Below are 53,713 nucleotides of genomic sequence, written 5' to 3' on the forward strand. Positions count from 1 at the left end.
TCATTAGCTAGTGGTTCCCACTACCAAGCCCACAACGGACTTTCACCGTCAAGTTGTTGCCCATGCTGGGCACACAATAATTGAAACTCCATTTATTAAATAGGACTCTGCTCCTTCTAAATTTAAATTTCTATAAATTCCATTAAAATCACCATTAAATCTATATTCAATTATTTCATTTACAACTATATCTCCATTATTAAGAATTTCTGCCTCAATATTTAATTTATCAACAAAATATTCTTTGTTATCTGCATATACACTTTTAGGTACTATTAAAATAAATATCATTGTTAAAATTACCCATACTTTTTTCATCCTTTTTCTCACTCCCTTTACTAAATTTATATTCTACTCCGAAAGAAATTATTTTATAAAGTTTCTATATTTATAAAAACTAAGATTAACTTTCCAATAATTCAACAAACTTTGTAGAGGCCAATGAAAGTGGAACACTCTTTAAATGGCAAACACCAATACTCCTGCTTGGAATTTTCTCTAAAATATTAACCTCATACAATAAGCCCTTTTCTAAATAATCTTCTGAGAATTCTTTTACTACACAGGCAATCCCTAGGTTTATCTTTGCAAATTCTAATAATAAATCAAAGGATCCAAGTTCAAACTCTGGAGATATTTTTATCCCTTTTGATAGCATGAATTTCTCTACATACTTTCTTGAATTTGAATTAGGCTCTAGAAATATTAAAGGATATTTTACTATTTCTTCTAATGAAATTTTTTCTTTTGCTAAATCCTTATACTTCTCACCACAAACAAAAATATCTCTAACTTCTCTACAAGGTATTACTTCTAATGAAGGATCATTAATTGGAAGATTACAAATTGAAATATCAATTTCTCCTGATTTAATTAATGAACAAAGCTCTAAAGTAGTTCCATTTATAATTTTAAACTTAAGATTAGGATATTTATTATGGAATATTTCTAAATATGGAAGCAAAAAGTACTTAGATATAGTATCTCCTACTCCAATCTTTAATTCTCCTACAGTTAAATCTTTAAATTCTAATATTTTTTCTTCTCCTACATTTATTAAATTAATTGCTGAATTTACATATTCAAATAAAAGATTTCCTTCAGTAGTTAATGATACCCCTTTTGGTGCTCTATTAAAAAGCCTAATATCTAACTCTCTTTCTAATTGCATTATAGACTGACTAACTGCTGGCTGTGTCATATAAAGTTCCTTTGATGCCTTTGAAAAACTTTTACTTTTTGCTACCTGACAAAATACTCTATATAAATCTAATTTAGTTATCATATAAGCACTCCTTATATCATGTATTGATTCTATTTATTTTACTTATATCATTAATTGGTGTATATTACAAGAGTATGAAATATTTAAAATGAATTTTAAATTGATAGGAGAGATTGTTTTGGAAAGAGTTGTTGGTACAGTTGTTAGAGGTCTTCGTTGCCCAATCATTAAAGAAGGGGATAAAATTGAAGATATCGTTGTAGAAAGCGTACTTAAAGCTTCAGAGTATGAAGGTTTTACTATAAATGATAAAGATATAGTTACTGTAACTGAATCAATAGTTGCACGTGCTCAAGGAAATTATGCTTCTATAGATAATATTGCGACAGATGTTAAAGCTAAGTTTGGTAATGATACTATTGGTGTAATATTCCCAATCTTAAGTCGTAACCGTTTTGCAATTTGCCTTCGTGGTATAGCAAAAGGAGCTAAGAAAATAGTATTAATGTTAAGCTATCCATCTGATGAAGTTGGAAATCACTTAGTTGATTTAGATATGTTAGATGAAAAGGGAGTTAATCCTTGGACAGATGTTTTAACAGAACAAGAATTCCGTAATCTATTTGGATATAATAAACATACTTTCACAGGAGTTGACTACATCGATTACTATAAATCTTTAGTAGAAGAATATGGTGTTGAGTGTGAAGTAATATTCTCAAACAATCCTAAGACTATATTAAATTATACAAAGAGCGTTCTTACTTGTGACATTCATACAAGATTTAGAACTAAGAAAATTCTAAAAGCAAATGGTGGAGAAAAAATTTACAGCCTTGATAATATATTATGTGAATCTATTGATGGAAGCGGATGTAACGAATCCTATGGATTATTAGGTTCAAATAAATCAACAGAAGAAACTGTTAAACTTTTCCCTCGTAACTGTCAACCTGTAGTTGATAATATCCAAGCTATTCTTAAAGAAAAGACAGGAAAAAATGTTGAAGTTATGATTTATGGAGATGGAGCTTTCAAAGATCCAGTGGGTAAGATTTGGGAACTTGCTGATCCAGTTGTTTCACCAGCTTATACAGCAGGTTTAAATGGTACTCCAAATGAAATAAAATTAAAATATCTTGCTGATAATAACTTTGCTGATTTAAAAGGTGAAGAACTTAAGAATGCAATATCAGAATATATTAAAAATAAGGAATCAGATTTAGTTGGAGCTATGGAATCTCAAGGTACTACTCCAAGAAGACTTACTGACCTTATAGGATCATTATCTGACTTAACATCAGGAAGTGGAGATAAGGGAACTCCTATTATCTTTATCCAAGGTTATTTCGATAATTATACAAAGTAATAAATTTAGACTAGTTACAATTAATAAATTAAAATTCTGTTAATTGCCCATATCGAGAAATTAACTAATTATGTATAATTATTATTTTAATATTACTGGAAATTTAAAATTCCAGTAATATTTTTTTATATTTCAATATCATCAACCAAAAAATAACAGATATCTAAGATGAAAGATATCTGTATATTTCTTATTTCTTTACGACATATTTAATTATTATTGGTGTTATTATACTTGTTATTATTGATGCTAATGCTATCTGAGACATTGCAACATCCATAAAAGGAGTATACACATTACTAATTTCAGCGGCTAATGATGGTACTGAAATAGATAATCCTGCTACAGATGACATTGCAATAGCTGCATAACCAGGTCTCTTTATAACTTTTCTATCTATTAATACTAGCGGTAAAAGACTTGTTAAATAGAATATTACTGTAAGAATTATTCCTGATATTCCTGCTTTTAAGGCTACTATAAAGTTTATACTACTCCCAAAGCATATTCCCATAAAAGGTAAAAGTATTACTGTAGCTGGTGCATATAACTTCTTAAAATCACTATCTAAATTTCCTAATACCATTCCTAATAAAAATGGAAAAAGGTTAGCCATTATTATTTTTAAATCTATTCCTTGTCCACTTGCCGAACTTAAAATCATTAGTGGAACTGCAGGCACCACTATTAGATTTAAAAATCCAAAAGCTGCACCATCTATTTCATCTCCATAGTCATTAACTAAAGCTAAATATAATCCAGGGTTACAGCTTGCAATTGTAGCGATAATAGCAACTGCTGATATTCCAAATACTCCTTCTATTCCAAATAATTTTATTACTAATAATCCACTAATATATGATATTAATAACTTTCCAACACATAATATACCTGCTCTTTTAATAACATCAACTGTCTTTTTTAAATTGAATTGTGTTCCAGAGGCAAATAACATTAGTCCAACTAAAACCATAGTGCTTTTATTAGTAAAAAGTGCTGTTGTTGGGTTCCCTATTTGAAAAATTTCAGGAAAAAAAGTATTTATTATTACAGAAAGTATCATAGGGACTATAAGAAGTCCCCCTGGTACTTTCTTAATACTATTTAGTATTTTCATGAATATTAAAGTTCTTCTCCATTAGAATCTATAACCTTCTTATACCAATAGAATGAATCTTTCTTGTAACGTTTCATTGTTCCATTACCATAGTCATCTTGATCTACATATATAAAACCATAACGTTTTGACATTTCTGATGTTCCTGATGAAATCATGTCAATTGGTCCCCACATTGTATAACCAATAACTTCTACTCCATCTTCAATAGCAAGCTTTAATTGTTCAATATGTTTACGTAAAAAGTCAACTCTATATGGGTCATGTACTTTATTATCTTCTGTTAATGTATCAAAAAACCCTGAACTATTTTCAAGTATAAATACAGGTAATCCAAATCTATCATATACATGATTTAATGTATATCTTAATCCTATTGGATCTATTTGCCATCCCCATTCATTTGCATCAAGATGTGGATTTTTATAAACACTATGAACATTACCTGCAGTAAGCTCTAATTGATCTCCATCATTACTAGATATCATAGAATTATAGTATGACATTCCTACAAAGTCAGCTGTATGCTCCTTAATAACTTCTAAGTCTCCATCTTTTATATCTAAATTAATATTATGTTCTTCAAAATATGTCTTTGAATAATAAGGGTACTTACCACCATTTAGAATATCTAAATAGAATAGGTTTTTCATTTGGTCATCTTTTTGCATTGCTAAAGCATCTGCAGGCTTACATGTATAAGGGTAAGTAGTAAAGTATGCTACCATGCTACCTATCTTATTTTCTTTATCTATTTCATGAGCAAGCTTTGTAGCCTTTGCAGCCGCAACAAATTGATGATGAAGAGCTTGGAATAACATTTCTTCATAGTTTTCTTGCCCTTCATCTATTACACCCATAGTTTTAGGGCCTGCTTTAATACTCATATTTATTTCATTAAATGTTACCCAATACTTTACTTTTCCTTTATATCTATTGAATATTACTTCACAATATCTTAGATATAAATCGATTAATTCTCTGTTATACCATCCACCAAACTTCTCAACTAGAACTATTGGAAAATCAAAGTGTGATATTGTTATTAGTGGTTCCATACCATTTTTTAAGCATTCATCAATAATGCTATCATAGAATTTTAACCCTAATTCATTTGGTTCTCTATCATCTCCATTTGGGAATAAACGTGCCCAAGAAATTGAATATCTAAATACCTTAAATCCCATTTCTTTAAATAAAGCCATATCTTCCTTATATGTATGATAGAAATCTATTCCTCTTCTCTTTGGATACTTTATTGTATCTGGATCATTTTTAGCTTCTTCTATCATTTCTCTTGTAATTTTAAGTTGCTTAGTTACTTTTCTATCGTTTTTAGGATTAAATGGCATTACTTCAGGAATAGTAAGTGTCTTACCATCTACATTGTAGGCACCTTCAGCTTGACAAGCTGATAAGGCACCTCCCCATAAAAAGTTCTTTGGAAATCCTTTATTCATATAAATCTACCTCTTTCGCTATTTATTTATACTAAGTTTAATAAATCATCATTATTTGTTACTTCACCATTTTTTACAGCTATAACATCATTAAATTTATCTGAATTTGTAATTATAAATGGCGTTATAACATCATATCCTTCTTTTTTAATTCCATCTATATCAAATTCGACCAATAAATCTCCTTTCTTAATTTTTTGTCCATTAGTTACATGAGCCTTAAAATATTTACCTTCTAAGTTTACAGTATCTAATCCAATGTGAATTAATACTTCTACACCATCATTAGATTTTAAACCAATAGCATGATTTGTATTAAAAATGGCTTCAACTACTCCATCAAATGGAGCTATTACCTTACCTACCTTGGGTTCAATTGCAATTCCTTTTCCCATTAATCCATCAGAAAATACAGTATCATTAACTTCTGCTAAATCTTTAACTATTCCTTCTACTGGGCTTTTTACCATAATACTTTCACAAGAAATCAAGTTTTCTTTTTCATCTTCTTTTTTCTCTTCTTTCTTATCTTCACCCATTACAGAATCATCAACTCCAGCAATAAGAGTAAATACACATCCTAAAACAAAAGCTGCTACTACACCAATTATTATATAAATATATTTATTTGCACTAAATGTTGTAAGAGATAAAATTCCTGGAATAGCAATAGCATTTGCCTTTGCATTAACCATACCATAAAATCCACTTACTAAACCTGCTGCTAGACACCCAGCAAAGAAAGGTTTCTTATATCTTAAAGTAACTCCATAAATAGCTGGCTCTGTAATTCCAAATACAGCTGTTAATGAACTTGATCCTGCTGCTGCCTTCATAGTTTTATTTCTAGTCTTTAAGAATACAGCAAAAGCTGCACCACCTTGTGCAATATTAGCAGCTAAAGCACTTGCTGTTAATACAGTAAATCCTGTATCTGCAACTTGTTGAACTTGCATTGGCATTATTGAATAATGCATACCAAACATGACAAGTATAGGTCTAAAGAATCCTAATAAAGCTCCTGCAACTATTCCACTTTTTGCAAATAATATATCTAATCCTTCTGCAATCCATGTACCTACATATGAACCAAATGGTCCTATTGCAATCAATTGAACTGGAACCATAATTAATAAAGTAATCATTGGGACAATTAATACCTTAAGCATATCTGGAACTATCTTTTCAACAAATCTATAAACATAACTTAATAGCCATACTGATAATATTATTGGAATTACTGTAGAAGTATATTTAACTAATAAAATAGGTAATCCTAAAAAACTTATCCTATCAACACCAGTTTGAGCTATTTTACTCGCTGCATCTAAAATTGTCGGATGAAGTAAACATCCTGCTAAAGCAACTGCTAAATATTCATTAGTTTTGAATTTTCTTGCTGCACTAACAGCCAAGAAGAATGGCATAAAGTAAAATACACAATCAGCTATCATATTAAATATTGTAATAAAGCCCATTGATGGATCTACCATTCCTGTTGTAGTCATTAATGATGATAAACACTTCATCATCCCACATCCAACAAGTGCAGGAAGTATAGGAGTAAATATTCCTGCTATGGTTTCTATAAATGCATTAAAAGGATTCTTCTTAACCTTTGGTATATCTTCTCCATCATTGCTTGAGAAATTACCAAGTTGTATAAATTCCTCATATACTTTATTAACCTTAGCTCCAATTACAACTTGTAATTGACCACCACTATGCTGTGCTTTTAAAACACCTTCTAAAGTATCTATTGCCTTTAAATTTACTTCTGCTTCTGATTTAACAACAAGTCTTAATCTTGTAGCACAATGAGTAACAAGATTGATATTTTTTTCTCCACCACTTAATTCAAGAATCTTTTGAGCTAATTCTTTATTATTCATCTAAATCTCCACCTTTTTGTTTTATGATACATATATTTAAAACTTTTAAATCTAGCTAGCATTTGATTTATAAGTTGTAAAATTAAAATAAAAATGACCAAATATTAACGTAATTATACCTATAATAAATAATTACATTAATATTTGGTCATGCCTGATCGAATCAGTAACAGTCCTAATTTCTTTCTTTTCTTATTCTTTGGATATGAAGCATTAAATATAATTTTTCATCATTTGTACACTTCCATCCATAATTTCTATTTAAATGTTTCTCTATTATTTCAACACACTCTAACTCTTCAGTTAGCTTATCCTTCATAAGAGTAAACATATCATTATTATCATTATCTAATGGTTTATTATTTACTTGTCTTATAATAAAATATTTTATATGAGTTACAAATCTAGTAAACTCAAAGGAATCTTCATTAAACTCTATTTTAAACTTATATTTTATTAAATTAAGAATTTCTCCCATAATAGTTGTTATCTTAGTTGTTTCAGTCATATCATGTTTACCAATTTGAGCATTTATAAAATGTAGTGCTATAAAAGTTGCTTCATTTTTATCTAATTTAACTCCAAGTTCCTTTTCAATAATATCTATGGAATGAAATCCTATCTTATACTCCTTTGAATAAAGATGTTTTATTTCCCATTGAAGAGGACTTCTCATTTCTATACCTTCTTTACTTCTTTGAATAGCAAAATTAATATGGTCAGATAAGGTTAATAAAATATCTGCATTAAACTCCATATTCAGTTCTTTATAGCCACTTCGTATAACTTTTTCAGTTACTTTTATAACTTCATTAGGGATAGATTCTAAAATTTCAGAAGCTTTTGTATTTTGAGGAATTACATACTTTTTCTCTATTAAAGATAGGTCCTCTAAAATATATGGCATTTTACGGAATCCTAATCCCTTTCCAGTAACTATAATTTCTTCTCCTTTATCATTTAAAGCTAATACAACATTGTTATTTAACTTTTTTAATATCTTCATCTTTAGTATCTCCCCCCATTTATTTTAAAAACAAAAAATGACCAAACATTAATATAATTATACATAAATAATCACATTAATTTTTGGTCATGCCTGATCGAATCAGTAACAGTCCTTACATGAATACGATAACAGAACATTTCATGCTTGTCAATATTTTTTTAAATTATTTTTCTCTAAACTCCTTACCAAAATAATATTATTTACATGATTATACTCAACTAAAGAAACGTTAAAAATGTAATAATAGGTAAAATTCAGTAGAAATCCCAACTTATTTCTTTAGGATAACCTCTCTTCTCGTTCAATGGAAGTATACAAACTTTGATAATATTTTTCCTAGGTATATAATTAAAATATTAATAAAAATATACTACGGAAGGATACTATTGAAGGTGAAAAAATGAAATTTATCCGAAAAGATGTTATTAATCTAACCTTGCCAATATTAGCTGAACAATTATTTGTAATATCCATGGGAATGGTAAATACTATGATGGCAGGTCATATAGGGAAAGAGGCAGTTTCTGCAATTGGTATGGTTGATTCCATAAACAATATAGTAATTGCTTTTTTTTCTGCTCTTGCAGTGGGTGGAATGGTAGTAGTTGCTCAATTTATAGGGCAATCTAATATAAAAAAAGCAAATTCAGCTATGAAGCAAGCTCTTTACTCATCTATACTTATATCAGTACTTATTACTTTGTTAATGTTTATTTTTAAAAGATTTATACTCTCTTTTCTTTTTGGTGCTGCTGAAGCTGACGTTATAAGTTCAGCAAATATATATTTATCTATAACCCTATTAACTTATCCTTTAATTACAATGGATCTTATTTGTAATGGAATTTTAAGAGGAGCAGGAGATACTAAAACACCTATGAAGATAACAATATTTATGAATGTTATGAACGTTATTTTTACTTTTACATTTATAAATATTTTAAAACTTGGGATAGTAGGTGCAGCTTTAGGAATAGCTTTAGCTAGAACTATCGGTGCTTTTATTGTTCTATTTGTCCTATTAAAGGGTTCAAGTATCTTAAAATTAACAAACCTTAGGAAATTTAAATTTGATTTAACTCTATTAAAACCAATTTTTTCAATTGGAGTACCTGCAAGCATAGAATCCCTATTATTTAATGGTGGAAAATTAATAACTCAAGTATTTATTGTTGATATGGGTACAATATCTATAGCTTCTAATTCTATAACTAGTTCTATTGGTAGTATGCTTAATATACCTGGAAATGCTCTATGCATAGCTGCTACAGCTTTAGTAGGACAACATATGGGTAAGGGTGAAACCGAAGAAGCAAGTGATACTTTAGCTTATATAACAAAATTATCTACCATTTCACTAATTGTTATGGCGTTAGTATTCCTACCTTTTTCAGGCTTGGCTCCTAGATTATATACAAGCGATACTAATATAATTAATTTAAGCAGAAATGTATGTATATTATATGCAATATTTATTCCTATATGGTCTATATCCTTTGTTCTTCCTGCTGGATTAAAAGGAGCAGGTGATGCAAAATACACAATGGTTACATCTTTAATAGGTATGTGGCTATTTAGAATTACCCTTGGTTACTTTTTAGGAATAAACCTAAAATTAGGCCTTGTTGGCGTTTGGAGCGGAATGTTTGTTGACTGGGCTGTGAGAGGAGTTTTATACCTTATAAGATTTAAAAAGGGTACTTGGAAAGAAAAACAAGTAATAGCACGAGTTGCTTCTAGCTAACTAAAATTTCTTTTCAATTTTCATATATTAAATAACATAAATTATACTATCTATATAATAAAAAGACTTATATTTTTATAATCTAGTACCTTTTAATTATAAGTTTAATATAATAAACATAATCACTTGTTTTAAGGTAATAAAATGAATTTTAATGGATGGGGTAATTTTGAGGATTTATTAAAGGCTTGCGGTTATACTAATTCTTCTGATGACAAAGCTAACTCTGGATGTAATGATATACCAAATGGATTTCAATCTCTTCCACCAGAACTTTTTGCAATAATAGGTGAAATACTCGGCAATATAATAGCTGGAAATATTCCTTTTAATGTACAAAATGTAATTGGAAACTGGCTCGAATTAGTTGGCCAAGTTATTTTAGTATTTAATTCTCAGCAACAGTATTTTGAATCAGGTCCAGGTAGATATTATAATCCTAGTAATTATAACGTTGATAATACATTTTGTAGCACTAACTCTACAAGTACTACTTCCAAATCTTCTAACTCCAAAAGTAATGACATAGATAAAATAAAAGATTTAGAAAAACAAGTACAAGAGTTAACTAGTGAAATAAATAAAATTAAAATATTATTACAAAAAGAATAGCTAGTAACTATTTTATATAAGTTACTAGCTATTCTTTTTTACTCTACAGATTTTAATGCATCTATCATATTAATATTCTTTAATTTTATATGCATCATTATCATTACTAAAAATGCAAACAATAAAGTCATAAGACCTGATATTATGTAGCTACTCATATACACATCTGGTATCATCATCATTGTATCTGTTTCGGCAGTATTAAGTATAAATTTATAAAGAATTTTTCCCATAAAGGAACCTATAAATATACCTACTAGTGTTAGTATTATATTTTCTCTAAAGACATACATTGTAACTTCATTATCAAAAAATCCTAAGACTTTTATAGTTGATAGTTCCCTAATACGTTCAGATACATTAATGTTAATTAAATTGTATAAAACTACAAATGCTAAACAACCTGAAGCTATTATTATAACTAACATTACTAAACCTAAGCTAGAATTGTTACTTGAGCTTCTAATCTTAGACATCATTGTAATGTTCATTACTTTATCTGACTCCATAATAGTAGTTTGTATATATTCTTCATTTACATCAGATTTTAAATTTAATAACTGTGCATTATATGTGATATCCTTATTGAATATCTCTTTATAATACTCAGGTGACATATATATATAATGTGACACGTAATTTTCTGCTATATCATCAATCCTAACTTCATAGGAATTTTCATCTGAATCCCTTAATGTTACAAAATCACCAACAGATGCATTTAAAAGTTTTGCTAATTTTTCACTTATGATCACCCCATTATTTGATAACTTGTACTCTATCTCAGTTTTCCTATCGCTTAATGATACATATTCATTTAATTTATCTACATCTTTAGGAACATACATCATAACACTTTGCTTATTCATTCCCTCTTTACTAAATGTTATTGTCTCTTGATGTATATCTAGACTTGATTCATATTCATCTAATGAAGTTAAAGTATTATTATAATTTTCATCTTCCTCTTCACTTGAATCATCATTAAATACTACTATAGCATCATATTTCATTAATTTATTAAATTGCTTTTCTATCATAGCATTATTAGACTTATTTAAAGAAAATCCTGTTACAAGCATTGCCATACATCCAGCTATCCCCAATATAGTCATTATCATACGTTGTTTATACCTAAAAAGATTTCTAAATGTTACCTTCTGATTAAAATTAAATCTTTTCCATAAAGGAGTTATTCTTTCAAGCAATATCTTTTTACCTATCTTTGGTGCTTTTACCCTCATAAGGTTTGAAGGATTCTCTTTTAGTTCTTCGCTTAACACAAATAAAGATGCTCCTACTGTACAAAGTATTGATATTAAAATTGATTCAACTATATAAGAAGTATAATAATGTATTTCTACTTTTGGTAAATTAAACATATCTCCATAAGCCTTGTTCACTATATATGGAAGCCCATTACTTCCTACTAATATACCAAGTACGCTACCTACTATACTTGCTAAGGCTGCATATATAACAAACTTCTTAGAAATTTCTAAGTCACTGTATCCTAAAGCCTTTAGTGTACCTATTTCTGTTCTATTTTCTTCTACCATTCTAGTCATTGTTGTTAAGCAAATTAAAACTGCAACTAGGAAGAAAAATACAGGAAATACTGCAGCTATATTATCTAAACTTTGTATTGAATCTCCATATGTTGAATACCCAGGATTATCATCTCTATCAAAGAAATAATACTTACTATTATCTAAATCATTTAATTTAGATTGTTGCTCTTCTACTTCTTTTCCTACATCTAATAAATTTTGATTTTCATATTCTATTTCTGTATATAACTCATTAAATTTCTGTTGAAATTCTGATTTTACTTCTTCTATTCTTTCTATTGATCTATTAGCAAATAAATCATTAAGACATTTAATATTTCTCTCCATCTTATCTTTATAATCATCACTATATGCATCAATATTTTCTACATTTTTAAATCTTATATAAATTTCAGTATATGCATCCATTGATATATCCGAGCTATTTAGTACTGCAAAATAATCAATACTACCAGTTCCTACAGTTGTACTACCTCTAGATTCTTTATCTATATACATGGGACTTTTTAAAAAACCAACTATTTTATAAGTTTTACTATTAAAATATCCCATAGTATCTTTATCAGATTCTATTGTATACTCATCTCCTATATTTAATCCTTCATCTAAAGCTTTTTCATCTAATGCTATTTCTCCAGAAGTTTCAGGAAGACTTCCATCTACTATTGTAAATTTATTTATATAATTAGTTTCTTCAGGATTATACTCCATAAATTTAACAACACTATTCATATTGGTTAAATTCACATCTAAACTATGGGTTGGATAATAATCTAAAATATTTTCATCATTCTTTAGTAGTTCTAAATCATTATCAGTTAGCCCTAAATCTGATACGATTTTACTATCCATAAGATTAGACTCTCTATAAAAATTACTTATAGAAGCTTCTAAATCTGGTCCACTTGATTTAATCCCTGAATAAAATGCCACTCCTAAAAATATTATTGCTAGTATTGAAATAAATCTTGCCTTTGATGATAAAATTTCTCTTATTATTGATTTACTATGTGCTCTAATTCGCATTTATTTTCACTCCTACCATTCTATATCATCAACTGGTACTGGATTTTTATTTACTTCAATGCTTCTAACCTTTGCGTCATTAATCTTAATTACTCTATTTGCAATTGGGGCAATAGCAGAATTATGAGTTATAATTATAACAGTTGTCCCTGTATTCTTACAGGTATCTTGCAATGTTTTTAAAATTTGTTTTCCTGTTTTGTAATCAAGAGCTCCAGTTGGCTCATCACAAAGTAAAAGCTTTGGATTCTTAGCTATAGCTCTTGCAATAGCAACCCTTTGTTGCTCACCTCCTGATAGCTGTGATGGAAAATTATTTTTTCTATGACTAAGACCTACAGCATCAAGAGTATCATCCACATCTAAGGCATTTTTTGAAATTTGAGAGGCAAGTTCTACATTTTCTCTAGCCGTCAAATTTTGCACTAAATTATAAAATTGAAACACAAACCCAACATCGTTTCTTCTATAATTTGTTAGCTTTTTATTATTAAACTTAGCTATATCTACATTATCTATTATTATCTTACCTTCATCACAAGTATCCATTCCTCCAAGTATATTAAGAACTGTAGATTTACCAGCACCACTAGGACCTAATATTATAACTAATTCTCCTTTTTCTACTGAAAAAGTTATTCCATTATTAGCAACAACAACGCTATCTCCCATTTTATATCTTTTATATACATCCATTATTTCTATATATGGCATACTACCCCTCCCTTTATTCTATTAAATTTGTCATCAATACTAAATGTTCTAATTAGACACTATGTATGATTAATACTAAAATAGGAATAGTAGTTAATTTTGTATAAAAACAAAACTAACTACTATCTTTTTATTAATCTATAAAACGCATTATATCATCAACGTCTTTTCTTTGCGTTGCTTTTGAGTGTTCCTCTTCATAACCATAAACAATAAGTGCTGCTACTGTTTCTTCATCTGGTAAACCTATGATTTTAGCTATTGACTCCTCATCAATAATTCCCATAATACATGTTCCTACACCTTTGGCATGAGCTGCTAAGCAGAAGGTTTGGCATGCAATACCAGCATCAAACACTTCCCAAGCATTAGCTTTTGAAGTTGCATAATTATCTTCATCTATTTTACCACTTTTGCCCTTAACAAAACTTAATACTGCAACGCCTTTTGCATTTTTTAAAGTCTTAATATTATAAACAAATCCATTAACACCTTCAGTTGCAAGCTGCTTAATAATATCTTCATTATCAATTAATGTATATCTTGCTATCTGTAAATTCTTCCATGATGGAGCCCATCTGCTAATTGAAATAATCTCCTTCATAGTTTCTCTGTCTACTTTTTCATTTTTAAATTTACGAACACTTCTTCTCTCTTCTATCATTTTTATTGCATCCATTTTAGATACCTTCTTTCTATTTTCAGATATTAAGTTCTGTAAAAGTTTCATAGGACATAATTCATGTTTATTTGTTGTATATTTAAAGTTAAAAGTACAATTATTCCCCTGCACCATTTATCCCCTCAATTATACCTTATCCACCTTTGAATCTTCAAGGCATATTTTTATAACTGATCTAAAGAGTAAAATAAGGATATTACTTATAGTTAGAAACTATTTGTAATATCCCTATAAATTTATATGTTATTCATATACTTATATAATATTTCTTTAAATCTATCTTAAAAGATTTTTTATATCTTCAACTATTAATTCATCTGTTAAATGATAACGCATATATAATTCATTTATATTAGCTTTATCAGTAAATTCCTTAGTAGCTCCAAAGTTTAATACTTTCATATCTTTATCTCCATAGAATCTTGATATCTTTTCTCCAAATCCTCCATCAAGTATTCCATCCTCTAAAGTTATTACTAGCTTGTGATTTTCTAATAAATCATTTAGCATATTTTCATCTATTCCAGTTATAAATCTTGGATTTATTAATGTTGCATTTATATTTAATTCTTCTTTCAATTTAATTTGTACTTTTTCACCTAATTGATAGAAGGCTCCAAGTCCTATTATAGCTACTTCTTCACCTTCATTTGTTTTTTTATAAGTATTTAAATTAGAAAAGTCTGCTTCTACTTTTTCTCCAGTTGACACTACACCATTGCTTGGCACTCTTACTACAACAGGGTGCTCATCTTGCTCTATTCCCCACTCCATCATAGCTAGATACTCTTCCTTATTTGTAGGTGCAAGGTATACTATATTAGGAATATTAGATATTAAAGGTATATCAAATATTCCTAGATGAGTTATATCTGATCCACTTATACCATTTCCATGAATAAGTATTAAAGCTGGATTATCATTTATAGCTAAGTCTTGTGATAATTGGTCATAAGTTCTTTGAATAAATGAACTATAAAAAGATGCTACTGGCTTACAACCTTGTGATGCCATCCCTGAAGCTAAAGCTATTGCATGTTCTTCAGCTATACCTACATCAACAAATTGATCTTTAAATTTATATCTAAATTCATTTAATCCTACTCCCATTGGTGTAGCTGCTGTTATACCAACTATTTTTTTATCTTTGCTAGCTTTTTCACATAAAAAGTTGTCAGTTATTTTTGAGTAGCTTTCACCAGAGAAATTAGATAGAGGTTTTTTAGTTTTTAAATCAAATGGCATAACCCAGTGGAAAGCTTCTTTATTTACTTCAGCATCTTCATAACCCTTACCTTTTATAGTATGCATATGTATAACTACTGGATGATCTATATCCTTAACCTTTGTAAATACATCTATTAAAGACTCTAAATCGTGGCCTTTTACATAATGATATTCAAATCCAAATGATTTGAAGAAGTTATCTTCTGATTTACCTTCAGTTTCACGAAGCTTTGCTAGGTTTTGATATATACCCCCATAGTTTTCAGCTATAGACATATCATTATCATTTACAAGTATTATTATATTTTTTCCTGAAGCTGATGCATTATTAAGACCTTCTAAAGCTTCTCCACCACTTAATGATCCATCACCTATTACAGCTATTATATTTTCACTATCTCCTTTTACATCTCTTGCCTTAGCAAGACCACAAGCTAAGCTTATTGAAGTAGATGTATGACCTATTCTAAAAAAGTCATGTTTACTTTCTAATTGAGAAGTATATCCTGTTATACTATTAAATTTATCTGGATCTAAAAAACCATGCTTTCTACCTGTTAAAATTTTATGTGGATATGATTGGTGAGAAACATCATATACAATTTTATCTACTGGTGAATTAAATACATAGTGTAGTGCAATTGTTGCTTCAACCATTCCTAAATTTGGTCCAAAATGTCCTCCAGTTTGACTAACTTTATTTATTATTACTTCTCTTATTTCACTAGCCAGCTCTTTTAAGTCACTTATATTAAGCTCTTTTAAATCCTTTGGCGAGTATACTTTATTTAAAATATTTAATTTCATATGTATTCCTCCTTGAATATGTAAGTTTAATTTTATTTTAAAATTATATCCATGTAAATTAGTATATCTCTTAGAGTTAACTCTAAGTCAATACTTTTTTTCATTTTTATATACTCTACTATTCAAAATAAATTAGTTGATAAATCTCTTCATTATAGGTGCCAATTCTAATACTTATATAAATATAAAAATATCCTAGTAAAGTAAATTGAACTGCTCCCTGTCAAGTAGACAGAGAGCAGTTCATTAATATCTTTACTAGGATAACTTTAATTTCTATTTCATAATATTATAAAAGCTTCAATATCTCTGTATTTTTCAAAATATCCTTTATTGTAATATCCTTTATTGGTAATTTATCTACTCCAAGACATGTTTTAGCTGCACTAACTAATACACGAATGTCATATTGACTAGGGAATACTGGATCAACTACTTTATTAAGCTTCATCAATCCATATACAGCCATCATTGCACTTCTAATAGAATATTCTACAGTGAATACACAATCATTAGGTACTTCCGAATATTGTCCTATAAATCCAAAGTTTTCACTTCCCTCAGGAATAACATCAGGTCTATCCCCTTTAACACGAGGCATAAATTGAGAAGTTATATAGGGCATCATACTTGGAATTACATTAATTGTATGTTTAAGAATTTCCGGAATTCTGTCCTTTAATCCCATATGATATAAAAGTTCCTCAAACATTTCACGTCCTGTACATTCAGATATTGATTTATCTATATAATCACCCTTAGAATCAAGATTTAATGCATATGCCCATAATACTTTAACATTATCCGGTTGATTGATAAAGTGAGGATGTTTTGGAACAACCCAACTCATAAACCATTTTGAATCCTTTATAGTTACAAGGCCACCCATTCCAGGCTTATCTCCAGTTAAATTATATAAATAAGGGAACACTATATCATCATCTTTTAATGTAATTGTAAATGATAACCACTTAGTTTTATCTATATCACTACAAAATACTTCTGGTCTTCCGAAATGTTCTGATTTCTTTGCAATCTTTTGCCATACACTAAAACATCCCTTATCATCTGAAGTATTAATAACTGCTGGATGATCTAAATCACCTCTTGTAGTATTTTCAGTCATTGATCCATTAGTAAATAAAACTAAATCATCTTTATTTATATCTATTTTTTCATAACTATCATCTTTTACATAATGAATTGATTTTGCTACTTTTTGATTATTTGAAAAATCAAAATCTATATCTGTTACTTTATATCCAGTATCAAAACATACATTATTATCCTTTAACCATGTTATTAGTGGAAGAATTAATGAATCATATTGATTGTATTCAGTATGCAAAATCCCTTTAAGTCTATTCATTCCACCTATTAAATGCATGAATCTTTCCATATAACGTTTTACTTCTACAACACTATGCCACTTTTCAAATGCAAACATTGATGCCCAGAAGAACCAAAAGTTTGTTTCAAAAAATGATTGTGAAAAATATTCTTCAATTGTTGTTGCTCCAAGAGCCTCTTCTGTTAACATATGAAGTTTAGCAAGTTCCATGGCATTTTCTTTTGATAGGCCTAAACTAGAAAAATCAGCTTTTTCTCCTTGATTATGAACTAAACGACAATGTGACTCAATCGGTTCTTCAAGATTTAAATCTCTAAACTCATCTAAAACACTTCTCTTTTTATCATTTAATGATGGTATAAAGCTAAATAGCTCCATGAAGCATTCAAAATGTTCTTCTATTTCTCTTCCACCTCTTGCAGTATATCCTTTAATTGCATTACCAGCTCCATCCATTGAACCTCCATAAACCTTAGATTCTTCTAAAATATGAATATTTTCACCTGGCATATGAGCATCTCTAATTAAAAAAGCTGCTGCTGATAGTGAAGCTATTCCGCCCCCTATTAAATAAGCCTTTCTTTCATTAATATTCTTAGGTATAGATGGATTGATTTTTTGATAATTTCCCATAATTAAGCACCTCTTTTTTAATTCTTTATATTAATAGCTTATTCCTCTAATAAATCTTCTTCAATAAACACAAAAAGGAAATTGAGAAAATATTTCACACTATTATTAAGGTGTGTAATATTTTCTTAATTTCCTTTAATATATTATTATTTTTTACTTTTATCATTTCTAATCATCACATAAGAAAGAGTGCCTGTCATTATTCTTTCTATCCTATCTAAAATACATTTTGAGTCTTCCTTCAATCCATTTCTAAGCCATAATATAAATTCCCCTACTATAGCTAGTGTATAAAATCTTATTGTTTCATTTTTTATATTCTCATCAATATCCATATCTTTAGTAATATCTATCGTTACTCCTTGTAATGCACTATAAAAAATATTATATAAAAACTTCTCTAAGTGATCACGTCCCAAAGAATTAAATGTATTAATGCATATTATTTTATTATCTATAGTATACTGAAGAACTCTATTTATAGCTATCTTCCATCCATCTGAATTATAGTATTGTTCCAACTCCTCTATTACCTCATGTTCATAAATCCACTCAAGTAATTCATAAATATCATTGAAGTGATTATAAAATGTACGTCTTGCAACTCCACATTCATTTGTAACTTCCTTAACTGTAATTTTGTTTATAGAATGCTTCTTCATTAGATTCTTTAATGCATTAGCTAAAGCAATCTCTGTTATTTGTGAATTAGATATATTTTTCTCCTTTTATTACCAAATTATAAATATCTTAAATTAAATTTACTTTTTATAATAATAACATGTAAATATGGATTCTCCAAACTCCATCTTCGCTCTAAAAACCAATTTAATTCTTTTATCTGCAAGCTTGCTTAATTACTTAGTTAGTAGATATTTTTACTAAAATATCTATCTCCTCTATCTGGTAAAATTGTAATTATATTGCCTTCTTCTAATTTATTCGATAATTTCAAAGCAGCAGACAGAGCTGCTCCAGATGAACTTCCTACAATAAGGCCTTCCTTTAGTGCAATTAATTTTACCATATCATAGGCTTCTTTATCTGAAACCTTTATAACATCATCTACTAATTTCATATCCATTGTACTTGGAATAAAATTATTTCCTATTCCTTCAATATCATAACATCCTTCAATACCTCCACCCATGGTAGAACCTTCTGGATCTGCTAATATAGCTTTTATATTTTTATTTTTTTCCTTTAAATATTTGGCTACTCCAGTGAATGTTCCTCCACTTCCAGCACCTGAAACGAAATAATCTATATTTCCATCCATAGCTTCGTATATTTCTGGACCAGTTTTTTCATAATGGGAAAGAGGATTTGCCTTATTTTCAAATTGCCTTAAGCTTATTGAATTTTCTATAGTCTTAAGTAATTGCTCTGCTTTTTTAACAGCACCAAGCATTCCCTCTTCTCTTGGAGTATTTATAATTTTAGCTCCTAGAGCTCTCATTAATGTTTGCTTTTCTATAGAAAACTTAGTTGGAACTACAAATATTATATTATAGCCTTTATTTATTGCTGCAATAGCTATTCCAAGACCAGTATTTCCAGCTGTTGCTTCAATTATTGTATACCCATGATTTAATTTTCCTTCTTTTTCTGCCGCTTCAATCATGTAAACTCCTATTCTATCTTTGACACTTCCACCAGGATTATTACTTTCAAGCTTTGCAAAAATATTTACCCCTTCTTTAATATTTAAATTATTCAATTTAATTATTGGTGTATTCCCTATTAATTCTTGAATATTATTTAAATATTTCACTACTAAATCCCTTCTTTATTGCTTTATTAGCATATTCATGTGCAAGTTCTATAGAATGATCTCTGTAGTTACCACATTGAAGCTCATTGGCTGCTGGAACTTCTTCTGTGTCTAATACTTTTTTCAAGCTATATTCTAATGCTTCTATTACATCTTTAACTTCAACTTCTCCCCAAGCAGTTAAATAAAAACCTGTTCTACATCCCATTGGTGAAATATCTATTATAGTCTCTATTTTTTCTCGCATAAACCCTGCAAGTAAATGTTCTAAACTATGAATTGCATCTGTTGGCATTACTTCTTTGTTAGGTTGCATAAATCTTAAATCAAATTTAGATATTCTATCTCCATTAACACCTTTTTGAGTACCACATTTTCTAACATAAGGTGCCTTAACCTTTGTGTGGTCTAGTGAAAAACTTTCTACTTTAATCATTTTCTTTACTCTCCTCTAATGCATTTTTTATATCCTCTATTAAATCTTCAATATTTTCTATACCTATTGATAATCTTATTAAATTATCAACTATTCCAACCTTTTCTCTTATCTCAGAAGGTATTGAAGCATGAGTCATTGAAGCTGGATGACAAGCTAGTGACTCAACTCCGCCTAGACTTTCACCAAAAGTTATTATTTCAAGATTATTAAAAAACTTTTTATAATCATATCCTTTTTTTATTACAAATGATATTATTCCACCATAACCTTTAGCTTGTTTATTTTGAATTTCATATCCTGGATGATCTTCAAAACCTGGATAATATACCTTTTCTATTTCTTTTCTATTTCTTAAAAATTCAGCAATTACTTTTGTATTTTCATTATGTCTATCCATTCTAATCGCTAGTGTCTTAATACCTTTTATTAGCATAAATGAATCAAAAGGAGATAAAACTCCACCTGTTGAGTTTTGAATAAAATGAAGTCTTTCTGCTAAATCTTCACTATTAACAACAACAACTCCTGAAACTGTATCACTATGTCCACCAAGATATTTTGTAGCACTATGAATAACTATATCAGCACCAAGCTTAATTGGTTTTTGAAGATATGGAGTCATAAAAGTGTTATCAACTATAGTGTATATACCTTTTGCTTTAGCTATATTTGAAACTTCTTCAATATCAGTTATATCCATTAGTGGATTTGTTGGACTTTCTATAAATATAGCCCTTACAGCCTCATCCATACTATTTTTTACTTCTTCCAAATTAGAAGTATCAACTATTTTATATTCAATTCCAAAATGGTTGAAAACCTTATCTAAAACTCTAAAGGTTCCACCATATACATTGTTTGAAATAACTATTTTATCTCCACATTTAAAAAGAGAAAGAACAGCAGTAGTAGCTGCCATTCCAGAAGCAAATCCAAAACCTGCATATCCCTCTTCTAAATCTGAAACAAGTTTTTCTAAAGCCTCTCTTGTTGGATTTCCTGTTCTTGAATATTCATATCCCTTATTTACACCAAACTTTGGTTGCTTATATGTGGAAGTTTGATATATGGGTATATTTACTGCTCCTGTTTTCTCATCTCCATCTATTCCACCATGAATTAATAATGACTCTATTTTCATCTTCTAACTATTCCTCCTACTATTTTTTAATTCCTCTAGCTATAAAAATTCCTGTTTCAGTATATTCACCCTTACTTGAATATCCTTTGCAGCTTAAATCCGTATTTTCTATTTGAATATTATTAAAACCAGCTTCTTCTAGCCAGTTTTTTATTTGCTCATTGGAAAATCCAAGCCATTCATCAAACATTTCCACTCTTGCCCACTCACCATCATGCTCCATAACATCTGATATAACTACTACACCATCTTTTTTTAGGACTCTATACATTTCTGAAATAGCCTTTTTTGCATCCTTTATATGATGAAGTGCCATATTTATAAAAACAATATCTACAGACTCATCAAAAAGTGATAAATTATCAAGTGATGATTTAATTAAATATAAATTTTTATAATTTTTATCTGATGCATTAGCCCTTAACTGCTTAAGCATATTACTTGAATTATCTACAGAAAATACTATATTGGCTTCATCTGATAATGCTAAAGAAACAAAACCTGTCCCACATCCTAAATCAGCCACAACTTTTCCCTTTATATTAGCTATAGATAAAAGTTTATATTTTAATCTCTCCTCAAAATATTCACTACGAATAACATTCCACTTTTCAGCTATAGAATCAAAGTATTGTACAGAATTCATAATAAACCTCCTTCGTTTTTATTAATAATATTTTATAAATTTTTGTAAAATCATTTGAACTTACTTACTGTAATATCAGTTAAGTAACACTTAAAAATATTTATCTACTAACAAAAAAACTTCTGCCTCTAAACCTTAGAGGCAGAAGTAATCTTCCGCGATTCCACTCTAATTATCTTTTATATAATATGACAATTATATAAAAAGACATCTTATCTTTTGGTACATATATACCTCAACGCTGTAACGGGCATTCCCGCTGAAGTCTACTATTAGTTCGATTCAGAGCTCAGAGATGCACTTCAATTAATATCTACTTAAAATCTCTTACACCCAAGGAGATTTCTCTCTGGAAACTTTTATTAATCTACTCTTCTCGTCCTAGCCGTTATTTCCTATCGGATTACTTTTATATTTATACCAACATTATATAAAATAATTGTAAAAGTTGTGCTTAAAAAATTATTTATTTTTATGTTAATTTTATAAGAAATAATTAGCTAGTTTCTGTGACTAAATGCAGCTTATTAGTTTTTTATATCTTTTCCTTTAGCATATTCAATATAGATTTTCATTTCATCTTCACTATAACCCATTTCACCATGCAGCTCTAATCCTTCTTTTCTAACCCCATATTTTCTATAGGCATTTAACTTGTATTTGCATCTACCATTAATAATTTCAGCTACTGACCTAATAGTTTTTTCATTATTTATATTTGGAGCTACTACAGTTCTTACCTCATATATTTTATCTTTATCTAAAAGGTAGTCTAAATTTTTTAAAACAGATTTATTACTTAACCCAGTAAGCTTTATATGTTCAGCTTCATCTATAGACTTAACATCTAACATAAACTTATCAGTTAAATATACTAATTCTTCATACTTGCTTAAATCTAAAATTCCATTAGTATCTACAAAGCAAGTTAGATTAAGCTCTTCTTTTACTCTTTTAAATAACTTCACTAAAAAATCTGAATTAAGAGTACACTCTCCACCACTTACAGTTATACCTTGAATAAATGGACTAATTTTCTTTATTTTTTCAAACAACTCATCTACTGAATAATCTTTAGTCTTAGGTGTAGATAAATTATTACAAACTTTAATACATCTATCACACTGTACACATTTATCCTCATTCCATTCAACCTTATTATTCTTAAGCTCTAAAGCATTAACTGGGCAAGTATCTACACATCTTCCGCAGCTAATACACTTATTAATAGTTTCAGGATTATGGCAATATGTACATTTTAGATTACATCCTTGGAAAAATATAGCCGCTCTATTCCCTGGTCCATCTATACAAGAAAATGGAATAATTTTATTTACTAGTGCCATTATTATCCTCTAAGCCTTCTATCAAAAGCTTTTGCTCCATTTTTAGCATTCATTCCAAATACTGTTGCATTATTCTTAACTGCATTTCCTTTTTCAAGTTGCTCAACTTCAGATTTTTTTACTAAATACCCTGTAACACGAACTACATCACAATCACTACAATAAGCTGATATGTATCTTATTCCTGAATTAAATGCTCCATCTATAATATTCACTATAGCATCTAAGTTATTTTTATAAGTTTCCTCAAAAACAAATATATCACCTATTCCATTAAAGAAATATTTATGATATGGAGCTGATTGTATTATATGTTCAAATATCTCTGGCTCCTCACCTACTGGTATTCTGCAACCTGGAGATATTCCTGTATCTGTATCTATACCTACTTGAGCATGTAATAAATGATGTCCTTCAAAGCACTCTACATATTCTGATTTATATGAAGATACTATATCATTAAGCTTTTCTATTATTTTTTCGCCTAAATCATTAGCTATTTTTGAATGCCCAAATCTATCTTTTTGTTCTGTTGCATTTAACAAGTGATTTACTGCCTCTGCTAAACCTACTACCCCAAACATTCCTGTAAATAATTCTTTTTTTATAAATCCCTCTAATACAAGAAAGTTACTTCTAAAAAATGCTGATTCTTCTACTAAAAATCTTATTCTTTCATCTATATAAGCTAACATTTTATTTGCTGCAAATGGTAATTTATTATCTATAAAATCTTCAACCGATTCTGAAGTTTTAGCTAATCTACTTAAAACAAGTCTTACAAGAGTGTATCCACCCCCACCAATTATAAATCCATTATAACAACTTGCTAAAGCATAATCTTCAGTTTTAAAGTCTTGTACATCCATTTTATGATTTGCAAAGCTTGGCTTAGCTGTAACTAAGGCTGTACTTGCACATAACTCTATAAAATCTTTTGATGTTATATCTTTATCATATTTTACAGTTAAGTTTGGCATTGCACATTCTAACTCTTTCATTGCTTTAAGTATAATTCTTCCTGCCTTTGTATCCTTAGGACCTATGTTAGCATGTACAAATGAATCTGTAAGTGATCTATCTATATGCTTTAAATATAATTTAATAGCTTTATAAGCTTCTTCTTCATCCTTTATAAACGGTTCTAAAAGTGTATCTATATTTCCTAAATACACTGGAAATGAAGTTATTGATGGTATATGTTTGTAAAATATTAATAAATTATTAGTTGCTTCCCATATATCTGTTGGTATATCAAGATCTAAGAACTTGCATCCTTCTTTCATCAATTTTTCATAATTAGGTATTACATATCTTGGTCTATAAGGAGCATTTCCCTCAAACATTGTACATATTATTTCTGCATCAATAAGTTTCTTTGTATCGTCGTCTATTCTTAATACATCTAAACCACTTTCTGCTTGACCTGCTAATTGTAATATTTGTTGATGATAAGTTAGTGTTTCATTTTTTATAATGTTTAATGCTTGTTCCATTTTATTTCTCCTCACATTTTATATTATTTTAACCTAAGTTCCATACTACTATATCTTCAAGAGGATTGGTTCTAGATAATGTGATTTTAATTATACTACCACTAAAAATAGTAAAATTATTATCTAACTCTTGAAGTCCTAATATTAACTCTTCCTTAGTCAACTTTTTTGCAATGGTTATATGTGGTACCCATTGAAATGGTAAATAATATTTGCTAATATCTATATTTTTTACTAATGAGATACCCTCATATATACAAACTGATAGATTATGTAAGTATTCATTTAAAACTGGTGATAAAAATATAACAGATGATTTGAATATTCCTATTGATGCTAATGTTATAATACCTTTATTAGTATCATTAATTATTTTATCTAATATTTCTATAACCCTATGTTCTTCATTGGTTTGAAATGATGCAATAGTTATATGTGGTGGAACATTATTATCAGTCATGAAATTATTTCCACTTATTTCAGCTACTTTATTTATAAATCCCTGTATTTTTCTTTGTGATTTATCGTCAAAATATAAAGATACTAAATACATTCTTCCTCCACTAAGTTTATATCTATCACTTTTATTATAACTTTCTCATTAAAGTACTTTTATTTATTTCTTATAACATATAATAACTTATCTATATATATATTATCCATTTGTACATACTCTGAACCTTTTTCACTAGAATTCTTTTTAGCTCCACTATTCATAATATATTGATCTATATCAACATACTCTTGCCATGTATCATTATCATACCTTTCTGAAGGGTTAGTCATAGATGGATGAGCCAATTTTATTGTTTTACCATTTTTAAATTTAATATTATAAAAAAATTCTCCCTTATTTCTTCCTCTATCAACAAAACCAGTATCTACATACTCTACATCACTAAAGTTATATTTATTGCCCTTTAAGTTATAAAAGCTATAATCATAAATTCCATCTTCTTTAACTACAACTACACTAGTTAATATTATATATATAAGTGGAATTATTATTAATATATCAACCTTTGCCCATCTGAACAACCCCTTGTTAATAGAAAAATTTTTTTCTTTCCTTGAAAGTAACATACTAACCCTAGTTCCAACTATTATAAGTATTACAAACATTAAATATGAATATGGATATTTTGTAAGATAGATTAAATATTCTCCTTTTATAAATAGTTTTTCTTGTATAAATGCAATTCCAATATAAAATGCTAGAAATCCTATTACCATTACTGCTATTAATAAAATGTAAAATATAAAGGATATTATATGGCTTAACAAATCTAAAGCTATATTACATTTTTTGTTATAATCCTTTAAATAATTTTTGAGATTATATACTAATAAAGCAACTCCAAGAATAACACAAACTATGTTTAATACTATGTTCTTATAATTTTTATCATATATGTTTATGAATAACCAAAGTATAGGACCTAATGCTATAAGTATAGATGAAAATAATCCATACTTAATATTTTTTCCATTTCTCATTTATATTTCCCCTTAATATAAAATATTTTTCTTTTTACTTGTTAATAGGTAAGATAATAATAAATTCACTACCTTCTCCAATCTCACTAACTACACTAATATCTCCTCCATGAAGATTAATTAAATTTTTAGTTAACGTTAAGCCTAATCCACTTCCTCCAAGCTCTTCTGATGATCTACTATAAACTTGTCCAAATCTATCAAAAATACTATTATGATATTTTTCTTCGATTCCTACTCCAGTATCTTTAACACTTATCTTAACCTTATCTTTTAATTCACTAATAGTAACAATTATATTCCCTTCTGCTTCTGTAAATTTTATAGCATTACCTATTAAATTAACTATACATCTTTCTATATCTAGCTTATCACAACCTATAGTTAACTCCTCTATTTCAGGGTCAACTATAAGATCTATATTTTTTGATTTTGCAAGTTCAACCATAGATAGTGCTGTATCTTCTACAAGGCTTACTATATCAGCCTCTTCTATATTTAATTTATAGGAACCTGAATCTATTTTAGAAGTATCAATAATATTATTTATTAAATTTAAAAGACGCTTTGAATTTCCACCTAGGGTATTCATATATTCTTCCATTTTATCATTCTCTATCTGTTTTCCCGATTTAATTAAAGATTTTATTAGTTGCTCTATAGATAAAATAACATTTAATGGTGTTCTTAGCTCATGAGATAGGTTAACAAAGTAATTATTCTTATATTTTTCTGCTTGGATAAGCATTTTATATAAACTTTCATTTTCATTTAGCTTAACATTTAATTGATGAGTTCTTTGTTTTGCTAAAGCGTCTAATATCTTCATTTGATTATAAAAGTAATATACCATCGTTACCAGCATAACTATGTATATAAAATATGCCAATGGAGTTTTCCAAATTGAATTTTTCACTGTAATATCTATACTTGATATATCAGACCAAACCCCATTATAATTTCTTCCTGATATAAGCATTTTATATTTTCCTGGTGGAAGACTTGCATATCTTGCATAATTCTCGCTTCCTGCAAATACCCACTCGTTATCCATTCCTTCTAATTTATAAGTATATTGCATCTGACTTATATTTTTATACTCTGGTATGAAAAATTTTACATATAACTCCCTTGAATTATAATCTAAAACAATATTATCATGTACTTTAACCTCAACTCCACCGCTTGTTTTTATACTATCTACTATTACATCACTTGTTTCAATATTTAGTTTAATATTTGATGGATTGAATTTTGTTAGTCCATTTACTCCACCAAAATAAATTTCACCTTTTTTATTTTGGTGATATGAAAAGCCATTAAACTCATTAGTTGCAAGGCCATCAGCTTCATAATATCTCACGAACTTATCATTAGCTTGGTCATACATAGATACACCGTAATTAGTACTAGCCCAGATATTATCATTATCATCTACAAGTACTCCGTAAATAAAATTATTAGATAATCCATCGGTATATGTATATACTGTGAACTTATCTTCTTCCTTGTTAAGCTTACTTAGTCCATCTTGAGTTCCCACCCATAAGTTCCCCTTGCTATCTTCTGTAATAGACCTAACAGTATTATTACTTAAAGAGTTCTCATTATTATTATCATATAAGTAATTCTTAACTTCTCCAGTTTCTCTATTATACTTTACTAGTCCCCCATCATTTCCAAGTCCAAACCACATTATTCCTTGGGAATCTTCATAAATAGCACTAATAGTTTTTTCATAAATTCCATTTGATTCTAGAACATGATTATATGAAGTAAATTTACTTTTCCTATCAAATGTAGATATTCCCCCTCTAGTTCCTATCCATAGCAATCCATCTTTATCTATATACAATACTCTTATTTCACTATTTACTATACTATTTTCATCATCAGATTTTTTATATACAGTAAAATTTCCTGTACTTTTATCATATTTATTTAACCCATTATCTGTAGCTATCCAGATTTCATTTTCTATTCCAGTTACATCTTTTATTCTATTGCTACTTAATGAGTTTTCATTGCTAACATCATTATAAAATCTTCTGATTTTGCCGCTAGCTGTATCTATTCTATTTATACCCGAATTAAAGGTTCCAACCCACACCATGCCTTCATCATCTTCATATATTCCACATACACTGCTGCTACTTAATGAATTATCATCTTCTAGTTCATTTCTATATACTTTAAAATCATTATTAATATAAAATTTACTTACTCCTCCAAAGGTTCCTATCCACATTACTCCTAATCTATCTTGATATAAACTAATTACATTATTATCACAAAGACTATTTTTGCTTGCATTGCTTGTATATGTATAGAAAGTTTCATCACTTTCATCAAAGGTTGCTAGCCCTTGGTCAGTAGCTAGCCATATGTTACCATCCTTATCTCTAATTATATCTCTTATAAGGTTACTAGGTATAGATTGCTTGTTATCTGCATCATGAGTATATTTCTTTATGCTATAATCCTCTAAATCCATAACATTTAATCCACCTACTTTAGTACCAATCCACAACTTTTTTTCACTATAATAAATAGAAAAAATATTATTTTCACTAATTGTATTTTCATCATCTTCATCATGATAAAAAGCTTTTACTGTGTCTGTATCATGATTGTATTTAAATAACCCCTCCATGGTTGCAATCCAAATATTGCCTTCATCGTCTTCAGCAAAATCCTGAAGGCCTTTATTATCTAAATACTCTTCTGCTACCTTAATAAACTTATCATTTTCCCTATCATATAGATTAAGCCCATTTATACTGCAAACCCAAAGTCTTCCCTTTGAATCTATCATAAGTTCATCAACAACAGTATTAGAATAGAGTTTGTCCTCATTCGAAACTAAATACCTAGTTATCTTTCCATTAATTAAATTCATCTTATTTAGTCCGCCATCAGTGCCTATCCATAAGTTTTTATCATCATCTTCTACTATAGAGCTAACCATATTATTGCTAAGGCTAGTATCATCATTTTTAATATTTTTATATACCTTAAACTCATTCCCATTATATCTATTCAATCCATCATTAGTAGCTACCCATATATACCCATTGCTATCTTGATATATATACTCTACTAAAGATTGAGACAAATTATCATCTATAGTTAAATTTTGAAAATTTATATTGTTATCTTTTATGGCAAAAGCATCATAACTAAACAAACATATAAACATAAATAAAAAAATTGTACTCTTTTTTATAATTCTTTTCATTTTTCACCTTACTTTAAAATATTAATATTCACGTATTATAAGAAATTCACACAAAATAATCATTCTATATCTTATAATAGTTTCTACTTAATTTCAATTATATTAAAGAGTTCTTAACACAAAAAAAGAAGTAAATATGTTATATTAGTTGCTCCATGTTGCTCTCCAAGTTACCCTAATATAACATATTTACTTCTACATACTAAAAATAATACTTCCTAATTCTTCAGAATTATTTTGTTTTTAATCCTTGTTTAGCAATAGCATCTTTAACCTTTGGATAATAAACTGATTGATAAACTCTTGAAGTAACAGTACTCCAGTTTGTTTCTTGTTCAGATCTTCCAATTTCCTTTAAATAGCTATCCATTTGCTCATCGTAAGTATTAATTGAATCTTCAACAGCTTTTATATCATAACTTTCGCTATGTTTAAAACTATCAAAAGGTACTCTAGGCTTTTTATGTGATTCATCTGCTGGATATCCAACTACTAAACCTACCATTGGAAAAGTATATTTAGGTAATTCCAATAGCTCTATAACTTCTTCTGGATTTTTTCTGATACCACCTATAGGTACTGTGCCAAGTCCAAGTGATTCAGCAGCAACAACAGAAGCTCCTAAAGCTATACCAACATCTACAGATCCTGCAAGAATACCTTCTATATCTTCATGAATTACTTGCTTAAGACCAGTTTTTTCACCTGCAAGATAAGTTCTATAAAAATCCATAACAAATACTAAGAATACTGGAGCCTTTGCAACATATTCTTGATTTCCAACAAGCTCTGCTAATTTTTCTTTCTTCTTTTTATCTCTTACAACTATAACAGATGTCTGTTGTCCATTTATTGAGTTAGGCATAGCTTGAACACTTTTGATAATTTCATCTATTAATTCATCTGAAACATCTTTGTCTAAATATTCTCTTATTGACCTATGATTTTTCATTGTATCTATTGTATTATTCATAAATAATCACCCTTCTTTTATGATTTAGTCATAGCATTTCATAGAAAACTTAATACTAATCTAACAAACCCTACTACTAATCATTATTTTTACATATATATAAATAGAACTATTAATAAAAGTCTCTGCATTAAATTTAAGATTTAAACAAATTTGATTTTATTCAATTAAATTTAACTTAATTAAATTCTACTCTCTTAAATTTCAATTGTCAATATCTACTTTATATGAAGGTTATAAATCAATTAGAAATTATTATTTATCTGTATCCTCATGAAATGTCTCTTACCATATTTTTTTCTATTATGCCCACATAAAATTATCTTTTCCTGCTCCTATTTCAAAATGTAACTTAACTATTCCTAAATCCAATTTGCTATAAAATGCAGGCAATGATTTAATACTTACCTTATTTCCTTCTAAACTAATTTGAAACTTCTGCTGATTCATAGCTGTAGGTGCAAGCATTGCTGCTTCCATACCATTTTTAAACCATTCTGGCATATCTCCATTTATTTTAGAAAGCTGATCCATTGACTTACTTTTATGTGCAACCCCTTGATTTTCTCCATAACCTAAAGCTATTACACAACACAATTTTTCTCCTTTTTCGATACTGCACATTGTATTAACTTTGCTAAAAGTAAGTGCTACCCAACATGTATTCAATCCTAATTGTGTTGCTTTAAGCACTATCTTTTCTCCATAATATCCACATCTTTCATTAAATTCGTTCCCCTTTTTCCCTACAATAGCAATATAATTTTTAACATTGCTAAATTTCCCATAATGAGCCATAAGGCTATCAAATGCCTTTGGTTCTTCTGTACATAATTGAATATTTAAATCTCCTTCCCTATTACACTCATCAATAACTTCCAATAACTCTTTTTTAATATTCTCATCAATCTTCTTATCAGTAAACTTACGAACTGAATGACGATTTTTAATTGCTTCAATAATATCCATTATTAATTCCTCCAAACTTTTAATATGTATTTGTTATATTAATTTACAATACTGAGTTTTACATATATATGTACTTTATTTATCTTTTTAAATGAACTCATTCTCAGATTCTATTTCAATTTGACTTTTATTGCAGTCTCTTTCTGATATGTCTTCAACGACTTCATTTATTTTATTGAATAGATTTCTTATTTGATTCCATATAGTTTCATCGGCACTTACATAATAATAATTTTTAGTTCCTTCTCTATACATATTTATTATTCCAGCTTCCTTTAATATCTGTAAATGGTGTGAAACTGCCGGCCTTGAAAGATGTGTTTTTTCTGTTATCTCTCCAACTCTTATGCCATGAACTTCACTCTCAAGTAATGCTACTATAATCTGTTGTCTTGTTTCATCTCCCAAAGCTATAAATGCCTTCTTGCATGCTTTTAACTCTTTTGCTAGCTCAATTCGCCTCTTATAACAATTTTCCATCAATCAGCCTCTCCTTTTATGCATTTTTTATAAATATTTCATAAGCTATTTTAAACACTATATTTCTATAAAATAATAGTACTTTCTTTAACTTTTGGATCATGTGTAGCAAATATTCCTATACACTCCTTTTTATATGCCATATTTCTAACCCATTTTAAAATTTGTTTATTAGTTTATACCCTTAAACAATTATATCACTATATTTTTTATAAAATTTAATGGTAAAGAAAATAGATACCATTGTTTTTACTTCTAAAATTATCTACTAAAAATTTAAATATTTTCTGCTACTTATAATCTATATTTGAGCAATAAAAAATACCTACTTACTTATGCTTTGATTTATTATTAATTCTAAATATTTTAAGTTATTTATCATATCCTACTATTAATAATTTTTCTATTGACTAACTATTCTAATCATTGTAGTATTATTAAGTGATTTTATTGATAATGATTATCGTTGTCTTTTAAATATGAATTATTCAAAAATATAGTTTGGAAAGGAGATAAAATGAACCAAAGAAAAATTATAAAAATCGGAAAACAAAATTCACCAAATATTATGAAATATAGAGGTTTCTATAATACTATGGTGAGAGGAAAAATAATTATCGCACTTTTAATACTAATTATCTTAGCAGGATTATTAATATTAGATATTTCAACAGGACCTGCAAGTATTTCATTTAGTAAAGTGTTTTCAACTATTTTTTATCCACAGCAGCAATCTGAACAAATTATTCAGATTGTGTGGAAAATAAGATTGCCTATAGCCATAATGGCAGTTTTAGTAGGAGCCTCCTTAGGAATTGCAGGAGCAGAAATGCAAACTATATTAGATAATCCTTTAGCTAGTCCTTACACATTAGGAATTTCATCAGCCGCTTCTTTTGGAGCAGCACTTGGAATACTTATGGAAGGAAAATCAATAATTCCAGTAAGTGAGTTTCTTATAATTCCAGTGAATGCTTTTATATTTTCAATGATTGCATGCTTTTTTGTTTATTCTATAGCTAAACTTAAAAGTGGTGCTTCAAGCACAATTGTATTAGCAGGAGTAGCCATTAATCTTTTATTTAATTCATTAGTTTCGTTTTTACAATATTCTGCAGCGGATACACAGCTTTCATCTATTGTATTTTGGATGTTTGGAAGTTTACAAAGTGCTACATGGACAAAAGTCTTAATTTTAGTTGTAGTTCTATGCTTAACAGTTCCTATATTTGTTATAGATTCATGGAAACTTACAGCATTAAAACTTGGTGATACTAGAGCAAAAGGGATGGGTATTGATGTTGAAAAACTTAGATTAAAAACTTTGATACTTATATCAATTATTACAGCTGTATCAGTCTGTTTTGTAGGAACAATCGGATTTATTGGACTTGCAGCTCCGCATATTGCCCGTTCTTTTGTTGGGGAAGATCAAAGATTTTATTTGCCTACATCAGCATTAGCTGGAGCATTAATACTATCTTTTTCATCTGTATTAAGCAAGAATTTAATACCTGGAACAATCTTTCCGGTAGGAATTACAACATCATTCATAGGAATTCCATTCTTACTATCTATTATCTTAAGAGAAAGGAAAGTGTACTAGATGAATTTAGAAATAAAAGATTTAAGTATAGGTTACGGCAACAAAACTATATTATCAAATGTTAATTTAGTTTTTAAGCCTAAGATTATAGCAGTTATAGGCCCAAATGGAGCAGGAAAATCAACACTTATAAAAGCAATAGCTGGTATTAACAAAGTAAAAAATGGAACTATTAGTTTTAATAATAGAAAAATTGATAAGAACTATAAAGAATTTTACTCAAAATACCTTGGATATTTTCCTCAGTTTTTACCTACAAATTCTGCCCTAACAGTATTTGAAGTTATATTGCTTGGTATGATTGATTCATTATCACTTAGAATTAGCGATGAAGAACTAGTAAAAGTAATGTCTATAATGGAAAAACTTAATATAGATGGGTTAGCAAAAAAACGCATGACTGAGCTAAGTGGTGGTCAACAACAAATGGTTTCCTTAGCTCAAGCAATTATTAAGGATCCTAAGGTTTTACTTTTAGATGAGCCACTTAATAATCTTGATATATATAGGCAATTTGAAATATTAGATATTATCAAAAAACTAACTTATGAAAATGAAATCATTACAGTAATCGCAATTCACGATTTAAACTTAGCTGCTAGATATGCAGATGAAATTATAGTTATTCATGATGGAACGGTATATAGCAAAGGAAATCCTAAAGAAGTGCTGACTAAGGAACTGCTTAGAGATGTATACAATGTAGAGGCTGAAATAACTATAGACAGTAATAATATACCATCAGTTAATCCAATAGGAATGGTAAAATAAAGCTGTCGCATAATAAAAAATTAAGAATTAATAAGGAGAAAATCAAATGATAAAAAGGAAAAAAAGTATTTTTAAAATATGTACTATTCTACTGACAAGTTCATTATTATTAAGTGGATGTTCAAATAATATTAATGGTAACAATAGTTCAAAAATTGAAAATGATACAATTACAATTACTGATTCAGTGGGAAGAGAAGTTACTTTAGAAAAAGCTATTGATAGAATTGTACTTGTTAGAAGCAGAGATATTTTTGAAATAGAAGTTCTACTTGGTAATGAAATGCCAGATAAAATTGTAGGTTGGAGTGATGATTTACAAACAAATGATGCTGACACATACAAAAAGGTAATAGAAACATTTCCAGAAATGGAATCTATACCTAGTATAGGTAATAATGCTAATGATACTATAAGCACAGAAGCTATTTTAGCATTAGAACCAGATTTAGTATTAATGAACGCTTCTATGGCACAAGGACATTTTGATTATGTAGAAAAATTAGAAGAAGCAAATTTACCTATTGTATATTTAGATTCAGTAAGTAATCCATTATCATCACCACAAGAAAGCTTAGCAATTTTAGGTGAAATTTTAGGTAAGCAAGATAAAGCAAATGAAGTAATAGAATATATGAATAAACAAGTTGATACTGTTATGTCTCGTTTAGAAAATGTAGAGGAAGGCAGTGTAAGTACATATATAGAAATTGGTAATGGTGGACCTTCAAAGATTGCTAATACTTTTGGTAGTGCACCAGAAACACCAGATAAGTTCACAAGCTGGGGTGTTATTTTAGACGCATTGAAAGTTAATAATATTGCCAAAGGAGTCAGCAAATCATCTCCTTTGAATTCAGAATATATTCTAGAACAAGATCCAGATGTAATAGTAATAACAGGCCAAGGTTGGGAAAAATCTGGAACAATGGAAATGGGTTATTATGCTGATGCAGATAAATCACAAGAAATATTAAAATCTTTCACTACTCGTACAGGATGGAATACTCTTTCAGCAGTGAAAAATAATGAGGTTTATAGTCTTTATCATGGCTTCCCACCACATGTATTTGCATTTGCTGGTATTCAAGGACTTGCTAAAGCATATTATCCAGATATATTTGAAGATCTAAATCCAAGTGAGAACTTAAAAGAATTCTATGAAAAATTCATGCCAGAAGATTTTTCAGGAGAATGGTTCTTAAAACTTCAATAGTTATATGATTAAATTATTGCTGAATTATAGTTTAGAACTAGTAATTCAGCAATTTGTTTTATAATTGTTTGAAAAACAGTAGTTAGTTTTGTTTTTACACAAAACTAACTACTGTCCCGATATCACAGCTAAGTGAACTCTTCATTTCTTTATTTAAGCTATTAAAAAATTCATAAAACATTACGACTACTTAGAAGCCTTTTCTAAACATCTTGCCACTGCATCCTTGATTCCATCTGAGGTAACCGTAGCACCTGATACTCCATCTACTTCTATAGACTGTGATTTTATTATTTCATCAGGCAACTCTTTAATTGCTACACCACCTCTATTTGGTGTCTCATTGTTATCCCCTATTATAATAGAATTAATCATTCCATCAACTATTTCTACTGTCACATCAAATATACCCTTTTTCCCTTTTGCTGTCTCTTTATAGGTCCCATCATTCCACTTACCAACTTCTAAAATATCATAGTTTGTAACTGCTTCTTTTTTTTCACAACCTATTAGCATTACAATAAATGCTAGGATAAGCACAATAAACCTTATTTTTTTCATAACATATCCCCTTTATCTATAATAAAATAGTATGTGGAATCACATCTGGGTCATGATTTGCTAGTGATTCCAAACAGTTTTTATCCATACTTTGTTCACGTATCCATTCTAATGATTTTTTCTGATTTTTCTTATCTAATGAAATTCCAGAGGTAATCATTTTTTTCCATGACTTTTCTGCATATCCTCCATCAGAGAATAATAATACATATTTCCCTTGCTCATTTTTTATTTTTACAGCAAATAGTCCATCTGCATGACCTGGTATATTTATAAGTTCTATACTACCATCACCAAATAAATCATAGGATTGTTCTACCGGTCCTTCAGTATCATTCCATTTAAATTCAGTAAGATTAACATCCTTCCACCATTTGCTTTTATAACGTACTAGTGAGTGTTTTTTTGCGCATACAACTTCATCTGATGATACTAGAATTTTCTTTGCATCCTTTACTAATGAAAGTCCATTAGCATGGTCACAATCTAAATGTGTTAGTAATACATAATCCAAATCAGATGCTTTTAACCCTAGTTTGTTTAGTTGTTCATCTATTGCTGCTCCTTTTTCTATTCTTCCTTGATTCACCAAATAAAGTAATCTTGAACCAAGAGATTTAATTTGAGCAGATTTATCAAATGTTCCATTTGGACTCATATCTCTATTCCATCCACAATCAACTAGTATTTTTGCCTTTGGATGTTCAATTAAATATACAGAAACAGGTAACCATAAACGTTCTTCCCTTTTACCAAATATACCAGATGCTTTTACTAAATTACAATGTTCTCCTCCAAAGGGTAAATCCGGTGATACACAAACTTCACCTGTATGTAAAACATGAATTTTTATTTTATCCATTCTCTAATTCTCCTAAATTTATTTTCCATTAATTATTCCAGCAAATTTTCTAACTATACTGCGTGGTAATATTCTTGACATTATATTAGATACATTTGTAAATAAACTATGATAAACAACCATTTTTCCTCTTTAACTTTTTTATATAATTCATTTGCAGCATCTTTTTTAGATAAATCTATCCCAAATACTCTAACAATTATTTTATACTTAGATTCGAGTTCTAATTTTATATGCTTCAATTTATCTATATTTCGGGCAACTAAAATTAAATTATGATGTTCCTTTGCAAATATTCTTGCAAACTCATATCCAATTCCACCTGATGCTCCAGTTATAAGTGTATACTTTATATCAATATTCTCCATCTATAATATCCTCTCTCCAATATTCTTTCTCTTTATGATATTATTTTATTTTATATACCTTCTATTTTCTGCTACAAAAAAGAGCAAAGTGTCTAAACTTTGCTCTTTTTTAAGACTCTATTGATTTTAAAGTCTGGGATACTACCTTATCTAAACTATTAAGATTGACTTCATATGGATTGGTCAGCCAAAAAGTATATGCTGCAATTACTTCTGATGCCACCATTTCCAAAATCAGATGACAATTATTATTATTACGCAATGGATATTCTCTCTCTAATAGATGATACTTAATAGCATCTTTCCATTTTCTAATAAATCTATTATTTATATTTGCAATTAAGAATGCATAAAATAAATTCTTATGTTTTTGTACATAATCAATTGTTTCCTGATAATATATCAAATATACTTCGGATTTTATTTCTGGGTTCATCAAATATTGATTTAAGTTTATCAAGTTAAAAATATGATAATTTTCCACATCTTCTACCAGTTCATCTATATTCTGATAATATACATAAAATGTACTCCTAGCTATATTAGATACCTGAATTAATTCCTTAACACTAATTTTATAAATGGGTTTCCTTTTCCATAACTGGATTATCCCATCGAATAATGCTTCTTGTGCGGCAGTGATTTTTCCAGCTTTTAATTCATTAATTGATGAATAGGGGTTTCTCATAGTAACACTCTTCTCCAGTTTTCTTTAATAATCTATTATTTAATTATTTGCAATAACTTTATCATATCTTATTTTTGTAAAAATAGCACAAGCTATTCCTACAACAAATATTATCATAATAAAATAAAACACATGCAAAATATCATAATATTTTAAAATTATTCCTGTTAATGCTGGAACAACTGCTGATGCTATCCCACCAGCTGTAGAAACCATTCCCATTGTTGCACCTTTATTTTTCCAAAAAAGTTCCCCCATTGTTGTTTGTGCCATTTGTAATACTCCGGCTGATGATAGCCCTATTAAAGTAAAGCCTATTGTTGTAACTAATTCTGTTCTTATTAGTAATACTAATGCAAGTGAGATTATTCCTATTATTGGATATATAACTAGTACCAATACTGGCTTTACTGTCTTTTGTAAAAGTTTTGCTAATATAAAAACTGAAACAAGAGACCCTATACTATAGTATGTTATTAATTTTAAAGAATTCACTTGACTCATTCCTAAAATATTTTGACCATAAGTTGGCATCCATATTTGAAATGCAGTATATATAGCATTAGATGTAAATCCTATTATTATAATAGCTAGTCCCTCTTTTTTTAATACTGGTTCTGAAATGAATTTTTTTTCATTTAATATTTTTCCATCTTCAGATACTTCTGCTTGGTTTGCTTTAGGAAATTTTCTAGTAAACAAAAATAAACCATTTATAAGATACATTAATGCAATTAAGAAAAACGTATTTCCATAAAACATGTTTCTATTCACAAAAAATGCTATTATTATTGGTAACATTATACCACCAATTGCTATAAAAGCCTTTATTATAACAGTTGCTGTTCCTGGAGTTTTAGGAAAACATTCCATTAAGGACGGATAACTTGAAGAATCAACGAAGGCATGTGATAATCCTGCAAATACAGATAATACTACAGCCATTCTATAGTCATGTACAAAAGGTATACCAATTAAAAAAATTATTTCAAATATTGGAGACAAACATAAAATCTTTTTTCTTCCAAATTTATCTGATAATCTTCCACTAATATATACTGTCGCTGAACGTACTAGACCTTCTATTGAAATTAAAAAAGTAATCCCTGCTACATCTGTATTCAATTGTTTTGTTACAAATTCCATGTTTGATGAAAGCAAAATAAGAACCATACCCAACATAAAATAACTTATGTATATTCCTAGTCCAGTTGTGAAATATTTATTTCTAAACATAGTAACACTCCCCTTAAATGTCTATTTCAAAATTCTCTATAAATTGTATATGTTAATTTGATTTACAACTCCAGGATTATTTTTAATTAAACTTTGTCTTTTTTTTAACATTATTATATGTAAAATTATATCAAATTTTATAGTATTCAACTATAGAAATATAAACTTAATTTATAAATTAAATTTATAAATTAATATTTCTATAGCATTATATTTACTAATAATAAGCCTTCTATCTTTTCTACTTCTTCTGATTCTATATTGTTGTATTTCTGGATTATAAATTTCATTATTAATGCTTTGCAGGAGGTATGAGATCATGCAAAGTACAGTGATTTTTCCGGTTTTTAATTCATTAATTTATGAATAGGAGTTTTTCATAACAACATATCTTCTCCAGTTTTCTTTAATCGTCTATTATTTAATTCCTATTCCTTCTGATAAAGATATAGAAGAATCTTTTTCTTTTTAAAATATACTTATACTTTCTTATCTTTTAATTTCTAATCTTAAATAAGTATATAAAATATATTCATTCAAAATATTGCTAATTAAATCTCTTAATTTAGTAAATAATAGTATTAAAATATGTAAAGGAGTATATCTATGACTAAAACAGAAAAAGCATATATTGCTGGAATTATTGATGGTGAAGGCAGTATAATGTTACAAAGACTACATAAAAATGAATTTCAATCCCCTTGTGTTTCAGTTGCTTCAACTTCATTAGAATTATTAACTTGGATTAAGAAAACTATAGAGAAAGGAATGATTGTTTCTAAAAAAAATTATAATCCAGAAATCCATAAAGATTGTTATAGCTACATATTAAGACGAAATGATGCAATTAATCTTATAGAAGAAATATATCCTTATCTAGTAATTGACTCCAAGAAAAACCGAGCTAAATTAATAATAGAAAAATACAAGGCCTTGACTCCAAGAAATGGAAGATATACACCTGAAATGATAAAGGCAAAAGAAGATTTTTATAATCAATTTATATCTATAAAGTAAAATACAATGGCCAGCCCTTGATATTCAAAGGTTTTACCATTGTACCCTTACGTTAGTTCTTATTTGGTGGAGGCGAAGCATGACCTTTAAAATCCACCACTGTCTTTTAAATACTTTCTATTTCTTTTATTATGTTAAATACTGCTTCAAATAAAGTATAACCCACTTTAGCAAATTCACCTTTTTCATTAACAATATTATCTACAAATCTTGTCTTAGACATCGCGTAGTTTATATCATTTTCCTCATCAATATTGAAAATTTTCTCTCCCGATGAACCTTCAATAATGTTAATTTTATCTTTGCCACATATTTTAGGTTTTTCACACATTAATCTTATGTCATCCCTTATACTAATTCCATGCGAATTGAAATCATTACCCATAAATAATCTTCTCTCTATTCCATCCATAAATTTCTCTGAAATCTTTATTTCTTCATCTAAGTAATAATGTTCTATACAAATATCTGGTGTTTTCTCTCTATGCGGTGGTATCGGCAATTGAAATGAATAAACATTATTTCCCCAATCCTTAAACCTAGTTCCTTCTTGTGATAATTTTTTTGATGTAACAGTATCTCTATCACCTATAAAAATTATTTTTCTTTTTTGTGGCATTCTAGAATAATACTCACACATAGATACTAGTCTACTATCTCCCATATCAAGCTTTAACTCCCCGGATTTTGAATTTTTATCTTCAAACTCTAAAAACTCTATTTCTAAGTCATGATAACTATCACTATAAATATCATCCTGCTTTATCTTTTCCAATGCTCTCTTCAAATGTTTCCAATCAGTACATCCCTCTGTAACAATCAATGTTTTACCGACTTTTTTGTCTATTTCTCCTTGTATTTCCTCTTTATACTTTCTTGTTTCTTTATAATAGTTATATGATCTTTTAAACTCTGAAAATTCTTCAGTGCTTATCTTTTCTCCATCTGGCATATTTATTATATTAAATCCATTATATCCATATATGTCTTTCATTCCCATAATAAATAATGGAGAATGTGATGTAATTATAAATTGAACTTTTGGAAATTTATTTATTAATCTAGGTAATATTTCATTTTGAACTGTTGAATGAAGATGTAACTCTATTTCATCAATTATTACTATCCCTTCTATTTCATCTAATTTAATACTTTTATTAATATCACTATAATCTGAATATCGTATTATAGTCGAAAAAATATTAAATAATGCTGCTTCACCTGTAGATAATGAATTTAAAGTTGGTATAATAACTCTATTTTCTTTAATGTCTATAACATTAAATCTTGAATCTCTTGAGTTCCTCCAATTTAATCCAAATTTAACTTTCTTCCTTAAAATTTCCGATAATATATCTTCTGTATTGCTCCTTGCTATTTTAAGTAATTTTATATCTTGTAAATTCTGTTCAACATTCCATACTCCATTGTTATTTTCATATACATCCGGTCTAGAATCTACAATAATATCTAAAAGCCAATTTACATTTTCTTCAGCTACATCTTTAATAACTATTGGCTTATTTAGTTCTCTTGCTATTTTACTTTTCATATTAAGCTCTTCTTTTAAAACTACATTTTTATTAATCCAATAAGGTTGTTGATATCTGTCTGGTGGAAAGTAACAAATAGATTTATCAGCAAATTCTCTCTCAAAATATTTCTCATTATTGGTTACATTCTTAAATATTGTTTTTTCACTCCATAAAGAGTCTATATTATATTTGTTATTTAATATACCTAAACAATCTTCTTTTGATATATTACCAACTTTTTCAAGATAAAAATTTTCCTCATCATTTTTCCCTTTAAACCTTAAAAAGCTAATAGAATTACTTTCACCAATTCTTATATTATTAGATGAACATACTTTAAAAAACGGACTTTTTCCTGCTTTATCAATCTTAACAATATCATCGTAAGACTGTTTACTAAATTCAAACAATGAATCTACTATTGTTCCTATTAATGTTGATTTTCCAGATCCATTTTCTCCAACTAATATAATCGGTTTAGGATTTCCATTTTCTTCAAATTCTAATTCTAAATCTATATTATCTATTGGTCCGACATTTTTAATTACAATATTATTTAAATACATCTTCGTATCCTCTCATTTTAAATAAAAATATATATTTTATCAGCATTACCCTCTAGATAAAATAAGCTCTTTTTTATAAGCTTCTTTCATTTTCTCTTTTATAGTTTCTGTGCTCACTTCATTCCCTTTGTTTTCTTCTTCGACAATATACTTTAGTACGCTTATATAAGCTAGACCTAATGCTATCGTCATCATAGATGCTACTGAAGCACTTATTGCTCCACCAGCTACACTTCCTATTCCTGGAACAAATTTCAATAAGTTAGAAACTAATGTTTTTCCTCCTAATGTAGTTCCTGACACTCCAGCAACAGAACTTATAATAGCTGTTAAAACAGCTTTTTCTACTGGCAATCCAAAGATAGCAGTAACATGCGCAAGCATTGATAATTGCGCTCCTACTAACAATGGAGCATCTGAAAATGGTATAGGTGATGCCCCTATTGCACCTGTTGTAGCTGCATATCCAGTAACCCATTTTCTAGCTGCACTAACCTTTTTATCTAAACTAACCTTTTGTGCATTATTGAACGCCTTTCTAACACCATCTGGTAAAACCTCTAAAGTTACTTCAACTAGCTTATCTAATCCATATGAAGGTATTATTACAACTTCATCATCCTCATCATCTTCATCCCTATCTTCATATTTCTCTGCTAATACAGGTACTATAGCACTACAATTCAAATTAAGATTTTCAATCTCTTTTCTAAATTCCCTTGCATCTTTTTTAGGAAATCCCTTTGTTAGAACTACTATAACTGGAACTTTTTTAGCAATATCATTAATCCACTCAATATCAGTTTCTTCACATCTTTTCACTGATCCATCAATACAATACCAACACGCATGTATAAGCTCTGACTTACTGTCATTCTTTATGCATAAGTCATTACATCTATCTATTTCATCTAAAATTTCTTTTTTTATTTCAGCTTGTACTGTTTCACTTAACTCTAACCCTTTTGTATCATATAAGTTAACCGGTACTCCTTCTTTGCTAATTTTCTTTAAATGTTGAGTAACTGGTCTGCCAGTTCCTGTTTCAGCCATTTCAGCTCTAAAAACACTATTAATTAATGTACTTTTTCCTGCTCCTGTTTTTCCAACAATAAGTATATTTGTTTTATCCATATTGTTCAGTTCCTTTTCTATTTTATTAAAAGCTTCTGTAAAAACATTAAAATCTTCCATTTTATATCCTCTCTTTAATACCCCTTATGTTAAATTTACTAAAATATAAATTTCTTCATTATTATATATCTTTTTACATTTTTATTCAATTATTATAATTTTTAACCATTATATCTTTAGATTCGTATCTTATTAGTTAACTTACTTTTATATAAAAACTTTGACTATACCTTTCATATAACTCATATTTTCTTATTTTACTAACTACCTCTATTCCTCCAGTGTTTTTGAATAAAGAAAAAGACACATTGAAAATTACTTCAATGTGTTCCTTATAAACTACAACTTCTTTTACAAAGTCTTGTATAAACTTTTTACACTCTGGAATATTCCTAGTCATAACATACCCACTAAAATTATTTAATAACTTTCTTACATCCTCTTCTGTTATTCGCTCTTCTATTTCATTAGATTTTATTTGAGCTTGTCTAAACTCCAGTTCTGATTTCCTTTCCTTGAGCTCGTCTATTTTTCTCTTAAATTCCTCTTGCATGAATCCACTTGCTATTGCTGTTACTATATTATCTATTTGAGCTTCTATATCTTTTAATTCTTTAACTATAACCTCTCTTTTTTCATCATTAACCTTATTTTTATTTTTCAAATTATTATTAATACCTTCAACTAAATACTGTATTGATTTATCATTAAATATTTTTCTCTCCAGCTCTGATAAAACATATTCTTCAATATATTCTTTTCTTATCTCCTTATTATCACAAACTTTTGAGCTTGTTACTCTTCTATAAGAACACCTATAGGAAACATATAATGGCTTATTCTTAGAAGTCCTTCTATTTCCATGATAATGCTTTCCACAACATCCACATCTAATTAACCCTGCAAGTAAATAATTTTCTTTAGCTTTATTTGTACCTGGAGCTTTTCTTCTAGAATTCATTACTATTTGTGCTTGTTCAAAAACTTCCTTAGAAATAATTTGAGGCATACCTCCTTCAACCTTAACTATTTCACTTTCATCTTTGTAAGAATGGCTATTCCTCTTTCCAAACGCATCTTTCTTAGCACTTCTATTATAAATATATACTCCAGTATACTTTTCATTTGCTAAAACACTTTGAATACTATTACTCCTAAAGATAGATCCTAACTTGGTTTTATAACCTCTTTCATTAAGTTCATCTACCATTTGACTTTGAGTATATCCTGATATATACATATCAAAAATTAATCTTACACTTTCCGCCTCCTTCTCATTAATAACATACCTCTTTTCCCCGTTAACATCATATCCTAATGGTGGCTTCCCCCCATTGTGAAGACATTTATAGCTATTCTCCATTAATCCTTTCATAGTTTCCCTAGCAAGATTCTTCGAATAATACTCTGCCATCCCTTCAATAACTGACTCTAAGATAACACTTTCTGGACTATCATTAAGTTGCTCTGTAACACTTACTAGCTTAACCCCACATTGTTTTAACTTTCTTTTATATAACGCACTATCATATTTATCACGTGAAAATCTATCTAATTTGTGAACAATCACAACATCAAACAGTCCATTCTCTGCATCTTTAATCATTTTAAGAAACTCAACTCTTTTACTACTATTAGTACCTGACTTTGCTCTATCAGCATAGGTAGCAACTATTTCATATCCATTTTGTTCTGCAAATTCTTGTGTTGCTCTTAATTGTGCATCTATAGATTCCTCTCTTTGATTATTACTGGAAAATCGCCCATAAAAGGCTGCTTTAGCCATAAAACTCACCTCTTCTTATCATCTTCATACTTCAGAGTAAGAATACCAACTAAAGCTTTATATCTATCTACTATTTCTATTTTTTTATCATCCTCAATAATTTCTATACTGTCCCTAGTATAATTTCTTTCATATAATTTTTGTCTTGATATAGTAGTTTTAGCATATTGCTTCATTGGTATTCCTCCTGCCCATCATTAATATAATATATATTTAGTAAATTCCCTTAATCTTCATAGAAACTAATCTAGATACTGCCTCTTAATATGAAGCAACCTTAATCTTGTGGTTGTTCTATCTTCATTTTTAATAGTCTTCTTAGGTAAGTTATTTTTATCTTCAACCTTTATAATAGCTTCATCTGCTAATTGCTTTAATAATGCTCTTATAGGAAGTTGAAAATATACTCCAGCTTTACTTAATTTAATTTTAACTAAACCATAAATTGTATTGGAATTGAAATAATAGTATTCTGAATCACAATACCCCTCTATAGCTTTATATTTGTTACCTATAACCTCTCCACTATCTAAATCTTTTATTGTAATAGACTGACTTGTAAGTAAGTTTTTAATTGTATCTAAAAATAGCTCTATAGGATTATCAGCTTTAGTAAGTTCATCTTTAACTTTTATTAATTCTAAAAATTCCTCTCTTGCTTCTTCCAATGCTAAACCAGCTTCCTCTTCTTTAACTACCCCTATACTACCAAAAAATTGATACATTAAATCTAATGCTACCAATAACCAAGCAACTGCTTCATAACTTCTCCCATGTGTCTCTACTGCATTTTTTCTAATATCATCTAACCAAACTTTATAGTTTGAATTTAAAGTATCTACAAAGTCTTCACAATTACTATTTACCTCCTTTTCAATCCATAAAATATATTCTCTCATACTTATACCAAGTAAATCAGTATGTTCTTGAGCCTCTGTTAACTTATTCAAATTAACACTATCTTTATTTAACCCAATTGGAATTAATCTTGCTACTGTTGAATTTCCCGGAACAGTTGATTCACCAGTTATTAACATCATTCCTCTAGGTACAAATTGAGTTTGACTTTCCATTGTCACTGTTAATCTTCCTCTTGATGTTCTATCCCCATATGCTCTTACAACTTTTTCAGCACTAGTATTTATATTTTGAGTTTCTTTATAACTCTGTTGTGGACAAAAATCATCTAGTAGCAGTAAAGAATCCTTTAGTTTGTATGCTTTTCTCTCTATAGAAGCATAAGTATCATTAAAACTTGCTGGAACTCCACTATTAAAGTTTCCAAAATGAGATAAAAATAATTTAGCTATTGTAGTCTTATGAGTTCCTGTAAATCCATATAGCCACACAACAAACTCTGGCAATTTAGATTTTTGTCCAATGAACTCTAATAACGGGCATAAATATACTAAACTCAAAAGTACATATGCTATTCTTTTTTCTACAACTCCTAATAATGCTAAAACCTGCTTTACAGCAACTTCTACGTATCCATCTTCCCTTGGAAATGTATACTTTCTAAAGTTATCTTCAATGTTAACCTTAATACCCCCATCCCCCAATGAGCCATTATAATCTAGGTACTTATACTGCCCATCACTTTGCTTTATCCAACCTATATTGCTATACTCTTGAACTGTTTCTACATGTCTAAACAATTTCTTTATTATTAGCAAAAATTCTTTTTCTTTTCCTGGATATACTATTGCATCCATACCAAGACAAGACGGTATCCACTTTAAATTTGACATATCCAATGCTGGAAGCTTGATATTATCAATTTGTTTATTATCATCTATAATAACTAAAAGTTCTATATATACCTCATCCTGCATTTCCCTCTTTACCCTTATTTGCTTTTTAGGAATAGGTATAATATTCGCAATAGGATCATTCTTAGAATTAACTATTTCCCCCATTGGGTTTATTCTATAATTTTCCTTTAACAAAATAGTCTCAACTTGATTTCTATTCATTTTCAATTACCTCGTAACTTGCTGGAGTAGTTGTAATTTCTATAAATCCAAATTTTTCATTAGTCTCTTCTTCAAATAAAAATTGGTTTAATTGCTTTATCAAATCAATACATGCTTGATAGTTACCTTTTGCAACTAAAGCTATAAATATCTCTACATTTTGTCCAACGTCTTTACATTCTTGTATTTCTAACTTACACATTTCCATCTCACCAAATTTTTGAAGACTTTTGAATATCCTTAAATTCTTAGCTACTACCTTTGCATTTACTAATATCTTTGTTTCTTTTCTTTTAATCATTAATATATCATCCTTTCATTTGTGCCCGTATTGCCCTTATTTTTTTATTAATAAATATAATTTTAAAAATTACTCCAATAGATTTTTATTAATTATTAATTTACTTTCTTGGGCTTTACGGGCTTTTTGATATTTGTTGCTTACTACATCTTTATCTTAACTTAAATTAAAAAAATCTATATCAAGCAAATGTAAACCTTTGCTAAAGTTTTTTATAAAAAAAATAAGAAAATATTCAATATAATATAAATATTTTCTTATTTTTAATTTATTTTAAATTAGATTTTTTTAAATCATCAACAATTTTTTCTTTATGATATTTATTTAGTTCATGTATTATCCTACTATATAATTTAACATCCTCACTAGTATAGTCTTTCTTTATTTTATAATTATTTTTAAAATCTCTTCTTGTACCATTTTCATTATATATTTTCTTAAATTCTTCAATATCACTTTCTTCAAAAAGCCCTAAATATGTAATATCTTCTCCTAGTTTTTTTAATCTTTCTTTTATAGCCAAAACTAATTTTTTATTATTTACCTGATTTTTTTCATAATATTCAATTCCATTTTCAATATATTCTATATTTGCAAGATCCCAGCTAATTACATCTAATATTTTTTTTATACTTTTCTTTATTAAATCCATAATAATAACTGATTCTGATTCAAATTGCTTAATAGAATAATTTGACGTTTTATCTATTGCATTACATAACTTATCGGCTAAGCTCTCTCTTATAGTTAATACTGGATTAGGTGTTAAATAATATATTGAATAAATAATATACTTTATCTTTTCTTCATTAGTAGCTAATTTGCCTATATTTTTAAATATAACTTTTCTTAGTTCGTACTCCTGTCTTTTTTCCAACTTATAATAATAAATATTTTTAAATTCTTCTTCCATATTCTCTATATCAGTATTTAATAATGTATATAATTCATTATAATTCTTATCAGTCATTATATCGGTTTTATTATTTCTAATCTTTTTGTAAGCCTTCTCTGCTTCTTTAGCTTTTTCTATGTTATCCAATTTAGCTCTCCACATAATATTTAATACTTTCATTTCTTTAATACTATGTATTTTTATTTTTTTACCTTCATAATTCTTCCTCTTAGATATTTTTATTCCTGCTAATTTTAATACTTCTTTGTCAATAGTTGCATTAGAAAAATCTGTTGTTAACTTCTCATAAAATTTTACAAAATCATCACATCCATCTAATATCTTTGGATTATTATAAATCTCATCATAATCCATTTCTTCAATATCCTCTTCTAAAAATTCATATATTCTTGCAGCTGTTTGTTTTAAGTTTACTTCTCCTGTTTTATAAACTTTTAAATATGCTATAATATAGAACTTTAAAAACTTCTCTATCTCCTTAAAATACCCTTTATCAATATAACCATTATACTGAACTTCATTGTACCTTCGCATACCTTCAATATATTTGTATATATTCCTACATCTAAAATGATTTTCTTCATTTAAAAAATTATCAAACTTGAAAAAGTCTAGTACTCTTACATTGTTAGTCTGTGCTTCTATATATTTTTGTAACTCTTCTTTTTCTATTTTCATATCTATAATTCTCCTTAAAAGTTTCAAAAAAATATTTTATTAGGTAGTATAGGTGGATGCTAGTTTTAAAACTCCCATCCCCCCTTATCCCCTAAATATTATAACTTTAAATTTTATGAAAATATATTTATATTTCCTAATTATTAATATGTGCGTAATAGTATTCTTGTCCATCTTCAGATGTGAACATTACCTCTGGCTCTATACCTAATACCTCTTCATATTCATCATAATTAGTAACTATTTCTCTTGCTACCTCTTCAATGGTTATCCCTTCCAAAAAGTAATCTATAATAGTATCTTTATCAAATAACCTATCTATTTCATATGGTGAACTAAGTATTCCATCAATTTCATCACTAACATATTCTCTTAGATCTTGTAACTTGGAATACATAATAATATCATCAAATTTTGAATATCCTCTATACTCTATTTCCTCATATATTGATTTTGCTTCTATTATATTAATTTCTTTTATATTATCTTTTATAAAGAAATATAATTGAATTACATTACTATCAATTTCACCTCCCAACTCATCTATTAAATTTATAGTTACATCTAAATTACTCATTAAAATTGATTTTATTTCTTTATTATCCACCCTTTCAACTAAAATTTCTAACTTCTCTATTGTTTCTTTATTAATATTATTATATTTTTGAATCAACTTTGTTAAATCTTTCATAAAAAACTTACTTAAAATATTTGATTCACATTCTAACACAACTGCCTCACCTTTCTTATCTGAAAAATTTATAATATATATACTTATTTTTTATTAGTTTCAATCCCTGCTGCTATTACAGTTAATACTGTTCCTAAAATCTTAATTATATTTACTAAATCCATATCTTTTTCTCCTCAACTTTCCTTATTTAATTAATATTCATCTGATAGTAACAATTTACTGTACTCTACTGAATCTATTGCATATATTTTAACTTGACCTTGAAAATCTAATTCCTCTGCATTAACTCTAATGTTTGACTTATAGGTTGGCACTTCTTGTGTATGTTCTACATCAATAACATTTCCAACTCTACTCAACTTAAAAACTTGTAAATAATCCTTTTCTATTTTTAAATCATCAACTAAATTCCATAACAATATTTGTAATGATAAATCTATTTTTTCATTTACTCCTCTTGTTATATATCTATTTTCTTTAGCAAACATACTAAATATCTCCTCTCTCTTTAAAACTGTAATAAGTACTATTTGAACCAACAATAATATGATCAATAAGATCTATACCCAATATTTTTCCAGATTCTTTTAGTCTTTCTGTTATATTAATATCCTCCTTACTAGGCGTAACATCTCCAGAAGGATGATTATGATAAATTATTATTGACGCTGAATTACTTAATATAGCAACCTTAAACACTTCTCTTGGATGTACTATAGAAGAATTTAAACTTCCTATACTAACTGTATTAATAGATGTTGGTTGATTCTTATTATCTAAACAAACCAGTATAAGTTTTTCTCTATCACTATCTATTAAAAACTCTTTTCCTAATTCAAAAGCATCCTTAGGATTTGAAACTTTTCTTGGTTCATACAAAATTGAACCTTCCTTTATAAGCTTTACCGATACTAAATTAACTCTTTTTGATACCTTTTTACTTTCCATATATTTTCTTAACTTCCTCATTAATTTTAATTTTAAATTTACCCTTTTTAATAATTCCAACACATAGTAAATATCTCATAAATCCTCCTAAAATAATAAAGACGTAATTATCATTAATACTAATAATTACGTCTTACTTTTCATTAATCAAACTCTTTAATTGTGTTATAAACTTCTTACTAAATAAGTTATCTTCTATAGCTTTCTTTAATAGCTGTAGAAACAATTCTTCTTGAAGATCTAGTGGTCTTACTAATAACTTCATACCATATCGCTGTTGATCTTTATAAACACTAAATCTTAACTCCTCTCTATTTCCCTGTGGTTTAACTATAATTTTTTCTAATGCATAAGTATACTCTTCATCAGCAATTATACTTTGTGAAATTAATGAACAATACTTAGTTTCCTTAATAGATTTCTTTGCCACCTCTCCACCTCCTACTATTCTACTAGAATATCAATTAACTCTTTAGTAGTAACTACAACTATTGCATAATCTGAAGACAAAATAAAAAGAGATAAACAATACTGCTTACCTCCTTCGCATTCAATATCATCAACATATTCTGCAATAATATCTTTTAATATATTTTCTTTTACTTCACTAACATCATCCTTAGTTTCTAGTACTAATACATATCCACCTAAATCTGTATCAATATTTCTTTCTGCTCCATAGCTATCATCTAAGATATTTAGTTGATCTTCAATAGCACTTATTACATTAACTTCTACATCCATTCCAATTAAGTCACTTATTTTACTAATCTTTCTCATTGATATTACCTCCTTCTATATTAACCTACAAAAATTATCTAGTATAGATATCCTTTCATTATAATAATATATATTTTAAATTTTACTTGATACAAAATTAAATATTTTATAAAATGACCTATTTTAAAACAGAAATATTTTATTATTATATGCTAAAATATTTTATATGATAGATGTTAGTAATATATATAATCTTTTTCCAACTGAAACCTTATACGGAGAATATCTATATAAAATAAGGCTCTCAAAGATACTTTCTTGCCCTTATTGTTATTCTAATAGAATTACAAAATATAAATCTATTTTCCATTGTAATTTATGTAATAGTAAATTCTCTATCACAACTAATACAATTATGCATAAGAGTAAATTAGATTACAGAAAATGGCTTGTTTCTATCTACTTATTTATATTTGATGAAAATATTAGTTATAGGAGGTTATCAAAAATTATTAATGTTAATAAGAATACAGCTTATGATATTTTAAAAAAGCTTACTTATCTATATAGCAACTTTAAAATTGATATCATTAAACTAACTAACACAACTCTTTCTGATGAAGAGATATTAAGTAATATTCTGCTTATTAAAATTAAATAAAATACTAATAAAAAGGGATGGTGTAACTTTGGAAACATTTGAAGATCAAATATTAAAAGCCACGCACTTCGGAATAATAAAAATTGGCGAAAAAGAATTAAATTGTGCTGTTTTAGAAAACGGTTCTAGAATTATTAGTAAAAGTACCGTTTTTAAAGCATTTGGTAGAACGAAACGAGGAAGAAAAAAAGATGAAATACGCGTTCCTTCAAAACCTAATCTTCCTAGCTTTATAGATGCAAAAAACCTTTCTATATATATAACTCCTGAACTAGAAGATATGTTAATTAACCCTATTAAATATAAAACAAAAAATGGTAGAATTGTTGAAGGTTTTTCAGCTGAAATAATTCCCCTTCTTTGTGATGTATATCTACAAGCAAGAATTGATGGTGTACTTACCACTCAACAACAAAGTTTAGCATTGGCCAGTGAAATACTAGTACGAAGTTTATCCAAAATAGGTATTGTTGCTTTAGTCGATGAAGCTACTGGTTATCAATACGAAAGAGATCGTGATGAACTTCAAAAAATACTATCACTATATATCTCTAAAGAGTTATTACCTTGGACAAAACGATTTCCTGATGAGTTTTACAAGCAAATGTTTAGACTTAAAAATTGGACTTATCCTAGACCTAATTCAAAGAGACCTGGTATTGTTGGTACTTATACAAATAAATATGTATATGATTTATTACCTCCTGGTGTAAAAGATGAGCTACAGAAAGTCAATCCTACAATTAAACCTGGTCAAAGAAAGTATAAACACCATCAATTTTTAACTGAAGATATTGGAAATGATCATTTAAAAAATCATTTACTAAAAGTAATCACATTAATGCAAGCTTCTAAAGATTGGAAAGATTTTAATATCCTTTTTAATAGAGCTTTTAATTTACCTGAACAAATAGAGATTGATTATGAAGATTAAAATATTAATTAATAAATAAGGGCAAAAGAGTCTGTCAATATTTTTGTGTAAACTTTAGAAAATTTAGTTTTATTTTATAGGTTGGAGAGTTTAATATAACA

The 53,713-nt window shown here is 28.2% G+C and carries 49 protein-coding genes and 1 other annotated feature; of the genes, 8 read left to right on the forward strand and 41 right to left on the reverse strand.

The window, feature by feature from the left end:
• Window positions 1-48: 48 nt before the first annotated feature.
• Window positions 49-318: a DUF2207 domain-containing protein gene (locus ACQPVP_RS14875; protein WP_430851240.1), complete on the reverse strand. Its 270-nt coding sequence runs from the start codon at window positions 316-318 to the stop codon at window positions 49-51.
• An 85-nt stretch (window positions 319-403) separates the two neighbouring features.
• Window positions 404-1,285 carry a LysR family transcriptional regulator gene (locus ACQPVP_RS14880; protein WP_430851242.1) on the reverse strand — a complete coding sequence of 294 codons (882 nt, stop codon included), beginning with the start codon at window positions 1,283-1,285 and terminating at the stop codon, window positions 404-406.
• Window positions 1,286-1,403: 118 nt separating this feature from the next.
• Between ACQPVP_RS14880 and ACQPVP_RS14885 the strand changes: the two genes are divergently transcribed.
• Window positions 1,404-2,594, forward strand: a complete 1,191-nt coding sequence (locus tag ACQPVP_RS14885; RefSeq protein ID WP_430851244.1) for a coenzyme F420-0:L-glutamate ligase — start codon at window positions 1,404-1,406, stop codon at window positions 2,592-2,594.
• Between the two features lie 190 nt (window positions 2,595-2,784).
• On the opposite strand, the gene ACQPVP_RS14890 is transcribed toward ACQPVP_RS14885, so the two are convergent.
• The 4 genes from ACQPVP_RS14890 to ACQPVP_RS14905 form a co-directional block, all read right to left on the reverse strand.
• Window positions 2,785-3,711 carry a 2-keto-3-deoxygluconate permease gene (locus ACQPVP_RS14890; protein ID WP_430851246.1) on the reverse strand — a complete coding sequence of 309 codons (927 nt, stop codon included), beginning with the start codon at window positions 3,709-3,711 and terminating at the stop codon, window positions 2,785-2,787.
• Window positions 3,712-3,716: 5 nt separating this feature from the next.
• Window positions 3,717-5,171 carry a glycoside hydrolase family 1 protein gene (locus ACQPVP_RS14895; protein WP_430851248.1) on the reverse strand — a complete coding sequence of 485 codons (1,455 nt, stop codon included), beginning with the start codon at window positions 5,169-5,171 and terminating at the stop codon, window positions 3,717-3,719.
• A gap of 26 nt (window positions 5,172-5,197) precedes the next feature.
• Window positions 5,198-7,063: a beta-glucoside-specific PTS transporter subunit IIABC gene (locus ACQPVP_RS14900; RefSeq protein WP_430851250.1), complete on the reverse strand. Its 1,866-nt coding sequence runs from the start codon at window positions 7,061-7,063 to the stop codon at window positions 5,198-5,200.
• Window positions 7,064-7,238: 175 nt separating this feature from the next.
• Window positions 7,239-8,069, reverse strand: coding sequence for a PRD domain-containing protein (locus ACQPVP_RS14905; RefSeq protein WP_430851252.1), 831 nt, complete (start codon window positions 8,067-8,069; stop codon window positions 7,239-7,241).
• 403 nt (window positions 8,070-8,472) lie between these two features.
• On the opposite strand from ACQPVP_RS14905, the gene ACQPVP_RS14910 reads away from it, so the two are divergent.
• Window positions 8,473-9,816 (forward strand): MATE family efflux transporter, encoded by a 1,344-nt coding sequence (locus tag ACQPVP_RS14910; RefSeq protein ID WP_430851254.1) that lies wholly within the window; start codon window positions 8,473-8,475, stop codon window positions 9,814-9,816.
• 144 nt (window positions 9,817-9,960) lie between these two features.
• Window positions 9,961-10,428 carry a hypothetical protein gene (locus ACQPVP_RS14915; protein ID WP_430851256.1) on the forward strand — a complete coding sequence of 156 codons (468 nt, stop codon included), beginning with the start codon at window positions 9,961-9,963 and terminating at the stop codon, window positions 10,426-10,428.
• A gap of 38 nt (window positions 10,429-10,466) precedes the next feature.
• On the opposite strand, the gene ACQPVP_RS14920 is transcribed toward ACQPVP_RS14915, so the two are convergent.
• The 18 genes from ACQPVP_RS14920 to ACQPVP_RS15005 form a co-directional block, all read right to left on the reverse strand.
• Window positions 10,467-13,025: an ABC transporter permease gene (locus ACQPVP_RS14920; RefSeq protein WP_430851258.1), complete on the reverse strand. Its 2,559-nt coding sequence runs from the start codon at window positions 13,023-13,025 to the stop codon at window positions 10,467-10,469.
• A 12-nt stretch (window positions 13,026-13,037) separates the two neighbouring features.
• Complete coding sequence (locus ACQPVP_RS14925) at window positions 13,038-13,739, reverse strand: ABC transporter ATP-binding protein (RefSeq protein ID WP_430851260.1); 702 nt, start codon at window positions 13,737-13,739, stop codon at window positions 13,038-13,040.
• Window positions 13,740-13,872: 133 nt separating this feature from the next.
• Window positions 13,873-14,532, reverse strand: coding sequence for a nitroreductase family protein (locus ACQPVP_RS14930; RefSeq protein ID WP_430851262.1), 660 nt, complete (start codon window positions 14,530-14,532; stop codon window positions 13,873-13,875).
• Window positions 14,533-14,697: 165 nt separating this feature from the next.
• Window positions 14,698-16,455, reverse strand: coding sequence for a 1-deoxy-D-xylulose-5-phosphate synthase (locus ACQPVP_RS14935; protein ID WP_430851264.1), 1,758 nt, complete (start codon window positions 16,453-16,455; stop codon window positions 14,698-14,700).
• A 289-nt stretch (window positions 16,456-16,744) separates the two neighbouring features.
• Entirely contained in the window at window positions 16,745-18,439 is a 1,695-nt protein-coding gene (locus ACQPVP_RS14940) for an oleate hydratase (protein WP_430851266.1), read from the reverse strand.
• Between the two features lie 146 nt (window positions 18,440-18,585).
• Entirely contained in the window at window positions 18,586-19,101 is a 516-nt protein-coding gene (locus ACQPVP_RS14945; protein WP_430851268.1) for a TetR/AcrR family transcriptional regulator, read from the reverse strand.
• A gap of 203 nt (window positions 19,102-19,304) precedes the next feature.
• Window positions 19,305-20,213, reverse strand: a complete 909-nt coding sequence (locus ACQPVP_RS14950; protein WP_430851270.1) for a PLP-dependent cysteine synthase family protein — start codon at window positions 20,211-20,213, stop codon at window positions 19,305-19,307.
• Complete coding sequence (locus ACQPVP_RS14955) at window positions 20,197-20,649, reverse strand: S-ribosylhomocysteine lyase (RefSeq protein WP_430851271.1); 453 nt, start codon at window positions 20,647-20,649, stop codon at window positions 20,197-20,199. Before ACQPVP_RS14955 ends, ACQPVP_RS14950 begins: the two co-directional genes overlap by 17 nt.
• Window positions 20,642-21,793, reverse strand: a complete 1,152-nt coding sequence (locus ACQPVP_RS14960; protein WP_430851273.1) for a trans-sulfuration enzyme family protein — start codon at window positions 21,791-21,793, stop codon at window positions 20,642-20,644. The genes ACQPVP_RS14955 and ACQPVP_RS14960 overlap by 8 nt, the downstream gene beginning before the upstream one ends.
• Before the next feature lie 19 nt (window positions 21,794-21,812).
• Complete coding sequence (locus tag ACQPVP_RS14965) at window positions 21,813-22,439, reverse strand: class I SAM-dependent methyltransferase (protein ID WP_430851274.1); 627 nt, start codon at window positions 22,437-22,439, stop codon at window positions 21,813-21,815.
• A 134-nt stretch (window positions 22,440-22,573) separates the two neighbouring features.
• Window positions 22,574-22,831, reverse strand: a binding site (T-box leader).
• A gap of 135 nt (window positions 22,832-22,966) precedes the next feature.
• Window positions 22,967-23,785 carry a YjjW family glycine radical enzyme activase gene (locus ACQPVP_RS14970; RefSeq protein ID WP_430851275.1) on the reverse strand — a complete coding sequence of 273 codons (819 nt, stop codon included), beginning with the start codon at window positions 23,783-23,785 and terminating at the stop codon, window positions 22,967-22,969.
• 2 nt (window positions 23,786-23,787) lie between these two features.
• The gene (locus ACQPVP_RS14975) at window positions 23,788-25,281 is read right to left on the reverse strand and encodes a YjjI family glycine radical enzyme (protein ID WP_430851276.1); all 1,494 of its coding nucleotides are present in this window, start codon (window positions 25,279-25,281) and stop codon (window positions 23,788-23,790) included.
• A gap of 28 nt (window positions 25,282-25,309) precedes the next feature.
• Window positions 25,310-25,834, reverse strand: coding sequence for a 2'-5' RNA ligase family protein (locus ACQPVP_RS14980; protein ID WP_430851277.1), 525 nt, complete (start codon window positions 25,832-25,834; stop codon window positions 25,310-25,312).
• A gap of 59 nt (window positions 25,835-25,893) precedes the next feature.
• Window positions 25,894-26,778: a hypothetical protein gene (locus ACQPVP_RS14985; protein WP_430851278.1), complete on the reverse strand. Its 885-nt coding sequence runs from the start codon at window positions 26,776-26,778 to the stop codon at window positions 25,894-25,896.
• Between the two features lie 34 nt (window positions 26,779-26,812).
• Complete coding sequence (locus tag ACQPVP_RS14990; RefSeq protein WP_430851279.1) at window positions 26,813-30,016, reverse strand: ligand-binding sensor domain-containing protein; 3,204 nt, start codon at window positions 30,014-30,016, stop codon at window positions 26,813-26,815.
• Between the two features lie 232 nt (window positions 30,017-30,248).
• Window positions 30,249-30,989, reverse strand: coding sequence for an NADPH-dependent oxidoreductase (locus tag ACQPVP_RS14995; RefSeq protein WP_430851280.1), 741 nt, complete (start codon window positions 30,987-30,989; stop codon window positions 30,249-30,251).
• Window positions 30,990-31,292: 303 nt separating this feature from the next.
• Window positions 31,293-31,958, reverse strand: coding sequence for a nitroreductase family protein (locus ACQPVP_RS15000; RefSeq protein ID WP_430851281.1), 666 nt, complete (start codon window positions 31,956-31,958; stop codon window positions 31,293-31,295).
• Window positions 31,959-32,045: 87 nt separating this feature from the next.
• Window positions 32,046-32,438 carry an ArsR/SmtB family transcription factor gene (locus ACQPVP_RS15005; protein WP_430851283.1) on the reverse strand — a complete coding sequence of 131 codons (393 nt, stop codon included), beginning with the start codon at window positions 32,436-32,438 and terminating at the stop codon, window positions 32,046-32,048.
• A 517-nt stretch (window positions 32,439-32,955) separates the two neighbouring features.
• On the opposite strand from ACQPVP_RS15005, the gene ACQPVP_RS15010 reads away from it, so the two are divergent.
• The 3 genes from ACQPVP_RS15010 to ACQPVP_RS15020 are packed head-to-tail and all read left to right on the forward strand — an operon-like array spanning window position 32,956 to window position 36,031.
• Window positions 32,956-34,044 carry a FecCD family ABC transporter permease gene (locus ACQPVP_RS15010; RefSeq protein WP_430851285.1) on the forward strand — a complete coding sequence of 363 codons (1,089 nt, stop codon included), beginning with the start codon at window positions 32,956-32,958 and terminating at the stop codon, window positions 34,042-34,044.
• Entirely contained in the window at window positions 34,045-34,815 is a 771-nt protein-coding gene (locus ACQPVP_RS15015; protein ID WP_430851287.1) for an ABC transporter ATP-binding protein, read from the forward strand. It abuts the gene before it with no gap.
• A 46-nt stretch (window positions 34,816-34,861) separates the two neighbouring features.
• Window positions 34,862-36,031: an ABC transporter substrate-binding protein gene (locus tag ACQPVP_RS15020; RefSeq protein ID WP_430851289.1), complete on the forward strand. Its 1,170-nt coding sequence runs from the start codon at window positions 34,862-34,864 to the stop codon at window positions 36,029-36,031.
• A 186-nt stretch (window positions 36,032-36,217) separates the two neighbouring features.
• Here ACQPVP_RS15020 and ACQPVP_RS15025 read toward each other — a convergent pair whose 3' ends face one another.
• The 5 genes from ACQPVP_RS15025 to ACQPVP_RS15045 form a co-directional block, all read right to left on the reverse strand.
• Window positions 36,218-36,592: an FMN-binding protein gene (locus tag ACQPVP_RS15025; RefSeq protein ID WP_430851291.1), complete on the reverse strand. Its 375-nt coding sequence runs from the start codon at window positions 36,590-36,592 to the stop codon at window positions 36,218-36,220.
• A gap of 16 nt (window positions 36,593-36,608) precedes the next feature.
• On the reverse strand, window positions 36,609-37,454 hold the full coding sequence (locus ACQPVP_RS15030; RefSeq protein WP_430851293.1) for an N-acyl homoserine lactonase family protein: 846 nt from the start codon (window positions 37,452-37,454) through the stop codon (window positions 36,609-36,611).
• 80 nt (window positions 37,455-37,534) lie between these two features.
• A complete protein-coding gene (locus ACQPVP_RS15035; RefSeq protein ID WP_430851295.1) occupies window positions 37,535-37,822 on the reverse strand; it encodes an SDR family NAD(P)-dependent oxidoreductase in 288 nt (95 codons plus the stop codon).
• Window positions 37,823-37,931: 109 nt separating this feature from the next.
• Window positions 37,932-38,510 carry a TetR/AcrR family transcriptional regulator gene (locus tag ACQPVP_RS15040; protein ID WP_430851297.1) on the reverse strand — a complete coding sequence of 193 codons (579 nt, stop codon included), beginning with the start codon at window positions 38,508-38,510 and terminating at the stop codon, window positions 37,932-37,934.
• 39 nt (window positions 38,511-38,549) lie between these two features.
• Complete coding sequence (locus ACQPVP_RS15045; RefSeq protein ID WP_430851299.1) at window positions 38,550-39,746, reverse strand: MFS transporter; 1,197 nt, start codon at window positions 39,744-39,746, stop codon at window positions 38,550-38,552.
• Between the two features lie 606 nt (window positions 39,747-40,352).
• Between ACQPVP_RS15045 and ACQPVP_RS15050 the strand changes: the two genes are divergently transcribed.
• Complete coding sequence (locus tag ACQPVP_RS15050; protein WP_430851301.1) at window positions 40,353-40,763, forward strand: LAGLIDADG family homing endonuclease; 411 nt, start codon at window positions 40,353-40,355, stop codon at window positions 40,761-40,763.
• A gap of 106 nt (window positions 40,764-40,869) precedes the next feature.
• Here ACQPVP_RS15050 and ACQPVP_RS15055 read toward each other — a convergent pair whose 3' ends face one another.
• The 12 genes from ACQPVP_RS15055 to ACQPVP_RS15110 all read right to left on the reverse strand — a co-directional run bounded on the left by ACQPVP_RS15055 (window position 40,870) and on the right by ACQPVP_RS15110 (window position 52,077).
• Window positions 40,870-42,864: an AAA family ATPase gene (locus ACQPVP_RS15055; RefSeq protein WP_430851303.1), complete on the reverse strand. Its 1,995-nt coding sequence runs from the start codon at window positions 42,862-42,864 to the stop codon at window positions 40,870-40,872.
• 45 nt (window positions 42,865-42,909) lie between these two features.
• On the reverse strand, window positions 42,910-44,058 hold the full coding sequence (locus tag ACQPVP_RS15060) for a YcjF family protein (protein ID WP_430851304.1): 1,149 nt from the start codon (window positions 44,056-44,058) through the stop codon (window positions 42,910-42,912).
• Window positions 44,059-44,194: 136 nt separating this feature from the next.
• Window positions 44,195-45,784, reverse strand: a complete 1,590-nt coding sequence (locus tag ACQPVP_RS15065) for a recombinase family protein (RefSeq protein ID WP_430851306.1) — start codon at window positions 45,782-45,784, stop codon at window positions 44,195-44,197.
• A 5-nt stretch (window positions 45,785-45,789) separates the two neighbouring features.
• Window positions 45,790-45,960, reverse strand: a complete 171-nt coding sequence (locus ACQPVP_RS15070) for a hypothetical protein (RefSeq protein WP_430851308.1) — start codon at window positions 45,958-45,960, stop codon at window positions 45,790-45,792.
• A 66-nt stretch (window positions 45,961-46,026) separates the two neighbouring features.
• Entirely contained in the window at window positions 46,027-47,760 is a 1,734-nt protein-coding gene (locus tag ACQPVP_RS15075) for a DUF927 domain-containing protein (protein ID WP_430851309.1), read from the reverse strand.
• Window positions 47,753-48,061, reverse strand: a complete 309-nt coding sequence (locus ACQPVP_RS15080) for a hypothetical protein (RefSeq protein WP_430851311.1) — start codon at window positions 48,059-48,061, stop codon at window positions 47,753-47,755. Before ACQPVP_RS15080 ends, ACQPVP_RS15075 begins: the two co-directional genes overlap by 8 nt.
• A 268-nt stretch (window positions 48,062-48,329) precedes the next feature.
• Window positions 48,330-49,655, reverse strand: coding sequence for a hypothetical protein (locus tag ACQPVP_RS15085; protein WP_430851313.1), 1,326 nt, complete (start codon window positions 49,653-49,655; stop codon window positions 48,330-48,332).
• Between the two features lie 136 nt (window positions 49,656-49,791).
• Window positions 49,792-50,385 carry a hypothetical protein gene (locus ACQPVP_RS15090; protein ID WP_430851315.1) on the reverse strand — a complete coding sequence of 198 codons (594 nt, stop codon included), beginning with the start codon at window positions 50,383-50,385 and terminating at the stop codon, window positions 49,792-49,794.
• Window positions 50,386-50,540: 155 nt separating this feature from the next.
• Window positions 50,541-50,837, reverse strand: coding sequence for a DUF960 family protein (locus ACQPVP_RS15095; protein WP_430851317.1), 297 nt, complete (start codon window positions 50,835-50,837; stop codon window positions 50,541-50,543).
• Between the two features lies 1 nt (window position 50,838).
• Window positions 50,839-51,297 carry a JAB domain-containing protein gene (locus ACQPVP_RS15100; RefSeq protein ID WP_430851319.1) on the reverse strand — a complete coding sequence of 153 codons (459 nt, stop codon included), beginning with the start codon at window positions 51,295-51,297 and terminating at the stop codon, window positions 50,839-50,841.
• Between the two features lie 133 nt (window positions 51,298-51,430).
• A complete protein-coding gene (locus tag ACQPVP_RS15105) occupies window positions 51,431-51,727 on the reverse strand; it encodes a hypothetical protein (RefSeq protein WP_430851321.1) in 297 nt (98 codons plus the stop codon).
• Window positions 51,728-51,741: 14 nt separating this feature from the next.
• Window positions 51,742-52,077: a hypothetical protein gene (locus tag ACQPVP_RS15110; RefSeq protein ID WP_430851323.1), complete on the reverse strand. Its 336-nt coding sequence runs from the start codon at window positions 52,075-52,077 to the stop codon at window positions 51,742-51,744.
• 629 nt (window positions 52,078-52,706) lie between these two features.
• On the opposite strand from ACQPVP_RS15110, the gene ACQPVP_RS15115 reads away from it, so the two are divergent.
• Window positions 52,707-53,612, forward strand: a complete 906-nt coding sequence (locus ACQPVP_RS15115) for a P63C domain-containing protein (RefSeq protein WP_430851325.1) — start codon at window positions 52,707-52,709, stop codon at window positions 53,610-53,612.
• Window positions 53,613-53,713 lie beyond the last annotated feature (101 nt).

This window comes from Clostridium nigeriense (assembly GCF_050585265.1).
Taxonomy (GTDB): Bacteria; Bacillota; Clostridia; order Clostridiales; family Clostridiaceae; genus Clostridium; species Clostridium nigeriense_B.

Excerpts from the sequence above, each read along its gene's own strand:
- ACQPVP_RS14875 (WP_430851240.1), bottom strand. The coding sequence starts at position 318 with ATGAAAAAAGTATGGGTAATTTTAACAATGATATTTATTTTAATAGTA.
- ACQPVP_RS14880 (WP_430851242.1), bottom strand. The coding sequence starts at position 1,285 with ATGATAACTAAATTAGATTTATATAGAGTATTTTGTCAGGTAGCAAAA.
- ACQPVP_RS14890 (WP_430851246.1), bottom strand. The coding sequence starts at position 3,711 with ATGAAAATACTAAATAGTATTAAGAAAGTACCAGGGGGACTTCTTATA.
- ACQPVP_RS14895 (WP_430851248.1), bottom strand. The coding sequence starts at position 5,171 with ATGAATAAAGGATTTCCAAAGAACTTTTTATGGGGAGGTGCCTTATCA.
- ACQPVP_RS14900 (WP_430851250.1), bottom strand. The coding sequence starts at position 7,063 with ATGAATAATAAAGAATTAGCTCAAAAGATTCTTGAATTAAGTGGTGGA.
- ACQPVP_RS14905 (WP_430851252.1), bottom strand. The coding sequence starts at position 8,069 with ATGAAGATATTAAAAAAGTTAAATAACAATGTTGTATTAGCTTTAAAT.
- ACQPVP_RS14910 (WP_430851254.1), top strand. The coding sequence starts at position 8,473 with ATGAAATTTATCCGAAAAGATGTTATTAATCTAACCTTGCCAATATTA.
- ACQPVP_RS14915 (WP_430851256.1), top strand. The coding sequence starts at position 9,961 with ATGAATTTTAATGGATGGGGTAATTTTGAGGATTTATTAAAGGCTTGC.
- ACQPVP_RS14920 (WP_430851258.1), bottom strand. The coding sequence starts at position 13,025 with ATGCGAATTAGAGCACATAGTAAATCAATAATAAGAGAAATTTTATCA.
- ACQPVP_RS14925 (WP_430851260.1), bottom strand. The coding sequence starts at position 13,739 with ATGCCATATATAGAAATAATGGATGTATATAAAAGATATAAAATGGGA.
- ACQPVP_RS14935 (WP_430851264.1), bottom strand. The coding sequence starts at position 16,455 with ATGAAATTAAATATTTTAAATAAAGTATACTCGCCAAAGGATTTAAAA.
- ACQPVP_RS14940 (WP_430851266.1), bottom strand. The coding sequence starts at position 18,439 with ATGGGAAATTATCAAAAAATCAATCCATCTATACCTAAGAATATTAAT.
- ACQPVP_RS14945 (WP_430851268.1), bottom strand. The coding sequence starts at position 19,101 with ATGAAGAAGCATTCTATAAACAAAATTACAGTTAAGGAAGTTACAAAT.
- ACQPVP_RS14955 (WP_430851271.1), bottom strand. The coding sequence starts at position 20,649 with ATGATTAAAGTAGAAAGTTTTTCACTAGACCACACAAAGGTTAAGGCA.
- ACQPVP_RS14960 (WP_430851273.1), bottom strand. The coding sequence starts at position 21,793 with ATGAAAATAGAGTCATTATTAATTCATGGTGGAATAGATGGAGATGAG.
- ACQPVP_RS14965 (WP_430851274.1), bottom strand. The coding sequence starts at position 22,439 with ATGAATTCTGTACAATACTTTGATTCTATAGCTGAAAAGTGGAATGTT.
- ACQPVP_RS14970 (WP_430851275.1), bottom strand. The coding sequence starts at position 23,785 with ATGGCACTAGTAAATAAAATTATTCCATTTTCTTGTATAGATGGACCA.
- ACQPVP_RS14975 (WP_430851276.1), bottom strand. The coding sequence starts at position 25,281 with ATGGAACAAGCATTAAACATTATAAAAAATGAAACACTAACTTATCAT.
- ACQPVP_RS14980 (WP_430851277.1), bottom strand. The coding sequence starts at position 25,834 with ATGTATTTAGTATCTTTATATTTTGACGATAAATCACAAAGAAAAATA.
- ACQPVP_RS14985 (WP_430851278.1), bottom strand. The coding sequence starts at position 26,778 with ATGAGAAATGGAAAAAATATTAAGTATGGATTATTTTCATCTATACTT.
- ACQPVP_RS14990 (WP_430851279.1), bottom strand. The coding sequence starts at position 30,016 with ATGAAAAGAATTATAAAAAAGAGTACAATTTTTTTATTTATGTTTATA.
- ACQPVP_RS14995 (WP_430851280.1), bottom strand. The coding sequence starts at position 30,989 with ATGAATAATACAATAGATACAATGAAAAATCATAGGTCAATAAGAGAA.
- ACQPVP_RS15000 (WP_430851281.1), bottom strand. The coding sequence starts at position 31,958 with ATGGATATTATTGAAGCAATTAAAAATCGTCATTCAGTTCGTAAGTTT.
- ACQPVP_RS15005 (WP_430851283.1), bottom strand. The coding sequence starts at position 32,438 with ATGGAAAATTGTTATAAGAGGCGAATTGAGCTAGCAAAAGAGTTAAAA.
- ACQPVP_RS15010 (WP_430851285.1), top strand. The coding sequence starts at position 32,956 with ATGAACCAAAGAAAAATTATAAAAATCGGAAAACAAAATTCACCAAAT.
- ACQPVP_RS15015 (WP_430851287.1), top strand. The coding sequence starts at position 34,045 with ATGAATTTAGAAATAAAAGATTTAAGTATAGGTTACGGCAACAAAACT.
- ACQPVP_RS15020 (WP_430851289.1), top strand. The coding sequence starts at position 34,862 with ATGATAAAAAGGAAAAAAAGTATTTTTAAAATATGTACTATTCTACTG.
- ACQPVP_RS15025 (WP_430851291.1), bottom strand. The coding sequence starts at position 36,592 with ATGAAAAAAATAAGGTTTATTGTGCTTATCCTAGCATTTATTGTAATG.
- ACQPVP_RS15030 (WP_430851293.1), bottom strand. The coding sequence starts at position 37,454 with ATGGATAAAATAAAAATTCATGTTTTACATACAGGTGAAGTTTGTGTA.
- ACQPVP_RS15035 (WP_430851295.1), bottom strand. The coding sequence starts at position 37,822 with ATGGAGAATATTGATATAAAGTATACACTTATAACTGGAGCATCAGGT.
- ACQPVP_RS15040 (WP_430851297.1), bottom strand. The coding sequence starts at position 38,510 with ATGAGAAACCCCTATTCATCAATTAATGAATTAAAAGCTGGAAAAATC.
- ACQPVP_RS15045 (WP_430851299.1), bottom strand. The coding sequence starts at position 39,746 with ATGTTTAGAAATAAATATTTCACAACTGGACTAGGAATATACATAAGT.
- ACQPVP_RS15050 (WP_430851301.1), top strand. The coding sequence starts at position 40,353 with ATGACTAAAACAGAAAAAGCATATATTGCTGGAATTATTGATGGTGAA.
- ACQPVP_RS15055 (WP_430851303.1), bottom strand. The coding sequence starts at position 42,864 with ATGTATTTAAATAATATTGTAATTAAAAATGTCGGACCAATAGATAAT.
- ACQPVP_RS15060 (WP_430851304.1), bottom strand. The coding sequence starts at position 44,058 with ATGGAAGATTTTAATGTTTTTACAGAAGCTTTTAATAAAATAGAAAAG.
- ACQPVP_RS15065 (WP_430851306.1), bottom strand. The coding sequence starts at position 45,784 with ATGGCTAAAGCAGCCTTTTATGGGCGATTTTCCAGTAATAATCAAAGA.
- ACQPVP_RS15070 (WP_430851308.1), bottom strand. The coding sequence starts at position 45,960 with ATGAAGCAATATGCTAAAACTACTATATCAAGACAAAAATTATATGAA.
- ACQPVP_RS15075 (WP_430851309.1), bottom strand. The coding sequence starts at position 47,760 with ATGAATAGAAATCAAGTTGAGACTATTTTGTTAAAGGAAAATTATAGA.
- ACQPVP_RS15080 (WP_430851311.1), bottom strand. The coding sequence starts at position 48,061 with ATGATTAAAAGAAAAGAAACAAAGATATTAGTAAATGCAAAGGTAGTA.
- ACQPVP_RS15085 (WP_430851313.1), bottom strand. The coding sequence starts at position 49,655 with ATGAAAATAGAAAAAGAAGAGTTACAAAAATATATAGAAGCACAGACT.
- ACQPVP_RS15095 (WP_430851317.1), bottom strand. The coding sequence starts at position 50,837 with ATGTTTGCTAAAGAAAATAGATATATAACAAGAGGAGTAAATGAAAAA.
- ACQPVP_RS15100 (WP_430851319.1), bottom strand. The coding sequence starts at position 51,297 with ATGGAAAGTAAAAAGGTATCAAAAAGAGTTAATTTAGTATCGGTAAAG.
- ACQPVP_RS15110 (WP_430851323.1), bottom strand. The coding sequence starts at position 52,077 with ATGAGAAAGATTAGTAAAATAAGTGACTTAATTGGAATGGATGTAGAA.